At 71.2% G+C, this 56,436-nt stretch carries 50 protein-coding genes and 1 pseudogene (2 of these 51 cut by a window edge); 21 read left to right on the top strand and 30 right to left on the bottom strand.

From position 1 onward, the window contains the following. Positions 1-13, bottom strand: the start of a protein-coding gene (locus IH26_RS0119780) for a carbohydrate ABC transporter permease (protein ID WP_030437699.1). 956 nt of this gene lie to the left of the window's left edge; only the first 13 of its 969 coding nucleotides appear in the window; it begins with the start codon at positions 11-13; the stop codon falls past the left edge of the window. Positions 14-47: 34 nt separating this feature from the next. Then, positions 48-1,379: a sugar ABC transporter substrate-binding protein gene (locus IH26_RS0119775; RefSeq protein WP_030437698.1), complete on the bottom strand. Its 1,332-nt coding sequence runs from the start codon at positions 1,377-1,379 to the stop codon at positions 48-50. Between the two features lie 126 nt (positions 1,380-1,505). On the opposite strand from IH26_RS0119775, the gene IH26_RS0119770 reads away from it, so the two are divergent. After that, positions 1,506-2,333 (top strand): IclR family transcriptional regulator, encoded by an 828-nt coding sequence (locus IH26_RS0119770; RefSeq protein WP_211268696.1) that lies wholly within the window; start codon positions 1,506-1,508, stop codon positions 2,331-2,333. Positions 2,334-2,342: 9 nt separating this feature from the next. Here IH26_RS0119770 and IH26_RS0119765 read toward each other — a convergent pair whose 3' ends face one another. Continuing rightward, a complete protein-coding gene (locus tag IH26_RS0119765) occupies positions 2,343-3,164 on the bottom strand; it encodes an NAD-dependent epimerase/dehydratase family protein (protein WP_030437696.1) in 822 nt (273 codons plus the stop codon). 127 nt (positions 3,165-3,291) lie between these two features. Here IH26_RS0119765 and IH26_RS0119760 point away from each other — a divergent pair, with 127 nt between their 5' ends. Both IH26_RS0119760 and IH26_RS0119755 read left to right on the top strand, forming a co-directional pair. Further along, entirely contained in the window at positions 3,292-4,296 is a 1,005-nt protein-coding gene (locus IH26_RS0119760; RefSeq protein ID WP_063763711.1) for a 2-hydroxy-3-oxopropionate reductase, read from the top strand. Continuing rightward, positions 4,293-5,066 carry an HpcH/HpaI aldolase family protein gene (locus IH26_RS0119755; protein ID WP_030437694.1) on the top strand — a complete coding sequence of 258 codons (774 nt, stop codon included), beginning with the start codon at positions 4,293-4,295 and terminating at the stop codon, positions 5,064-5,066. The genes IH26_RS0119760 and IH26_RS0119755 overlap by 4 nt, the downstream gene beginning before the upstream one ends. Before the next feature lie 70 nt (positions 5,067-5,136). Here the strand turns inward: IH26_RS0119755 and IH26_RS0119750 are convergent, their stop codons facing one another. From IH26_RS0119750 to IH26_RS0119740, 3 genes are read right to left on the bottom strand one after another with little or no spacing between them, the layout of a single operon-like run. Next, positions 5,137-7,575 (bottom strand): glycosyl hydrolase family 95 catalytic domain-containing protein, encoded by a 2,439-nt coding sequence (locus tag IH26_RS0119750; protein ID WP_030437693.1) that lies wholly within the window; start codon positions 7,573-7,575, stop codon positions 5,137-5,139. Next, the gene (locus tag IH26_RS0119745) at positions 7,572-10,100 is read right to left on the bottom strand and encodes a beta-glucosidase family protein (RefSeq protein WP_030437692.1); all 2,529 of its coding nucleotides are present in this window, start codon (positions 10,098-10,100) and stop codon (positions 7,572-7,574) included. The genes IH26_RS0119750 and IH26_RS0119745 overlap by 4 nt, the downstream gene beginning before the upstream one ends. A 27-nt stretch (positions 10,101-10,127) precedes the next feature. Next, the gene (locus IH26_RS0119740; RefSeq protein WP_030437691.1) at positions 10,128-11,648 is read right to left on the bottom strand and encodes a glycosyl hydrolase family 79 C-terminal domain-containing protein; all 1,521 of its coding nucleotides are present in this window, start codon (positions 11,646-11,648) and stop codon (positions 10,128-10,130) included. A gap of 202 nt (positions 11,649-11,850) precedes the next feature. On the opposite strand from IH26_RS0119740, the gene IH26_RS0119735 reads away from it, so the two are divergent. Genes IH26_RS0119735 through IH26_RS0119725 form a run of 3 tightly spaced genes read left to right on the top strand, consistent with a single transcriptional unit; the run spans position 11,851 to position 17,351 of the window. Beyond that, positions 11,851-14,436, top strand: a complete 2,586-nt coding sequence (locus tag IH26_RS0119735; RefSeq protein ID WP_030437690.1) for a fibronectin type III domain-containing protein — start codon at positions 11,851-11,853, stop codon at positions 14,434-14,436. A 16-nt stretch (positions 14,437-14,452) separates the two neighbouring features. After that, on the top strand, positions 14,453-15,766 hold the full coding sequence (locus IH26_RS0119730) for a glycoside hydrolase family 27 protein (RefSeq protein WP_030437689.1): 1,314 nt from the start codon (positions 14,453-14,455) through the stop codon (positions 15,764-15,766). 19 nt (positions 15,767-15,785) lie between these two features. Then, a complete protein-coding gene (locus IH26_RS0119725) occupies positions 15,786-17,351 on the top strand; it encodes a rhamnogalacturonidase (RefSeq protein ID WP_030437688.1) in 1,566 nt (521 codons plus the stop codon). A gap of 63 nt (positions 17,352-17,414) precedes the next feature. Here the strand turns inward: IH26_RS0119725 and IH26_RS0119720 are convergent, their stop codons facing one another. From IH26_RS0119720 to IH26_RS0119700, 6 genes are all read right to left on the bottom strand, one after another. Next, a complete protein-coding gene (locus IH26_RS0119720; RefSeq protein WP_030437687.1) occupies positions 17,415-18,764 on the bottom strand; it encodes an LLM class flavin-dependent oxidoreductase in 1,350 nt (449 codons plus the stop codon). Beyond that, on the bottom strand, positions 18,761-19,609 hold the full coding sequence (locus tag IH26_RS0119715) for an ABC transporter permease (protein WP_030437686.1): 849 nt from the start codon (positions 19,607-19,609) through the stop codon (positions 18,761-18,763). Before IH26_RS0119715 ends, IH26_RS0119720 begins: the two co-directional genes overlap by 4 nt. Continuing rightward, positions 19,602-20,405, bottom strand: a complete 804-nt coding sequence (locus tag IH26_RS0119710) for an ABC transporter ATP-binding protein (protein ID WP_030437685.1) — start codon at positions 20,403-20,405, stop codon at positions 19,602-19,604. The genes IH26_RS0119715 and IH26_RS0119710 overlap by 8 nt, the downstream gene beginning before the upstream one ends. Continuing rightward, complete coding sequence (locus IH26_RS0119705; RefSeq protein ID WP_030437684.1) at positions 20,402-21,418, bottom strand: ABC transporter substrate-binding protein; 1,017 nt, start codon at positions 21,416-21,418, stop codon at positions 20,402-20,404. The genes IH26_RS0119710 and IH26_RS0119705 overlap by 4 nt, the downstream gene beginning before the upstream one ends. Positions 21,419-21,516: 98 nt before the next feature. Further along, positions 21,517-21,588: a putative leader peptide gene (locus tag IH26_RS64530; protein ID WP_425394390.1), complete on the bottom strand. Its 72-nt coding sequence runs from the start codon at positions 21,586-21,588 to the stop codon at positions 21,517-21,519. Between the two features lie 83 nt (positions 21,589-21,671). Continuing rightward, positions 21,672-23,168, bottom strand: a complete 1,497-nt coding sequence (locus tag IH26_RS0119700; protein WP_030437683.1) for an alpha/beta hydrolase — start codon at positions 23,166-23,168, stop codon at positions 21,672-21,674. A gap of 106 nt (positions 23,169-23,274) precedes the next feature. On the opposite strand from IH26_RS0119700, the gene IH26_RS0119695 reads away from it, so the two are divergent. From IH26_RS0119695 to IH26_RS0119675, 5 genes are all read left to right on the top strand, one after another. Continuing rightward, a complete protein-coding gene (locus tag IH26_RS0119695) occupies positions 23,275-24,189 on the top strand; it encodes a TauD/TfdA dioxygenase family protein (RefSeq protein WP_030437682.1) in 915 nt (304 codons plus the stop codon). 140 nt (positions 24,190-24,329) lie between these two features. After that, complete coding sequence (locus IH26_RS0119690) at positions 24,330-25,085, top strand: ABC transporter permease (protein WP_030437681.1); 756 nt, start codon at positions 24,330-24,332, stop codon at positions 25,083-25,085. 126 nt (positions 25,086-25,211) lie between these two features. Further along, positions 25,212-25,733: a PadR family transcriptional regulator gene (locus IH26_RS0119685; protein WP_030437680.1), complete on the top strand. Its 522-nt coding sequence runs from the start codon at positions 25,212-25,214 to the stop codon at positions 25,731-25,733. Continuing rightward, positions 25,730-26,428, top strand: coding sequence for an ABC transporter ATP-binding protein (locus IH26_RS0119680; RefSeq protein WP_030437679.1), 699 nt, complete (start codon positions 25,730-25,732; stop codon positions 26,426-26,428). The genes IH26_RS0119685 and IH26_RS0119680 overlap by 4 nt, the downstream gene beginning before the upstream one ends. After that, complete coding sequence (locus IH26_RS0119675; protein WP_030437678.1) at positions 26,428-28,230, top strand: FtsX-like permease family protein; 1,803 nt, start codon at positions 26,428-26,430, stop codon at positions 28,228-28,230. Before IH26_RS0119680 ends, IH26_RS0119675 begins: the two co-directional genes overlap by 1 nt. Here IH26_RS0119675 and IH26_RS0119670 read toward each other — a convergent pair. Then, on the bottom strand, positions 28,227-28,847 hold the full coding sequence (locus IH26_RS0119670; RefSeq protein WP_034215670.1) for a DedA family protein: 621 nt from the start codon (positions 28,845-28,847) through the stop codon (positions 28,227-28,229). The two genes, IH26_RS0119675 and IH26_RS0119670, sit on opposite strands and share 4 nt — an antisense overlap. Before the next feature lie 199 nt (positions 28,848-29,046). Here IH26_RS0119670 and IH26_RS0119660 point away from each other — a divergent pair, with 199 nt between their 5' ends. Continuing rightward, positions 29,047-29,799, top strand: a complete 753-nt coding sequence (locus IH26_RS0119660) for a polysaccharide deacetylase family protein (protein WP_051808297.1) — start codon at positions 29,047-29,049, stop codon at positions 29,797-29,799. Between the two features lie 6 nt (positions 29,800-29,805). On the opposite strand, the gene IH26_RS0119655 is transcribed toward IH26_RS0119660, so the two are convergent. Together IH26_RS0119655 and IH26_RS0119650 are read right to left on the bottom strand one after the other, a co-directional pair. Beyond that, positions 29,806-30,963 carry a YncE family protein gene (locus IH26_RS0119655; RefSeq protein WP_030437675.1) on the bottom strand — a complete coding sequence of 386 codons (1,158 nt, stop codon included), beginning with the start codon at positions 30,961-30,963 and terminating at the stop codon, positions 29,806-29,808. Beyond that, positions 30,960-31,721, bottom strand: coding sequence for a polysaccharide deacetylase family protein (locus IH26_RS0119650; protein WP_030437674.1), 762 nt, complete (start codon positions 31,719-31,721; stop codon positions 30,960-30,962). Before IH26_RS0119650 ends, IH26_RS0119655 begins: the two co-directional genes overlap by 4 nt. 116 nt (positions 31,722-31,837) lie before the next feature. Between IH26_RS0119650 and IH26_RS0119645 the strand changes: the two genes are divergently transcribed. Further along, complete coding sequence (locus tag IH26_RS0119645) at positions 31,838-32,554, top strand: HAD-IB family hydrolase (protein WP_169789776.1); 717 nt, start codon at positions 31,838-31,840, stop codon at positions 32,552-32,554. 30 nt (positions 32,555-32,584) lie between these two features. Beyond that, a complete protein-coding gene (locus tag IH26_RS0119640; protein ID WP_030437672.1) occupies positions 32,585-33,262 on the top strand; it encodes a response regulator transcription factor in 678 nt (225 codons plus the stop codon). Here IH26_RS0119640 and IH26_RS0119635 read toward each other — a convergent pair. After that, a complete protein-coding gene (locus IH26_RS0119635) occupies positions 33,235-34,611 on the bottom strand; it encodes a sensor histidine kinase (protein WP_034215668.1) in 1,377 nt (458 codons plus the stop codon). The two genes, IH26_RS0119640 and IH26_RS0119635, sit on opposite strands and share 28 nt — an antisense overlap. 79 nt (positions 34,612-34,690) lie before the next feature. After that, entirely contained in the window at positions 34,691-35,926 is a 1,236-nt protein-coding gene (locus IH26_RS0119630) for a COG4705 family protein (RefSeq protein WP_157437273.1), read from the bottom strand. A gap of 632 nt (positions 35,927-36,558) precedes the next feature. Between IH26_RS0119630 and IH26_RS0119625 the strand changes: the two genes are divergently transcribed. Beyond that, positions 36,559-37,440, top strand: coding sequence for a COG4705 family protein (locus IH26_RS0119625; RefSeq protein ID WP_034215666.1), 882 nt, complete (start codon positions 36,559-36,561; stop codon positions 37,438-37,440). A gap of 106 nt (positions 37,441-37,546) precedes the next feature. Here the strand turns inward: IH26_RS0119625 and IH26_RS64525 are convergent, their stop codons facing one another. Together IH26_RS64525 and IH26_RS0119615 are read right to left on the bottom strand one after the other, a co-directional pair. Further along, positions 37,547-38,074, bottom strand: coding sequence for a response regulator (locus tag IH26_RS64525; protein WP_425394389.1), 528 nt, complete (start codon positions 38,072-38,074; stop codon positions 37,547-37,549). A 275-nt stretch (positions 38,075-38,349) separates the two neighbouring features. Beyond that, positions 38,350-39,897 (bottom strand): annotated as a pseudogene (locus tag IH26_RS0119615) (ATP-binding protein); the annotation flags it as partial. Positions 39,898-40,130: 233 nt separating this feature from the next. Between IH26_RS0119615 and IH26_RS53705 the strand changes: the two are divergent. The 3 genes from IH26_RS53705 to IH26_RS0119600 are packed head-to-tail and all read left to right on the top strand — an operon-like array spanning position 40,131 to position 42,833. After that, positions 40,131-40,919: an ABC transporter ATP-binding protein gene (locus IH26_RS53705; protein WP_157437272.1), complete on the top strand. Its 789-nt coding sequence runs from the start codon at positions 40,131-40,133 to the stop codon at positions 40,917-40,919. After that, a complete protein-coding gene (locus tag IH26_RS0119605; protein WP_030437667.1) occupies positions 40,916-41,767 on the top strand; it encodes an ABC transporter permease in 852 nt (283 codons plus the stop codon). Before IH26_RS53705 ends, IH26_RS0119605 begins: the two co-directional genes overlap by 4 nt. 28 nt (positions 41,768-41,795) lie before the next feature. Next, entirely contained in the window at positions 41,796-42,833 is a 1,038-nt protein-coding gene (locus IH26_RS0119600; protein WP_211268695.1) for an ABC transporter substrate-binding protein, read from the top strand. Here IH26_RS0119600 and IH26_RS0119595 read toward each other — a convergent pair. Then, on the bottom strand, positions 42,800-43,555 hold the full coding sequence (locus tag IH26_RS0119595) for an alpha/beta fold hydrolase (protein ID WP_030437665.1): 756 nt from the start codon (positions 43,553-43,555) through the stop codon (positions 42,800-42,802). The two genes, IH26_RS0119600 and IH26_RS0119595, sit on opposite strands and share 34 nt — an antisense overlap. A gap of 148 nt (positions 43,556-43,703) precedes the next feature. Next, positions 43,704-44,027 carry a hypothetical protein gene (locus IH26_RS0119590; protein ID WP_157437271.1) on the bottom strand — a complete coding sequence of 108 codons (324 nt, stop codon included), beginning with the start codon at positions 44,025-44,027 and terminating at the stop codon, positions 43,704-43,706. Positions 44,028-44,237: 210 nt separating this feature from the next. Here IH26_RS0119590 and IH26_RS0119585 point away from each other — a divergent pair, with 210 nt between their 5' ends. Continuing rightward, the gene (locus tag IH26_RS0119585) at positions 44,238-45,833 is read left to right on the top strand and encodes a GGDEF domain-containing protein (protein WP_211268694.1); all 1,596 of its coding nucleotides are present in this window, start codon (positions 44,238-44,240) and stop codon (positions 45,831-45,833) included. Positions 45,834-45,888: 55 nt separating this feature from the next. Here the strand turns inward: IH26_RS0119585 and IH26_RS64225 are convergent, their stop codons facing one another. The 4 genes from IH26_RS64225 to IH26_RS0119570 form a co-directional block, all read right to left on the bottom strand. Beyond that, positions 45,889-46,983 (bottom strand): cellulose binding domain-containing protein, encoded by a 1,095-nt coding sequence (locus tag IH26_RS64225; protein WP_030437662.1) that lies wholly within the window; start codon positions 46,981-46,983, stop codon positions 45,889-45,891. Between the two features lie 127 nt (positions 46,984-47,110). Then, complete coding sequence (locus tag IH26_RS58015; RefSeq protein ID WP_157437270.1) at positions 47,111-47,692, bottom strand: helix-turn-helix transcriptional regulator; 582 nt, start codon at positions 47,690-47,692, stop codon at positions 47,111-47,113. Then, complete coding sequence (locus IH26_RS55960) at positions 47,626-49,392, bottom strand: ATP-binding protein (RefSeq protein ID WP_084598929.1); 1,767 nt, start codon at positions 49,390-49,392, stop codon at positions 47,626-47,628. Before IH26_RS55960 ends, IH26_RS58015 begins: the two co-directional genes overlap by 67 nt. 15 nt (positions 49,393-49,407) lie before the next feature. Next, the gene (locus IH26_RS0119570) at positions 49,408-50,721 is read right to left on the bottom strand and encodes an MFS transporter (protein WP_051808294.1); all 1,314 of its coding nucleotides are present in this window, start codon (positions 50,719-50,721) and stop codon (positions 49,408-49,410) included. Positions 50,722-50,884: 163 nt separating this feature from the next. Here IH26_RS0119570 and IH26_RS55955 point away from each other — a divergent pair, with 163 nt between their 5' ends. Then, positions 50,885-52,594, top strand: a complete 1,710-nt coding sequence (locus IH26_RS55955) for an MMPL family transporter (protein ID WP_051808293.1) — start codon at positions 50,885-50,887, stop codon at positions 52,592-52,594. A 10-nt stretch (positions 52,595-52,604) separates the two neighbouring features. Here the strand turns inward: IH26_RS55955 and IH26_RS0119560 are convergent, their stop codons facing one another. The 4 genes from IH26_RS0119560 to IH26_RS0119545 all read right to left on the bottom strand — a co-directional run bounded on the left by IH26_RS0119560 (position 52,605) and on the right by IH26_RS0119545 (position 55,535). Continuing rightward, positions 52,605-53,399: an MBL fold metallo-hydrolase gene (locus IH26_RS0119560; protein ID WP_030437659.1), complete on the bottom strand. Its 795-nt coding sequence runs from the start codon at positions 53,397-53,399 to the stop codon at positions 52,605-52,607. Between the two features lie 16 nt (positions 53,400-53,415). Next, complete coding sequence (locus IH26_RS0119555; protein WP_030437658.1) at positions 53,416-54,018, bottom strand: DsbA family protein; 603 nt, start codon at positions 54,016-54,018, stop codon at positions 53,416-53,418. 80 nt (positions 54,019-54,098) lie between these two features. Continuing rightward, positions 54,099-54,581, bottom strand: coding sequence for a MarR family winged helix-turn-helix transcriptional regulator (locus IH26_RS0119550; protein WP_211268693.1), 483 nt, complete (start codon positions 54,579-54,581; stop codon positions 54,099-54,101). A gap of 87 nt (positions 54,582-54,668) precedes the next feature. Beyond that, positions 54,669-55,535, bottom strand: coding sequence for a helix-turn-helix transcriptional regulator (locus IH26_RS0119545; protein ID WP_030437656.1), 867 nt, complete (start codon positions 55,533-55,535; stop codon positions 54,669-54,671). 132 nt (positions 55,536-55,667) lie between these two features. Between IH26_RS0119545 and IH26_RS0119540 the strand changes: the two genes are divergently transcribed. Further along, complete coding sequence (locus IH26_RS0119540; protein WP_030437655.1) at positions 55,668-56,075, top strand: (R)-mandelonitrile lyase; 408 nt, start codon at positions 55,668-55,670, stop codon at positions 56,073-56,075. A 60-nt stretch (positions 56,076-56,135) separates the two neighbouring features. Here IH26_RS0119540 and IH26_RS0119535 read toward each other — a convergent pair whose 3' ends face one another. After that, positions 56,136-56,436, bottom strand: the 3' portion of a protein-coding gene (locus IH26_RS0119535) for a LacI family DNA-binding transcriptional regulator (protein ID WP_030437654.1). The gene runs 710 nt beyond the window's last position; 301 of the gene's 1,011 nt are visible here — the last part of the coding sequence; its start codon lies beyond the right edge, outside the window; the stop codon is at positions 56,136-56,138.

The following is a 56,436-nucleotide window of genomic DNA, read 5'->3' as shown; positions in this document are numbered from 1 at the left end:
GCGCAGCCGTCACGACCTGACTCCTTGCCTGCCCGGCCGGTCGCCGTTCACGCCTTCGCCCCCTGCTTGGTCAACTCCTGGTCGAACGTCTGGGCGAGCTTGTCCAGGGCGGCCTTCGGGTTGGACGAGCAGTCGGCGACCATCGCGTTGAGCGTGTCGGCCGACGACTGGCGGAACGGTGTCCAGTCGGGGACCACGGGCACGTAGCGGGCGCCGTTCTTGTATATGTCGGCGAACAGCTGCCAGCGGGTGTCCTTGCGGACCGAGGCCATGTCCACCTTCGCGTTCACTGGCAGCCGGACGACGTTGCCGTCGGTGTCGCCGGCCATGCCGATGGTCTGGCCCTCGACCGACATCGCGTACTCGGCGAACTTGGTCTGCCCGTCGGGGTTGGCCGAGCCGGCCATCAGGTAGACGTTCTCCCCTTCGGCGAGCGACACGCTCTTGCCGCCGGGCCCGGGCGGCAGCGCGATGACCTCATACTTGTCCTTGCCCAGGTTCTTGTCGAAGCGCGCCATGTTGTACGGGCCGGTGAAGTAGATGCCGCCCTTTCCGGTCTCGAACAGCGGGTGCGCCTGTGTCGTCTCGGCGGTCACCGAACCGGGTACCACGGTCTTGTCCGTACAGAACTGCTTCTTGAACTCCTCGGCCGCGGCCAGCGACTGCGGGCTGTTGATCGCCGGGCTGAACGCGCCGGTCCTGCCGGTGAGGAAGTCGCCGCCGGCCGACCAGAGGAAACTCGAGAAGTACCACGACGTGTAGCCGCGCTTGGTGGAGGCGGGGATGACATACCCGTACGTGTCGGCCTTGCCGTCGCCGTCGGGATCGCGGGTGGTGAAGGCCTTGGCGAGCGCGTCCAGGTCGGCCCAGGTCTTGGGCAAGGGCAGGTTGAGTTTCTCCCGCCAGTCCTTGCGGATGAAGAGGGCGAACGACTGTGCCGAGAACGGGACCCCGTACACCTTGCCGTCCGCGCCGGTCGCCGCCTGCCACGAGGCGGGTGTAAGCTCCCCCTGCCCCGGGAGCGTGTTTCGGTCGATCTCGCGTACCAAGCCCTGCTTGACCAGCCCGCCCAGACGGTCGGTGTCGTTGATGACGATGTCCGGCAGCTTCTTCTGCGCGGCGGCCTGCTGCAGCTTGGTCTCGAAGTCGTCGAACAGGGCCGTGACCTTCGTAGGCACGCCTGTCTTGGCGGTGAACGCGGCCGCCAGTTGCTGGTCGGTCTTCTCGCTCGAGGAGCCCGGCAGCTTCCTGACCCAGATTTGTAGCTGAGCCTTGGCGTCGGTCTTCGGACTGTCGTCGCCGCACGCAGCGAGGCCGCCGGCCGCGATGGTCGTGAGGGCGACGGTCATCGCCAACGCCGAGGCTCGCCTACCGATCACGTGCCTGCCTCCTGTCTACATATGTGGACGCGTGCCGCATGTGTGACACGCGAGTATGGACAAGCTAACCGTCGGTATGATGACCGTCAACACTCATAAAACAATCCTTCGTGATGGTGAGTATCAATGCCCCGAGCCCGCATGCACCGCGTTCCGCCGACCCGCGACGAATCCACCCCGGCCAATGAGGTCTCGCCGGTCAAGTCGGCCGAGCGCACCGTGAAGATCTTGGAGACCCTGGCCGCGTCGCCGACCCGGCTGACGCTGACCGAGATGCAGGAACGGATGGGCTACCCCCGGTCCAGCCTGCACGCCCTGGTAAGGACGCTGCGCGAGCTCAAGTGGGTGGAGGCCGACGAGACCGGCTCGGCGTTCGGGGTGGGACCGCACGCGCTGCTCTCCGGCACGGCGTATCTCGACCGCGACCCGGCGCTGCAGTTCGCGTACGAGACGCTGGAGGACCTGCGCAGCGAGATCGGCTACACGATCCACTACGCCCGGCGCGACGAGGGGCACGTGCTCTACCTGGCCAGCCGCGAGTCCCGCGACTCGCGCGGCCGGGTCTCGCGGGTCGGGCGCCGGCTGCCCGCCCACGTCACCGCGCTCGGCCAGGCGCTTCTCGCCGAGTTGACCGAGGACGAGGTCGACCAGCTCATGCCGATCAAGCTCGAAGAACTGATGGAGGCGACCATTCCCAACCGCGCTGCATTGCACGGGGTGCTCGACGACGTACGCAAGCGGGGCTGGGCGTTCGAACGGGAGCAGAACACCCCGGGCGTGGCGTGCGTAGCGGTGGCGGTCGGCTACCGGATTCCGGCGACCGATGCGATCTCCTGCTCGATGCCCGTCGAGCGGATCATCGCTGATCACTATCACGTGGAATTCGTGGCGGAAGCCGTCACCCGGCACGCCGAGGAGCTCGCCCGCAAGCTGCGCCGGGAAGGAATCCGCTAGGCCGCGTCGTCAGCCCATCCGCCGGCCGAGGGGCCAGTCACACCACCAGCCGCCGACCCGGTTCAGCTCGGGATCGTTCGCGAAGTCCGGTTCGCCGAACTCGGCGATGCGCTCGGCCGCGTACACCTCGGCGTCGTCCTTCGGGAAGTAGCCGATCGCCTCGCCCTCGGCGAGCGACCACCACCGGCGGGTGTTGCGGCTGATCCCCCAGATGATCCGGAAGCCCGGGCTGGGCGCGGACAGGCACGCCTCGACCAGGCGGGCGCCGTCGTCCGGGGAGAGCCAGGTGGCCAGGCCCCGATTCTGCGGCGGGGTGGGAAACCACAGACCGATGCGTACGCAGATCACGTCGAGCCCGAAGCGGTCGGCGTAGAGGCTCGCCAGCGATTCGACGGCCACCTTGCTCCAGCCGTACAGGGTGTCGGGACGCGGCGGCAGGCCGGCCGGGAGCCCGTCCGGGTAGGTGGCGTCGTCGCGTACGTGGAAGCCGGCCGCGTGTGAGGACGAGGCCAGCATCAGCCGCGTTATGCCACGCCGCCGGGCGGTCTCCAGCAGGTGGTACGTGCCCAGCCCGTTGAGTCGCAGCACCTCGCCGGCGTCGGCCTCCTTGCTCTGGCCGCCGAGGTGGACGATCGCGTCGACGTCCTCGCAGGCGGCGGCCACCGCCTCGGGATCGGCGAGCGACCCGAGCGCGACCTCCTCGGCGCCCGCGCCCTCGATCTCCGGCGGGCGGACCACGTCGAACAGGCGCAGCACACGCCCCTCGGCGGCCAGCCGCGGCCGCAGTGAGGTGGCAACCTTGCCCGCTCCGCCGGTGACGAGAATGCGCATCGAAACCTCCGTCTGTATCGATGGCTGCCGAGCCTAACAGACATCCTCATACGTAACAGGCGCTTGACCCGCTCGCTGAGCTTTCCTAGTTTGGACGTCATCCACGAACAGGATTGCATCCACATACATGGACGAGGTGGGCATGCGGACGATCGGCTTCATCGGTCTCGGCGTCATGGGCGCGCCGATGGCGGACAACCTGGTGAAGGCCGGCTTCGACGTGGTCGGCCACACCCGGCGACCGGACGGAGCCGACCGGCTGGTCGCCGCCGGTGGCCGGCGCGCAGGGTCGGTGGCCGAGGCCGCCCGCGGCGCCGACGCGGTGATCACCATGCTGCCCGACTCGCCCGATGTGGAGGCCGTCGTGCTCGGCGCCGACGGCGTGCTGACCCACTGCGACCCCGGCACGCTGATCATCGACATGAGCACCGTGCGCCCGCAGACCGCACGCGCCCTCGCGGCCGCCGCGCTCGACCGGGGCCTGGAGTCACTCGACGCCCCGGTGTCCGGTGGTGAGCAGGGTGCCATCGACGCGGTTCTGTCCATCATGGTGGGTGGTACCGCCGAGGCGTTCGCCCGGGCACGGCCGATCTTCGAGGCGCTCGGCACCACGATCGTCCATGTCGGCCCGGCCGGCGCCGGCCAGCTCGTGAAGGCGGCCAACCAGCTGGTGGTGGCCGGCACCATCGAGCTGGTCGCCGAGGCGATCGTGCTGATGGAGGCGAGCGGCGTCGACCCGGCCCTCGGGCTGGAGGTGCTCGGCGGCGGGCTGGCCGGGAGCACGGTGCTGGCCCGGAAGGGCACCGCGATGCGGGAACGCCGGTTCAAACCGGGCTTCCGCGTCGACCTGCACCACAAGGATCTGGGCATCGTCCTCGACGCGGCGCGCACGGCGGCGGTCACCCTGCCAGCGGGCGAACTGGTGGCCCAGCTGATGGACGCGGTCCGTAGGTCCGGCAACGGTCACCTGGACCACGGCGTCCTCATACGCGGCGTCGAGCACCTATCGGGCCGGGATAAGACAGCGGGCGGTAGCGCAGCAGCGGGCGGTAGCGCCACAGCCGGCGGGGGCGCCGCAGCGGGGCGGGAAGACGCCAGCGGGCGGGTCTCGGCCTCGGGTTGGGAACGATGAGCGGCCTGCGGGCGCGGCTCGCGGCCGGCGATAAGCTGTATGGCACGTTCCTGGGGTTGGGCTGCGAGCTCGCAACGGAGGCCTGCGCGGTGGCCGGCTTCGACTGGCTGCTCGTCGATCTGGAGCACGGCGGCGGCGACGAACGGGCGTTGCTGGGCCAACAGTTGGCGGGCGAGGCGCGGGGAGTTCCCATGCTGGCCCGGGTCGAGTCGGCTGAACGGATCCGCACGGGCCGGCTGCTCGACGTCGGCGTGGCCGGCGTGATGTTTCCGCGCCTCGAATCGGTGGAGGATGTCCGCGCGGCGGTGCGTCACCTGCGTTATCCGCCCGAGGGCGACCGCGGCGTCGCGACGTACAACCGGGTCTACGACTTCGGTCTCGCCCCCGAGGGCCTGGAGACCGCGAACGACGGGGTGGTCGGGATCGTTCAGATCGAGAGCCGCGGTGCGCTGCGTGCCGCGCCGGAGATCGCCGCCGTGCCCGGGGTGGACGTGTTGTTCGTCGGCCCGCGCGATCTCTCCACCGATCTCGGCTGTCCCGGCCGGTTCGACGCCCCCGAGTTCGCCGCGGCGCTCGACCAGGTGCTCGCCGCCGCGAAGGATGCCGGGATCGCCGCCGGCATCCTGGCCGGTGATGCCCGCCAGGCCGCCGCCTACACCGCGTTGGGCTACCGCTTCGTCGGCGTCGGCTCGGACGCGTCGCTGCTGGCCCGCGCCGCGAGCGACGCCGTCCGGCATCTTCGCCCGGACGCCACCTCAGGGCGGTCCTGAGCCGGGACGCGTTGCGGGACGGGAAAGGAAACCCGGGCCGGCGATCGGAAAGCCGGCCCGGGTCCATTGCTCAGGCGGCCGGCGGCAGACCGATCGTGGCGGCTCCGAGCTGCTTGTAGGAGGTGGCCGGAGTGCCGGTCACCGGGGCGTACGGAAGAGCCGTGGACGGAGCCGCGACCGGCTCGATCAGGTAGCCGTGGCCGGCGCAGGCCGGAACCGTGAGCCGGTCCGCGCTCGTCGGCGGCACGACCAGCCTCGGCCGGCCCGGATCGCCCGTCACCACCTGAACACGCTGCCCGGGCCAGGGATTGCGTACCGCGACAGGGCCGTCGGCACCTGCCTGGAGCGCGACCGTCACCGGGACGCCGTCCCGGACCTGGACGTCGACCCGCCCGTTGTGCTGGATGTACACGGTGGCGTCGGCATCCCAACCGGCCGGCCACGACGGTGCCACCCGCAGCACCCCGTCGTAGTCCTGCACGAGAGCGTCCTGTAGCGCGGTGGTCACCACGCCGCCCTGTTCCGCGTACGGCTCCGGGTATTTGTCGCCGAACGCGGCGAGTCCGGACGGACGACGCTGATACTGCTGCGTCAGGTCGACCAGGGTCTTGCGGAGGTCGTCCGGCAGGCCGAGCCGGGCCGCGTCGATCGGGTCGAGGCTCCAGTCGTTGCGTTCCACGAACGGCCGGGTGGTGAAGGTGCGTTTCGCGAGATCGCTCAGCGCACCCGAGTCGCCGATCAGGCCGTACGGCCAGACCGGTTCGAGGCCGAGGTTCTCCACGTTGTGCAGCGGCGCGGCCTGTTGATAGGAGAAGCCGAGCACGTCCGCCCCGGTGCTGTCGGCCGACGGCGGGAGCTGCTGGGTGCGGGTGGCGGCATCCGTACGGGGATAGGGAAGGATCTCCGGCAGCGCGGCCGTGAGCTGCCCGACCAGGCCGGCGTCCCGGTGCAGCAGCCGGGCCGCCCGGATCACCGCGGGGAAGACCGCGGTCATCGCGGTGATGTCCGTGGCCGGGTCACTGACGTCCCATTGCGTTTCGTGCGCATTGGACGGTGCGGTGTGCAGCTTCCCGTCGGTGCCCAGCTTGGCGTACGCAAGCATGAATTGTGCCCATTCGGCCATCACCGGATAGTTACGCCGGAGGAAGCCGATGTCGTCGGTGGCCAGGTAGGTCTCCCAGATGAACAGCGACACTTCACCCCCGGTGGACAGCGTGCGCGCGTTGTAGTTGGCCGGGCCCTGCGCGCTGCAGTCCAGATAGGGGTTGGCGCCCCACTGGCCGTTGCTCAGGTGTACCTGCTGTCCGACGCCATTGAACCGCATGGTTTCCGGTACGCAGGCGCCGTCCAGCCCGCTGAACTGGCTCGCCGTCCAGCCCTTGATCGTCGGCAGGTCGCCCGAGAACATATGGAAGTACGCGTCGTTGTTGCCGAACGCCCCGGCGCCGAGGTTCGCGGTGACGAGCATCCGCAGGTTCCAGTTCCAGTACGACGCGGGATCCCAGTTGTGCGCGTCCTGCGTGCTGTCGAAGAGGTCGGCCACGCCGGCCTGGGAACCGGGCCGGACCGTGCCCCGCTCGGCCGCGTTCGCGTAGAGGTTGATGGTGCGCAGGTTCTCCAGGTATTCGGCCGTGCCGTCGGGGGAGGAGAGCCGGATCAGCCCGATGTGCGCCCAGTAGTCGTGCCACCAGCGCCGCTGCGCCGCGGGGGCGACCCGGCCGGGACCGCGGGTGTCCGGGGCGAGCAGCCGGGCCGCGGCGCCGATCGGGTCGCCGCCGGTCCACTGTGGAGAGGCGACCACCACGCGGTACGAGCCGTCGGGGCGCGGCCGGAAGGCGACCTGGACGGTCAGCGGGTCGACCACGGTCGCGCGGACGTCGCGAGCGCTCGCGGTCACCGCCGCCATCGCGCCGAAGGTCTCGCCGCCGGAGCCCGGCCGCCCGGTGTCCGTCCACGTCTGTGACAGGCTGCCGATGCCGCCGACGGCTTGCGCCGAGGGCGTACGGGGTTGCCACAGCCCCAGCCGTGCGGTCTGGGCCACCGCCGGGTCGGCGCCGGTGACGTCGACGACGAGCTCGTCGCGGGCGGCCGAGACATAGGCCGTGGCGGTCATCCCGCCGCCCGACTCGACGAACGCCCCGTTGTACAGGTCGAGCCTTCCGTGGTAGTCGGCGGCGTCGGTCAGCGCCGCCAGCCCCGGGATCGCCAGCTGCCCGGGGGACAGCCGGTCGGGCAGCGTGTCGGCCCGGTTGAGCTGGGCGGTGAGGCCGTTCGCCGACCACACCGCCGCGCCGAGGCCGCCGTTGCCGAGCGGCATCGCCTGGAGCGGGTCGCGGTTGGGCTGCCCGAGCACCACGTCGGAGCGGCCGACCACGCCGGGCACGTCGACGTGGAAACGGCCCTGGCGCCAGGCCGTCGAGGGGCTGGGGGCGGCGGCCGCGGGACCGGTGGCGCCGGCCAGCACGAGGGCGGTCGCCGCCAGGGCGGCCCCCGAGCGGCGCGCGGTCACGGCCGTACTCCCGTCAGGTGGAGCGTCGCGGAGAGCGGAAGGTCCGCCGAGGACGCTCCGGCATAGAGCCGGTACGTGCCGTCGGGCACCACCCACGTGCCGGTTGCCGTGTCCCAATGTGCGAACGCGCGGGTCGCCACGTGGATCACCACCTGCCGGGTCTGTCCGGGACGGAGGTTCACCTTGGCGAAGCCGGCCAGTTGACGTGGCGGCTCGGGCGTCGACGGGGTGCCCGGGTCGCCGGCGTACACCTGGACGATCTGGCTGCCGGGACGCCGGCCAGTGTTCTGGACGTCGACCCGTATGGTGACGCCGTCCCGGTCGTGGGAGTAGCGCAGCCGGCTGAGACGGAAGTCGGTGTATGACAGTCCGTACCCGAACGGGAAGAGCGGCCGGATGCCGGACGCGTCGTAGTGGCGGTAGCCGACGAAGACGCCCTCCGAGTACGTGGCGACCCCGTTCACGCCCGGGTACTGCGCCGGAGTGTTGGCCGGCGTATCGGCCAGGCTCTTCGGGAACGTGATCGGCAGCCGGCCGGCCGGCTCGGCGTCGCCGAACAGCGTGGCGGCGATCGCGTTGCCGTCCTCCTCGCCGGGGTACCAGGCCTCGAGCACCCCGGCGACCTGGTTCAGCCACGGCATGAGCACCGGGCCGCCGGTCTTGAGCACCACGATCGTGTGCGGGTTGGCGGCGGCGACAGCCGAGATCAGCTGATCCTGGTATCCCGGTAGCTGCAGGCTGCTCCGGTCCATTCCCTCGGCCGCCAGCTCGCCGGCGAAGACCACCGCGACGGCCGCCGACTTCGCGGCTCTCACGGCCGCGGCGATGTCCGGGTCGTCCGCGCCGGGCGGCGCTGTCCAGCCGAGCTCGATGGTGCTCGCGCCGGCGTAGTCGACCTGCACCTGGTGTGCCTCGCCGGCGACCAGGTGCACGGTGACCGAGGTGGTCTTGGACGGGAACCCGCCGCTGCCCCGGGCCAGCGGGGCGCCGTCCAGATAGAAGGTGGCGGCGCCGCGACTGGTGAGGTTGACCGTGTAGTCGCCGGTGACCGGCGCGGTCAGCGACCCGGTCCAGCGCACCGACCAGCCGGTCGACGGCAGTCCAGCGGCCGGTGAGACGAAGTGATAGTTGGTGTCGATCCACGGTTCGGCGCGGGTCAGGGTGGGGGTTCCCGACCAGGTGCTGTTCGGGTAGTACGAGGCGGTCAGGTCGCGGAAGGCGGAACTCGGGATCGCCGGTTGCGGCCCGAGGTTCGCCGGCGGCATGCCTTCGGCGTACGTGACCCTGGTGTGCCAGGCCCGCCTCGTGATGGCCGCGAGCGGGCTGACCGTGTAGAGCGGCGCCACGTCGGGGCTGCCACCGCCGCCGGTCGACGCGGTGGCGGCGCCCGGTCCGATCAGCGCGAGCGAGCGGAGCCGGTGGTCGTCGAGCGGCAGCTGGCCGCCGCTGTTCTTGAGCAGCACGGTGGCCTGCTCGGCGAGCTGCCGGGCGACCGCGCCGTCGGCCCCGGCGTCGATCGGTGTGGCGGCCGCCGGCCGCTCGAACAGGCCGAAGCGGATCATCGTGGCCAGGACGCGGTGCACATGTTCGTCCACCGTGGCCTCGCTCGCCTGGCCGGACTGGACGGCCTTCACGAGCGCGTCGCCGTAGTAGGTGGCGGACGGCAGCTCGATGTCGAGACCATTGTCAGCGCACTGGACGGTGTCATGGCAGGAGTTGAAGTCCGAGATGACGAAGCCCGAGTAGTCCCATGCGCCCTTGAGCGTCGCTGTCAGCAGATCAGCGCTCTGGCAGGCGTGCACCCCGTTGACGAGGTTCTTGGCGCACATCACCGATCCGGAGCGCCCCTCCTGGACGGCCGCCTGGAAGGCCGGCTCGTAGATCTCGTGCAGGGTGCGCTGGTCGATGACCTCGTTGATCGAGTCCCGGGCGGTCTCCTGGTTGTTGGCGGCGTAGTGCTTGACATCGGCGATGACGCCCTGGGACTGGATGCCCTGGATGTTGCCGACCGCGATCCGCCCGGCAAGGTACGGATCCTCGCCGAACGCCTCGAAGGTGCGGCCGTTGAGCGGCACCCGGGCGATGTTGAGGTTCGGGCCCTCCATCAGGTTGCGGCCCTGGTCCCGGGTCTCGACGCCCTCGATCATGCCGTAGCGGCGGGCGGCGGACGGGTCGAAGGTCGCGGCCTGGCCGATCGGAGCCGGCAGCGCGGTCGCCCGCAGCATCACCGGGCCGCCCGAGCTGACGCCGGCCGGCCCGTTGTTCATCAGCAGCGCCGGGATGCACAGCCGCGGGTTGGCCGGCACCTCCCGGGCGTGCTGGCTGTCCGAGATGGTGTGCATCTCCTGCACCTTCTCGTCGAGCGTCATCTGTGCGACGAGAAGGGTCGCCCGCTCGTCCGGCGAGCGGTGGGTGTCCATCCAGGGCTCGCCCGCACAGCCGGCGGCGGCCTCGGCCGCCGGAACCGCCAGGCCGAGTGCGGCCACGGTGGCGCAGGCAGCCGCGACCGCGATGAGTTTACGCATGTCTCCGACCTCCCGGGGGAATGAGGTTCAGGCGCAGTCGTCGAGGGTGAGGATCAGGGCGCTGCCGGCCGGAACGGTGAGCCGGACCGTGCCGTGTCGTACGGGAACCCGCTCGGCCGGACCGGGGCGCAGGTGCCCGGCCCGGTCCACGGTGCTGCCCTGCACGGCGACCCCGTCGGCGCTGTCCAAGGATGTGCCGGTGAGCCGCAGGATGGAGGCGTCCCGGGTGGTGACGCCGGTCTGGAGGCTGATCGACGCCGCGGCCGCTGTCGTCGGCTCCTTGTCGATGACGGCGACTCGCAGGCGGCCGTCGTCGCCCCGCACGGCGTACGCGGTGATGTTGTGCTGGCTCGACACGGTGATCGGCAGGAAGTGGCCGGAACCCATCCGGCTCGCCATGTAGAGCCCGTAGTACTCGGGCATCGCCCGGTACACCTTGGCCCGCAGGTCCTGGTCGTTCGCGGCGCAGAGCGGGGTGTAGAGCTGGAATTTGCCGTTGTAGAGCGGTGCGCCGCAGATGCCGAAGCCGCCGTGCAGGTTGACCCCGGCGAATCCGGCCTGCGCCAGCGTGAGGCTGTAGTCCATGGCCCACAGCGAGGAGGCGTACACGTCGCTGACCCCGGCGATGCCGCCGCCGACCGCCGAGTTGGTCTCGTCGAGGCGGATCGGCACGCCCACCGACTTGGCGGCGGCGAGCTGGGCCGAGACGTCGGACAACTCGCTGGCCCGGATCTGCGGGGAGAGCAGTTGCTCGATCGTGGTGGCGCCGGTGTAGTTGTGCGCCGTCAGCATGTCGATGCGGTCCTTCTCGGCCGCCGCGAACTGGCCGAACCAGTCGCCGGTGCTCTTCGGGGAGCTGAGGTCGGGCGCGGCGATCCGGGCGGGGCCGAGCTGCGCCAGGCACGCCTCCCAGTCCGTGCGGTGCTCGGCGAAGCCGTACGGCGCGGGCCGGTAGCCGTTGCCGGCGTAGTGGTTGGGCTCGTTGCCGCACTCCACGCCGGCCAGCCGGGCGCCCAGGACCGACGTGAGCACGTGCCCCTCGTCGGCGGCGAGCGCCGCGTCGTAGTGGGCGAGGTTGACGCCGACCTCGGCCTTCCAGCCGGTGGCCCGCAGCAGGCCGTCGAGGCGCGTGATGTCGGCCGGCGTGACGACATCCTGCACCCAGGCGGGCAGCGAGTCGGGTGGTGTCTGGCCGGGCGGCACCCAGAGCGTGTCCCGGTCGAGCTGGTTGCCGGCGATCCGCACGTTGCTGCGGCCGAAGTTGCGCAGCAGGGTGACCAGGTTTCCGCGGGTCGCGTCGAAGCCACCCACGCAGACGCCGGTCTTGCACCGGGTCGCCAGCTCGCGCATCTCGTAGGAGAGCCCCACGAAGTCGCCGGGCAGCGCGCCGGCCGGATGGGCCCGGTCGACGACGATCGTGTCGGGCGCATCCGCCGGGGCGGATGCGGCGCCGGCCGGTCCGGCGGAGACGGCTGGGACGGTGGCCGCGGCGAGGACGGTGGCCGCGGCGAGCCGGAACCACCGGTACCGGGACTCGAACATGGTCATGTCTCGATCCTTCATGGCTGTCGGGCTGGCACATATGTGAATGGCATCTACCCATGTGACATCGATGAGGTTAACCTTCTCGTCGACGTGGGGCAACGGGTCGGCAACACGATACATCCGACCTATCGCGCTGATTTAGCCGTTGACACCCCGTTCGTCCCGTGCAAGTCTCAGCAAAAATCCGATGTCTGGGGGATGCGCGATGAATCGCTGGTACCTCTCCGCCGGAGTAGCCGTCGCCGCGACAGTGCTGGCCTCGGCGGGTGCCGCCGTTGCCGGCGCCGCCACCACCCAGGCGATCTACGCGGCGCCGCACGGCTCGGGAACCGCCTGCACGTCCGGGTGGCCCTGCTCGCTGGAGCAGGCGCAACAGCGCGTGCGGTCGCTCGACCACAACCTCCGCTCCGACCTCGTCGTCCGGCTGGCGCCGGGCGACTACCGCCTGTCCCGGCCGCTGTCGCTGGACGCCCGGGACTCGGGCAGCAATGGCCACCGGGTGATCTGGCAGGGCGGCGGCCGCGCCGTCCTCAATGGTGGCGACCGGGTCACCGGCTGGCGGCCGGTCGCCGGCCGGCCGGGTCTCTGGTCGGCGCCCGCGCCCAGCGGGCTGGACAACACCCGGCAGTTCTACGTGGACGGCGCCCGCGAGCAGCGGGCCCGCGGGCCCATGCCGGTGACGCTCACCAAGACCGACACCGGATACACCGCCTCCGCCGACACGCTGGCGCACTGGCGAAATCCGGGCGACATGGAGTTCGTCTACACCGCAGGCGAGGCGCTGTGGAACATCCAGCGGGCCGGCCTCGGCCAGTGGACCGAACCGCGCTGCCCGATCGCGTCGATCGGCGGCACGGCGGTCACGATGGCCCAGCCGTGCTGGGACAACTCCACCAAGCGCGTCGAGTTCCCGAACATCCCCGGCCGCACCGTGAGCATGGTCGGACCGGGCAGCCTCACCAGCGGCGCGCAGCCGACCTACCTGGAGAACGCGTTCGAGCTGCTGGACCAGCCCGGCGAGTGGTATCTCGACCGCGCCGCCCATCGGCTGTACTACCAGCCCCGGCACGGCGAGAACCTGCGTACCGCCGACGTCGAGGTGCCGGTGCTGCAGACGCTCGTCGAGGAGAAGGGCACGACCGGCGTCACGTTCAGCGGCATCCGGTTCTCGTACGCCACCTGGCTCGGCCCCTCGTCGAGCGAGGGATTCTCGGAGATCCAGGCCGGCTACACCATCAGCGGAGCGAACGGGTACGCGGTCGAGGGCCTCTGCCGGTACGTCGCCGGCGGCACCTGCCCGTTCGGCGCGTGGACCAAGGAACCGGGCAACGTCTCGGTCTCGGACAGCCGCGACGTGGCGTTCACCGACGACGTCTTCGCCCACCTGGGCGCCGCCGGCCTGGACCTCGGCGACGGCACCCAGGGCGCCACGGTCAAGGGCAGCGTCTTCACCGACATCTCGGGCAACGGCCTGGAGATCGGCGGCGTCGACAAGGCGCAGACCACCGACGACGCCGACATCACCCGCGACGTCACGGTCGCCGACAACCACCTGTACGGGTTGCCGCGCGAGTTCCACGGCGGCGTGGCGATCCTGAACGGCTACTCGCAGCGCGACCTGATCACCCACAACCAGATCGACCACGTCGGCTACAGCGCGATCTCGATGGGCTGGGGCGGCTGGCCGGACAAGATCGGCGATCCGCCGACGCCGAACTTCTCGCACGACAACACGGTCAGCAACAACCTGATCTTCGACTACATGCAGCTGCTGGACGACGGCGGCGGCGTCTACACCCAGGGCATCACCGGGTCGTCGCTGGCCGACGGGGAGAAGGTCACCGGCAACGTCATCTACGACCAGGCCGGGCTCGGCAAGAACGTCTACACCGACAACGGCTGCACGTACGAGACGATCGAGGGCAACGTGCTGTACCACGCCGCGTACGCGAACGTGGCCAGCCGGCACACCGACTACCGCGACGCGCTGGGCAACAACGACCCGACCCTGGTCACCGGCAACTACTGGGAGACCGGTGATCCCGACTCGGACAACAAGGGCCTGGTGACCGTCGGCAACCACCTGCTGGCCGACCCGGCGGCGGCGCCGGCCGCCATCGTGGCCGCCGCGGGCCTGGAGCCGGGCTACCGGCACCTGCTGCGCGAGCGCGTCGGCGTCGTGTCGGTGCCGGATGCCCCGTTCCGGGTCGGCACCTTCGCCGCGGACGGCTCGGTCTACGTCACCTGGAATTCCTCATATGCGGACAACGGCTCGCCGGTCGACTCGTACACCGCCCGGGTGTCCGACGGCTCGCATTCCACCACCGCGACCATCAGTGCGGCCGACTTCAAGCGGTTGGGCTACGTCCTGGTGGGTGGCCTCGTCGACGGCACGGCGTACACCGCGACCGTCACGGCCCACAACGCGGCCGGCACCAGCCAGGTGTCGCTGCCCGCCCGTACGGCCGTGACCCCGCAGGCCCTGCCCGGCGTCCGAGCCGGCGCGCCCACGAGCCTGAAGGCGCGCGCCGGCGCCGGCGCGGTCGGTCTGCAGTGGACGCCGCCCACGGCGACCGGTGACACGCCGGTCGTCGGCTACCGGATCACCGTCTCGGACGGCCGCACGATCGACGCCACCGGCCGCGACGCGCTGGTCACCCAGCCCACGGCCAAGACGATGATCCGGGTCGTCGACGGGCTCACGTCCGGCACCTCGTACACGTTCACCATCGCCGCGCTCACCGCGGACGGACCCGGCGCGGCGGCCTCGGTGGCCGCCACCGCCGGCTGACCAGGAGGGATCGGGCATGAAAGGGCTAATGGCCGCCGCCCTGACGGTGGCGCTCGCGGGCACCGCGCTGACCGCCGCACCCGCGCAGGCCGGCGGACGGCACGTCATCGCCGCCCGGCCACCCATGGGCTGGAGCAGCTGGAGCTCGCTGCGCGGCTCGATCAGCGAGACCGCCATCGAGGCGCAGGCCGACGTCATGCACAGCAAACTCCAGCGGTACGGCTACCAGTACGTGAACGTCGACGCCGGCTGGTCCGACCACCTCGACGCGTACGGCCGGGACGCCTGGAACACCACCAAGTTCCCGAACGGCATCGCGCCCGTCGCCCGCTACGTCCATCAGCGCGGCCTGAAGTTCGGCATCTATCTGGTGCCCGGCATCCCGAAGACGGCCGTCGACGCGAACCTGCCCATCTACGGGACGCCGTACCACGCCGCGGACATCGCCGACACCACGACGCTGGGTAACACGCTGGGCGACTCGTGGCGCATCGACTACACCAAGCCCGGCGCCCGCGAATACGTCCAGTCGTACGCGGATCTGTTCGCGTCCTGGGGTGTGGACTACATCAAGATGGACTTCGTCGGCCCGGGTGGTGGACACAATCCAGCCGACAACACGGAGGACATCCGGCAGTGGCGGGCGGCCCTCGACCGTACGCACCGGCCGATCCACCTCGAGCTGTCCAACTCGCTGTCGATCGCCGCCGCGCCGGTCTGGGCGCGACACACCAACGGCTGGCGCATCGAGGGCGACATCGAGTGCTACAAGAACTGCCCCGGATTCCTCACCAACTGGACCCAGCGGGCGGTCAAGCGCTGGACGGACGCGCCGCAGTGGGTGCCGTACGCCGGCCCCGGCCACTGGAACGACATGGATTCCGTCGAGATCGGCAACGGCGATCTCGACGGCCTGACCCCGGACGAACGGGTCAGCGTCATGACGCTCTGGTCGTTGCAGGCGTCACCGTTGCTGCTCGGGACCGACCTGACCAAGCTCGACCCGTACGACCTCGGCCTGCTCACCAACCGCGAGGTCATCGCGGTCGACCAGGCGGGCCGGCCGGGACACCCGGTCAGCCAGGCGACGCCGCAACAGGTCTGGTTCGCCGCGGACGGCTGGGGCGGCTACACCGTCGCACTGTTCAACCTGGCCGACGCCCCGGCGACCGTCACCGCCGCCTGGAGCGACCTGGGCATCGCGCCCGCCCGGCAGGCCGCCGTCCGTGACCTGTGGACCCACACCGATCTCGGCTCCTTCGCGGCCGGCTTCGGCGCGACCGTTCCCGCGCACGGCGCGCGCCTCCTCCATGTCCAAGCCTGTCACTGATCACCACGAGGGGAACGCTGTGAACACACCGTTGAGCCGCCGCCGTCTCGTCGCCATGGGCGCCGCCGGCGCCGCACTGCCGCTGGCCCTGGGCCGGCCGGCCGCCGCCGCCGAACCCGAGGGCTTCGGCGCGGGTGCGCCGGGCGGCATCTTCGACGTACGCCATTTCGGCGCCCGCGGCGATGGCGTCACGATCGACAGCGACGCCATCAACCGGGCGATCCAGGCGGCCGCCCGGCACGGCGGCACCGTCTACTTCCCGGCCGGCACCTACGCCAGCTACTCGATCCGGCTGGCCAGCAACATCGGCCTCTACCTGGCCGAGAACGCGACGATCCGGGCGGCCGTGCCGGCGAACGGCCGCGGATACGACCCGGCCGAGCCGGGCCCGGGCAACTCCTATCAGGACTACGGGCACAGCCATTGGCACAACAGCCTGATCTGGGGCGAGAACCTGCAGAACATCACGATCCACGGCCCGGGCACGATCGACGGCGCCGGCCTGGTCTCCGGCGGCAGCAAGGAGTCGCAGCCGCTGCAGGGCAACAAGGCGATCGCCCTGAAGTGGTGCCGCAACGTCGCCATCCGCGACATCACCATGCTCAACGGCGGCCACTTCTGCATCCTGCCCACGGCCGTGGACAACTTCCGGATCGACGGCCTGGTCATCGACACGAATCGCGACGGCATCGACATCGACTGCTGCCGCAACGTGTCCATCGCCAACACGACGGTCAACTCCCCGAACGACGACGCGATCGTGTTGAAGAGCTCGTACGCGCTCGGCGAGGCGCGGGCGACCGAGAATGTGACCATCGACAACTGCATGGTCAGCGGCTACGACCTTGGCACCCTGGTGGACGGCACCTTCCGGACCGGGGCGTACGGCCGCACCGGCCGGATCAAGTTCGGCACCGAGGCCAACGGCGGGTTCAAGAACATCGCCATCTCGAACGTGATCTTCGAGTACTGCCGCGGGCTGGCCCTGGAAACGGTCGACGGCGGGGCGCTGGAGGACGTGACGATCAGCAACCTGACCATGCGCAACGTCCAGATGCCGTTCTTCCTCCGGCTCGGCGCCCGGATGCGCGGCCCGGCCGGGGTGCCGGTCGGCACGCTGCGCCGGGTCAACATCAGCGATGTGGTGGCCTACAACGCCGACCCGCGCTACCCGTCCACGATCGCCGGCATTCCGGGACACAACATTCAAGACGTACGGATCAGCAACGTGCGCCACCATCTCGCCGGCGGCCTGACCCCGGGCGACGCCGTGCCGGACCCGCCCGAGCTGGAGAACGCCTACCCGGAGCCGACCATGTTCGGCACGCTGCCGGCGTACGGCTTCTTCATCCGGCACGCCGACGGCATCACGCTGGACAACGTCGAGGTCCGGTACGGCGCCGTCGACACCCGGCCGGCGTTCGTGGTCAAGGACGTCAACGACGCGGATTTCCACCACACCCGCGCCGACAAGGCGCCGGACGTGCCCACCTTCGTGCTCGACGCCGTCGACACCTTCGCCGTCACCACCAGCCGCCCGGTCCCGGACACCCACCTCGACCACGTCGACCACCGGGAATTGTGATCTGGGCCGCTCACCGTGGCACGCCGGCCGGCGTAGCCCCGCCGGCCGGCGTGGTCCCGGGAGTCAGGCGGCCGTCGCCTGGCGGGCTGCGGTGTTGCTGTTCTCCGGGCGGGGCAGGCCCAGGTGGTCCCGCAGCGTGGTGCCGGTGTATTCGGTGCGGAAGAGTCCCCGTTCGCGGAGGATGGGCAGGACCTCGTCGACGAACGCCTCCAGGCCGGTGGGCAGGACCGGGGGCATGATGTTGAAGCCGTCGGCGGCGCCCGCGTCGTACCACTGCTGGATGGCGTCGGCGACCTGGACCGGCGTGCCGGCGAAGGTGAGGTGGCCGCGGCCGCCGCCCAGCCGGGCGATCACCTCGCGCACGGTGAGCCGCTCGCGGCGGGCCAGGTTGACCACCAGCGTGCGGCGGCTCTTGGCGCCCTCGATCTGCTCCTCCTCGGGCAGGCCGGCCGGCAGTTCGGCGTCCAGCCGCAGGTCGGCCGCGTCGACGCCGAGGAGTTCGGCGAGCTGGGGCAGGGCGTACTCGGGGCGGATCAGCCGGTTAAGCTCTTCCGAGCGCTCGCGGGCCTCGGCCTCGGTGGCCCCGATGACGGGGACGATGCCGGGCAGGATCTTGACGTGGCCGGGGTCGCGGCCGAACTCCAGGGCCCGCCGCTTCAGGTCGTCGTAGAACGTCTGCGCGTCGCCGAGTGTCTGGTGCGCGGTGAAGACCGCCTCGGCGTACCGGGCAGCGAAGTTCCGCCCGTTCTCCGAGGAGCCGGCCTGGACCAGGACGGGCCGGCCCTGGGCGGACCGCGGGACGTTCAGCGCGCCGGCCACCCGGTAGAAGTGGCCGGCGTGGCCGGCCGGGTAGATCTTGGCGTTGTCGCCCCAGACGCCGGACTCCTTGTCGGCGAGGATCGCGTCGTCGTCCCACGAGTCCCACAGTTTCAGGGACACGTCGACGAACTCGGCCGCCCTCTCGTACCGTTCCCGGTGGGCCGGCAGGTGGTCAAGGTTGAAGTTGCGGGCCGCGTCGATGCCCGCCGTCGTGACGATGTTCCAGCCGGCCCGGCCGCCGCTGATCCGGTCGAGCGACGCGAAGCGGCGGGCCAGGTTGTACGGCTCGTTGTAGGTGGTGGACGCCGTCGCGATCAGTCCGATGTGGGTGGTGGCCACGGCCAGCGCGGTGAGCAGCACGGTCGGCTCGAGCACGCCGGCCGGGCGGCGGGCCACGTCGCTCCAGAGGACCGGGCCGTCGGCGAGGAAGAGCGAGTCGAGCTTGCCCCGTTCGGCGATCCGGGCGAGGTTCGTGTAGTGGGCGACGTCCACATGTGCGTACGGGTTGCTCTCCGGCAGCCGCCAGGCAGCCTCGTGGTGCCCGACATCCATGAGGAAGGCGTTCAGGTGCAGGTGTCCGGGACGGCGGGTCATGAGGTGGTCCTCCAGGTGGAAAAGCGGCGTTCCAGGGCGATGAGCAGCTGGTTGACGATCAGCCCGATGGCCGAGATGGTGATGATCCCGGCGTACATGTCGGGCACCGCGAAGTTGTACTGGGCGTAGTTGATGAGATAGCCGAGGCCGGCCTTGGCGCCGACCATCTCGGCCGCGATCAAGATCAGGATGGAGTACGCGCCGGCCAGCCGGATGCCCGTGAAGATCGTCGGGACGGCCGCGGGCAGGACAACCTTCTGGAACAGGCGCAGCGGGCCGAGACCCAGCGAGCGCGCCGACTTGATCAACAGCGGGTCGACGGTGCGCACCCCGCTGATCGTGTTCAGCAGGATGGGCCAGGCACACGCGTACGTGATGATGGCGATTTTGGAAGTTTCGCCAAGTCCCAGGATCAGGACGAAGACCGGGAGCAGGGCCAGCGCGGCCGTGTTGCGGAACAGCTCGAGCAGCGGGTTCAGCACGTTCGCAACCGGTTTGTACCAGCCGATCACCAGGCCGAGCGGGATGGTGAGCACGATGGCCAGGCCGAAGCCGCTCAGCGACCGGATCAGGCTGGCCTCGGTGTGCTCCCACAGCTGGCCCGACAGCAGCAGCTGCCACCAGTCGGCCAGCACCGTGGACAGCGGCGGCAGGAAGACGGCGTCGACCAGCCCGAGCCGTGGGAAGATCTCCCAGACCAGGGCCAGTGCCACCACCGCCGCCAGCCGTGTCGACAGGTTTCCGGCCACCTGCAAAAGACGCTTTCCCTTGCCGTACGGCGTGGGCCGCGCGACAACCGCAGCGCGCGGCTCGATCACGACCCGGGTGTCCGTGGCGCTAGACACGGGCGACCTCCTTCAGTTCCGCGGCGCGGGCCTTGTCGACCTCGTCGCGCAGCAGGCTCCAGATCTCGTGCCGGTAGTGGGCGAACTCGGGGTCGCTGCGCAGGTCCTCGGTGGCCGACCGGGCGGTGAGCGGCACGTCCACCACCTGCTTGATCCGGCCCGGCCGGGAGGTCATCACGGCGACCCGCTGGCCGAGATAGACGGCCTCCTCGATGCCGTGGGTGATGAACACGACGGTCTTGCCGGTCCGCTCCCAGATGCGCAGCAACTCGTCCTGCAGGCCGTCGCGGGTCTGCGCGTCGAGCGCCGCGAACGGCTCGTCCATCAGCAGCACCTCCGGGTCGAAGGCGAGACTGCGGGCGATCGCGACGCGCTGCTTCATGCCGCCGGAGAGCTCGTGCGGGTAGCGGTCGTGGAACGCCGACAGCCCGACCAGGTCGAGGTATTCGCCGGCCCGGGCGGCCCGGTCGCGGCGGGGCACGTTCTTGGCCTCGAGCCCGAACTCGACGTTGCCCTGGGCGGTGCGCCACGGCAATAGCGCGTACTGCTGGAAGACCACGCCCCGGTCCAGCCCGGGCCCGGTGACCTCCTGGCCGGCTACCAGGATCCGGCCGGCGCTGGGCGTGGCCAGCCCGCCGATCAGGTCCAGAAGTGTGGACTTGCCACAGCCACTGGGACCGACGATGACCAGGAATTCGCCGGCGCGTACCTGGAGGTCGATTCCATCCAGGGCGGTCACCGTGGCGCCGCGGGCCTCGAAGACCTTGCTGACGTTCTCGATGTGGATCGCGGTCATGCCGCCCCACCGCCCGAGGCGTACGGGTTGAACTCGTTGGTGTAGATGTCGGTGGCCTTGACGTCCTTGCCGTTCAGCTCGCCGGCGTTCTTCAGCCAGTCGACCCAGGTGCTGAACTCCTTCTCCTCGATGACGCCGCCCTTGCCGTTGACGCCGTAGCTCTTCCAGAACTGCAGCTGGGTGTTGTCCTCGTTGCGGGCCCGTTTGGTGAGGATCTGCTGGAACCGGGCGATGACCTGGTCGCGCGGGGTGGTGCGGGCCCACTCGATGGCCTTCGCCACGCCGGCCACGAACGTCCGCACGGTGTCCGGATTCTTCTTGAGGAAGTCGTCGCGGAAGACGTAACTGCCGGCGGTGAAGTTGCCCAGGAGCTGGAAGTCGGTGAACAGCGGCCGGATGCCGCCGTGCGCCAGCGCCTTGTCGCGCAGCGTGCCGCCCAGGGCGCCGACGTCGATCTGATGCTGCCGCACCGACTGCTCGGTGTTGACCGGCGGCACCACGACCAGCTCCACCTGCTTGATCTCGTCCGGGGTCAGCCCGGCCCGGGTGAGGTACGTCTTGACGACGGCCTCGGAGTGCGCGCCCAGCGTGTTGACGCCGATCTTCTTGCCGATCAGGTCCCGCGCCGTCTTGATCGGGCTGTCATTGAGGACGTAGAAGCCGGTGTACGCGTCCTTGTCCACGCCGTAGTAGCCGATCACCGCCTTGATCGGTGCCTTGGAGGCGGCGAGCTTCACGATCGCGCCGTTGAACGCGCCGCCGAAGTCGACATCGCCGGTGGTGGCGGCCTGGATGTCCTGCGGGCCGCTGATCGTGTTGCCGATCCACTTGAGCTTGACGTTGCCCAGGTAGCCGAGGTCCGCGGCGAGCTCGGGCAGGGTGACGGCGCCGACCGAGCCCTGGTAGCGCAGCTCGGTGACCTCCTTGCCACCGGAGGCGCCGGCGCCCGACCCGCAGCCGGACAGGAGGGTGGCCGCCAGGACGGCACCGACCAGGGCGGATCTGCGTTTCATGAATGTCTCCTCAGGGCAGGGTTCAGTGACCGGGCTGCATGCCGGCGTCGGGTGAAAGAGGGGAGGGGGACGGCGGCGTCGTCGCGCGCCGTCGGACCTCAACAGGTGCTGCTGGACACCCGGAGCAAGTCGACGAAGCGACGCTTGGTGAGGCGCGTGCTCCGGTACATGTCAGCCAAGGTAGGGGTCAGCAGTGGTCCACGTCAGCCACTTTGTGACCGGTGTCACATATAATTCCCATAGGAGCAGTGGGTTATTGCCCGACCAGCGGTAACGCGGCCGAGATCGGCCAGGTCACGAGCAGGGCGCCCATCGCGGCGATCAGCCAGCGCGGCGCGGCGAAGGCGTGCAGAACCCCGGCCCACGCCGCCTGGATGAGCAGCAGCACCGCCAGCGGGGGCACGACGAGTACCACGAAACCGGAGACGAGGCCGGCGACCGCCGCGCCGGTCAGGGCCGCCACCGCGATCGCCGACACGACCAGCAGGCCCGGCGGGTTGCCGGCGGAGAGGCGGTCGCCGGCGTACGCGAGCAGCGCGAAGCCCGCCCAGACGATCGGCAGCAGCCAGCGCCGATCGCCGGTCGGGAGGGCGTAGGTGAGGCCCAGGTTCAGCGGGAGCGCGATCGTCACGGCGGCGTATCCGAGCAGGATCGGCGCGGCCAGCGCCCGGCGGCGGGTTGCCGGGCGGGATGCCGGCTCGGCCGGTGGTGGGGCCGGGCGGAAGCGGTCGTACGCGAGCATCGCGGCCCCGCCGACCACGGTCAGGCCCACGAGGTAGCCGGCGATGGCCTGTGGCAGCCGGTCGGTCGGCAGCCAGCGCGCTGTCACCGAGGCAACGGCGAGCGCCGCGGCGGCGACCGGGACCGTCCGGACCAGGCGCCGGGGCTCGAACCGTGGCCTGTTCCGCCGCACGCCGCCGAGCAGCAGCCAGCCGATCGGGAACAGTCCAACGAGTAGGGCGACGAGCAACGCGCCGGCCCCGGCTACGCGGCGCATCGGCGACGGCAGCGGGCTGTCCGTGGCCGGCCGGCCGAAGCTGTCCGCCAGGAAGGACACCATCTCCCGATGGGTACGCGGCGCGTACAGGATGGAGATGTGCTCCACCCCGGGCACGACGACAGCCGACCGGCCTGTGTCCACTCCCTTGGCAGCCTGCTCCGCCACGGTGCGGAATCCGGGGAACTCGAGCTGTCCCACGAGGGTGAGCAGCCGCTCGGGCAACCGCGGCGGCAGGCCCGGCAACGAGATCGCGACGGTCGCCTTGATAACCGGATGGGTGCCCGCATAGCGAGTGACCGCCGAGGCGCCCATCGAGTGGCCGACCAGCGCGATCCGGTCCGGGTCGACGTCCGGCAGCCCGCGCAGGTGGGTGATCGCCACGTCGAGGTCGTGCTGCAGCTCCTCGGTGGAGGCGTCGGTGCCCGCCGCGTCGTCCGGCAGGGGCCGCCGGTCGGCGCCGTGCCCGGCGAAATCGAGCAGCACCACCACGTAACCGCTGGCCGCGAGCGTGTCGCCGAAGGGCGCCATCAGCCGCGCCGAGCCGGCGAACCCGTGCGCCACCACCACCCCGGGCCGGCGCGGGCCACCGGTCGCGTCGTGCGGGTGCACCTCGTCGAGCGGCACCCCGCCGACCGTCACGTGCCGGTGTGTCGCCGAACCGCCCGCCCCGGCGAGCAGCAACCCGCCGAGCAGCGCGGCCACCAGGGCAATCACGGTCGTCGTGACCAGCCAGAGTCGATCATTGCGCACGCACGGACCGTATCGTACGGCGGCCAAATCCCTACTTGACATATAGGAGTTAGGGATATTTGATGAAGGCCTCCTCCTTTCCGCGACACCTCCATCGGGAGAAACCATGTCCGTAGACACCCGCCCCGCGGTCTCGATCGACGTACGGCAGATCGGTGGCCGCATCGGCGCCGAGATCGGCGGCGTCGACCTGAGCGCCGACCTCGACGACGCCGTGTTCGCCGAGATCCGGGCCGCCCTGCTGGCGCACAAGGCGCTCGTCTTCCGCGGCCAGCACCTCGACGACGACCAGCAACTGCGCTTCGCCGCCCGGTTCGGCCCGCTCACCACCGCCCACCCGACCGTCCCGTCGGTCGCCGGGCAGCCGAACATCCTGCGGGTCCAGGGCGACGAGGGCGTCCGCGCCAACAACTGGCACACCGACGTCACCTTCGTGCAGAGCCCGCCGGCCGTCTCCACGCTGCGTGCCGTCGTCGTCCCGGCGTACGGCGGCAACACCCTGATCGCCAACGCCGCGGCCGCCTACCGGGACCTGCCCGAACCGCTGCGGGCGCTGGCCGACTCGCTGCAGGCCGTGCACACCAACGACTACGACTACGTACGGCCGCAGTTCGCGACCGAGGAGGCCGCCGAATACCACAAGGTGTTCGTCTCCCGGCGTTACCAGACCGCCCACCCGGTCGTCCGGGTGCACCCGGAGAGCGGCGAGCGCGGCCTGTTCATCGGCGGGTTCGCCCAGCGGCTGGTCGGGCTGTCCGGCACCGAGTCCCGGGACATCCTGCGACTGCTGCAGGCGTACGTCATCCGCCCGGAGAACGTGCTGCGCGTGCAGTGGAACGTCGGCGACCTGGTGGTCTTCGACAACCGCATCACCCAGCACTACGCCCCGGACGACTACGGCACCCAGCCCCGGCGGCTGTTCCGCGTCACCGTCGCCGGAGACGTCCCGGCCGGCATCGACGGCCGGCGCAGCCAGATCCTCGAGGGCGACACCGCCGGCCACTACACCCCGGGAAGGTAGGGCCACGTCCACCGCACCGGGTCACGCTGATCGGACGAGTTCGGCCTCGGCCCGTGGCCACGAATGGACGGGCGAGTTGGTTCGCGATCGGGAACCTCCGTACGGTCACCTGAGGATTCGGTGAATGCGGAGGGCCGGGGTTGAGCCAGGCAGCGGTTTCGATCGGTCCCGTCTTCGCCGTCGTGTTGGCGGCGCTGGTGTTGCTGGCCGTGGCCGCCGCGCTGGCCGGCCGGTTGGGCGCCGGCCGCGCCATCGTCTCGGCCTCGTTGCGGGCGATCGTCCAGCTGGCGGCCGTGTCGGTCCTGATCGCCGCGGTGCTGCGGTCGTGGTGGGCCACCGCCGCCTTCGTCACCTTGATGGTGCTGGTGGCCGCCGCCACCTCGGCTCGCCGGATCGGTTCCTGGGATCTGGCCCGGTTCACCATCCTGCCGATTGTGGCCGGTGCGTTGCCGGCCGGCGTGCTGATCGTCGCCGCGGGCGCGGTGCCCCTGTCCGAGGTCGCGGTGCTGCCGATCGCGGGCATCCTGATCGGCGGCGCGATGACCGCGACCTCCTTGTCGGGCCGGCGGGCCCTCGACGAGCTTCATAACCGCTTCGGCGAGTACGAGGCGGCGCTGGCCCTCGGATTCCTGCCACGCGACGCCGCGCTCGAGGTCTGCCGCCCGACCGCGGGTCAGGCGCTGGTCCCGGCGCTCGACCAGACCCGCACCGTGGGCCTGGTCACGTTGCCCGGTGCCTTCGTGGGCGTACTCCTCGGCGGTGGTTCGGCGGTGCAGGCCGGCGCTACCCAGCTCATGGTCCTGGTGGCGTTGCTCGCGGTCGAGGCGATCGCGGTCGCCGTGACGATCGAGCTGGTCGCGCGGGGCTCGGTGCGCCGCCGCGATGCTTCCGCTTGACTTGCAAGCTACAAGCTGCCGGCCCCGGCCGACGAGGGTGCGTACCTCGGGTCAGGGAGAACCCTGATTGACGGACCCGTACCGCTAACGGTTATCTGACAGGTAACGGTTATCGGTGGAGGGACGATGCAGGACGTGGTGCTGGCCTTGCTGGCCAAGGAGCCCTCGCACGGCTATCAGCTGCGAGCCCGGCTGCGGGACGCGCTCGGGCCGCTCGGCGAGGCGCTCAACGACGGGCAGATCTACGTGACCCTGACCCGGCTGGAGAAGGCCGGCCTGGTCACCTGGGAACCGGCCGGCGAGGGCGAGGGCCGCGACCGCAAGGTGTACGCGCTGACCCCGGCCGGCCAGCACCGGGTCGCCGAGTGGCTGACCGAGGTGGCGTGGCCCCGGCCGGCGCCCACCGACTTCCACCTGAAGCTGACCGCCGCCGCGGCCGCTCGGCTGGCCGACCCGATCGCGCTGGTCGACGCCCAGCGGCGCGAGTTGCTGCGCCTGCTGCGCGACGCCCAGCGGGCCGCCCTGGCCGAGCCGCCCGGGTCGGTTGCGGGGCTGCTGCTCGAGGGTCAGGTGCTACGGCTGGAGGCGGACCTGAAGTGGCTGGACGCGTGCGAACAAGCCTGGACGACACGAGGGGACAGGAAATGACGGAAGCCGTGTTGCGTACCCGCAAATTGCGCAAGGAATTCGGTAAGGGTGACGGGCGGGTCCGCGCGGTCGACGACGTCGACCTCGCGGTCGACGCGGGCGAGACGGTCGCGGTGATGGGTCCGAGCGGGTGTGGCAAGTCCACATTGCTGCATCTGCTCGGCGGCCTGCAGCGGCCCACCGGCGGCGAGGTCGAGCTGGGCGGCCGCCGGGTCGAGACGATGAGCGAGCGGGCGCTGGCCCGGCTGCGGCGCGACCGGATCGGCTTCGTGTTCCAGGCGTTCCACCTGATGCCCGAGCTCACCGCCGTGGAGAACGTCGAGGTGCCGGCGTTGCTGGCCGGCCGCTCGCCGCGCGCGGCCCGCACGACGGCGCTCGACCTGCTCGACCAGGTGGGCCTGGCCGATCGGACCGGTCATCTGCCGTCGGCGCTGTCCGGCGGGCAGCGGCAGCGGGTGGCGATCGCCCGCGCGCTGAGCACCGAGCCGCTGGTCGTGCTGGCCGACGAGCCGACCGGCAACCTCGACAGCGCCGCGACCGCCGAGGTGCTGCGGTTGTTCGACCGGCTGCACCGGGCCGGGCAGACCCTGGTCGTCGTCACGCACGACGCGCGGATCGCGGCCACCGCCGACCGGATCCTGTCGATGCGCGACGGCGCCCTGGTCGACCAGACCGTGCTCGCCGGGGCGGCGTGATGGGCCGGCTGCTGCTCGTGCTCCGGCTGGCATGGCGGGACGTGCGCCGCCGGCCGGTCGAGGCGATCCTCGCGCTGCTGGTGATGATGGTGGCGACCACGACGCTGACCATCGGGCTCGCCCTGAACGACGTGACCGATCACCCGTACGAGCAGACGAAAGCCGCGACCGCGGGACCGGACGCGGTGGCCGGCTTCCTGAGCGAGAACGGCGCGCCACCGGCGAGCGCGGCGGTCGACGCGATCACCCGGCTGCCGGGCGTGACCGCGCACGGTCCGCTGATGCCGATGGCGCACACCACCTTGACCCTCGGCAGGCGCACGGCGACCGTCCAGGCATGGGGACGGGAGCCAGCGGGCGGTGACCCGGTCGACCGGCCGAAGCTGACCTCGGGCGGGTGGGTCGGCGCCGGCTCGGTCGTCCTCGAGCGCGGCTTCGCCGACGCCCTCGGCGCCCGGGTCGGCGATCACGTCACGCTGGGTGGCCGGTCCTTCCGCATCGGCGGTACGGCGGTGAGCGCGGCCCTTCCGTCGTACCCGAGCAGCCTGTGTCACCTGCTGTGCTTCGCCGGGATCGCACCCGGCCCGCACGCCTTCGACCTGGGGCTGGTCTGGCTGACCCCGGCCGACCTGGCGACCGTGCACGAGCGCACCACCCCAGCCGTCGTCTACCTGCTCGACCTGCGCCTGGCCGACCCGGCCGCGGCACCCGCCTTCGCCGCCGCGCACGGCCGGGAGACCGCTCCGTTCCTGCTCGCCTGGCAGCAGATCCGCGACGCCGACGCCGGGGTGACCCGATCGGCGCAGACCGCCCTGCAGGTCGGCGCGGTCCTGCTCGCCCTGCTCGCGGTGGCCGGACTGACCGTGCTCGCGGGGCGCCGCACCCTGGAGCAGACCCGCCGGGTCGGTCTGCTCAAGGCGGTCGGTGGCACGCCCGGCTTGATCGCCCTGGTGCTGTTCGTCGAGCATCTCGCGCTCGCGGTGCTCGCCGCGGCCGCCGCCCTGGGCGTGGGCCGCCTGCTGGCGGGCCGGTTCACCGCTCCCGGCGCCGGACTGCTCGGCTCGTCCGGCCCGGCGACGCTGACCGCCTCCACCGTCGCCGTGGTGATCGTGGTCGCGTTGCTCGTGGCGCTCACCGCCACGCTGCTCCCGGCGCTGCGGGCGGCCCGATCCGCCACGATCACCGCACTCGAGGCGCCTGCTCGCACACCCCGCCGGCACGGCCGGGTGATCGCGCTTTCCGCCGCGCTGCCCGTGCCGCTGCTTCTCGGGCTGCGCCTGATCGGCCGCCGCCCGGCCCGGGCCGCCCTCGCGACGCTGAGCACCGCGGTCACGGTCACCGGTCTGGTCACGATCCTGACCAGCGCGGCCGTCAACGCCCGCGACACCGGTGGGCTGCACAACCTGCGCACCGAACGGCTGGCCCAGGTCACCACCACGATCACGGTGATGCTGCTGGTGCTGGCCGCGGCCAACACGGTCTTCCTGACCTGGGCTACAGTCGCCGACGCTCGACACGCTTCGGCGCTGGCCCGCGCGTTCGGCGCCACCCCGGACCAGGTGACCGGCGGTCTGTCCGCGGCACAGGTCGTCCCGGCCGCCCCAGGTGCGCTGCTCGGGGTGCCCGCGGGCCTGATCGTCTACCGCGCCGTGACCCAGACGTCGTTCTCGGCTCCCTCGGTGGCCGGTCTGGCGGCGGTCCTGCTGGGCTCGGTGCTGGCGGTGGTGGTCTGCACCGCGATACCGGCGGGCCTCGGCGCGCGCCGGCCGGTCGCCGACGTGCTGAGCGCCGAGTCGGCCTAAACGCGAGAACCGCTGCGCGCCCGGCCGCGGGCGCGCAGCAACTCGACCGCGATCGGCACGACCGACACGGCCACGATGCCGATCAGGATCAGTTCGATGTGATCGCGGACGAAGGCGACCTGCCCGAGGAAGTAGCCGAGCGTGGTCACCCCGGCGGCCCACAGGGCTCCGCCGATCACGTTGTAGAGCACGAAGGTGCGGTAGCGCATACGGACCGCGCCGGCGACGATCGGGGTGAAGGTCCGCACGATCGGTACGAAGCGGGCCAGGATGAGGGAGCGGGCGCCGTACTTGTCGAAGAAGGCGTGCGCCCGGGTGAGGTTCTCCTGCTTGAACAGCCGGGAGTCGGGCCGGTGGAAGAGCCCGGGGCCGAAGCGCCGGCCGAAGGCGTAACCGGCCTGGTCGCCGGCGACCGCGGCGACCGCCGCGAGCAGGCAGAGCAGCCACAACGGCAGGTGCAGGTAGGTGCCGCCGGCCACCAGCAGGCCGGCGGTGAACAGCAGCGAGTCGCCCGGCAGGAAGAACCCGATCAGCAGCCCGGACTCGGCGAAGACGATCGCCAGGATACCCAGCAGACCGAACGCCGAGATCAGGTGCTGCGGATCAAGAAGACTCATACGCGGAAAGGTATGTCTCCGCGGCTGAAGGTTCGTTGAACGCGGCGGGTTCAGGGATTCCTCAGCGCGCGGTCATCAACCTCTCCGGCATGACCAGCCCTTCCCCCGTCGTCGTCCCGGCGAGCATCGGCGCAGGCCATGACGGCTGCGCCGCGGAGATCGCCCGGGCCACCGAGCTCATCCTGCGATCGGTGGCGCCATGAACCTCGCCCGAACCGCCGTGGCATCGGCCGGTCATCCGTTCCCGGCGATCGCCGCGATCGGTCCGCTGCGCCGCACGCTGTTTCCCGGGCTGGCCGGCGTCGGCAACCCCGGACACGTCGCGCTCACCTTCGACGACGGACCGCACGCCGACGCCACCCCGGAACTGCTCGACCTGCTCGACCGGGCCGGTGTGCGAGCCACGTTCTTCCTGCTCGGCCGGATGGCCGAGGAACTGCCCGAGGTGGCCCGGGCCGTCGTCGACGCCGGACACGAGGTCGGCGTGCACGGGTACGAGCACCGGTTGCTGGTCAAACACGGGCCGGCCGCCACCTGCCACGACATCAGCCGGGCCACCGCGGCCATCATCGCGGTGACCGGCGTACGGCCACGGTGGTGGCGCCCGCCGTACGGGGTGGCGAACGCCGCCGCCCTCCTGGAGGCCAGGAGACTCGGGTTGCGGCCGGTGCTGTGGACCACCTGGGGCCGCGACTGGACCAGGACGTGCACGCCGGACTCGGTCTATCGCAGCATCATGCGCAAGCTTGACGGAGGCGGCACGATCCTGCTGCACGACAGCGACCACTCGGCCGCCCCGAAGTGCTGGCTGGCCATGCTGGGCGCGCTGCCCGCGATCCTGACCACCTGCCGGGCCCGGGGTCTGGCCGTCGGCCCGCTGGCCGAGCACGGCGTCACCGAGGACACCACGATCGCCGGCCGGGCGGGACGAACAGCTGCACCGCACTGGTAGGGCCGGTCAGCGGAGGATGCCGGTGTGGCCCAGCGAGTAGCGGCCCGGCTGGGGCCAGACGCAGAGTCCGTGCGGCTCGGTGCCGACCGGGATGCGGGCGATCAGGCGGCCGGTGGCGGTGTCGATCGCGTAGACCTCGTGGTCGTAGCGGCCGGAGAGCCACAGGACTCGGCCGTCGGCGGAGACGCCGCCCATGTCGGGGCTGGCGTGGCCGGGCAGCTGCCAGGTGGACACCACCTTGCCCGTGCGGAAGTCGAGGACGGACACGCTGCCCGCGCCGCGGTTGGCGACGTAGAGATAGCGGGAGTCGCGGCTGGGGTAGAGGCCGTGGGCGCCGTCGCCGGTGGGGAGGAACGTGCGGACGGTCAGCCGGTCGCCGTCGATGATCCAGAGGCCGCTGGTCTGCATGTCGGCCACGTACCAGGTCTGCCCGTCCGGGGAGATCTTGATGTCCTGCGGCATGGCGTGTCCGGGCAGGTGCAGGCGAGCGACGACGCGTTGCGCGGCGGTGTCGATCTTGACGAGGTCGCCGGAGAACTCGCAGGTGGCGATGAAGTACCGGCCGTCGGCCGAGAAGTCGGCGTGGTTGATCCCGTCGCAGCCGACGGGGAGCAGGTGCCGGGGCGCCATGGTGTGCGGGTCGCTGAAGACGATGGCTCGGAGCGATTCGGCCATCACCATCGCGAACTTGCCGTCCGGCGTGAAATAGAGGTTGTACGGATCGGTGACCGGCACGCGCCTGCCCAGCCGGCCGGTGGCCGGGTCGATCGGGATCAGCGTGTTGCCCGCGTTGTCATTTATCCACAGCGTGCGCAGGTCCCACGAGGGCACTAAATGCTGCGGGCCGTGTCCGGCGGGAACGGTCCGGATGACCTTGTACGTTCGCAGATCGATCACCGAAAGGGTGTCGCTGCCGAAATTCGGGACGTAGACCAAGGGCTTGGCGCGTGCCGCGGCGGCCGCGAGGTTCCCTGGGCGGTCGGCGGCGTAGACGTCGGCCGGGTCGATCGGCGGCGGCATCCCTGGCAGCAGCGTCGTCGCGGTTTTCGCCGAAGGCTCGGCCGAGGGTACCGGCGTGCGGGGTTCGGCGGGCGCGGGGGCCGAGGCGCAGCCGGCGAGCAGGATCGATGCGGTGGTGACCGTGGCCGTCAACAGCCGGGTCATGTGAGCAGTTCCGAGGCCGTGACCGGGCGCAGCCCCCGTTCGTGCAGGCCGGCCAGGATGGGGGCGATCGCCGCCACGGTTCCCTCGTGGCCGCAGTGCAGGCTCACGATCGACCCGGGGCGGGCGGCGGCGAGGGTGGCGGAGACGATCGCGGCGGCGCCCGGGTCGGTGAAGTCGCGCGGGTCCACGTCGTACGACAGGCACGTCGGATAGCCGGCCCGGCGGGCGGCTGCCTTGATCGTCGCGGTCGCGTACTGGGTCTGCGACGGGCGGAACCAGCGGCCGGGCGAGCCGGCGACGGCGTGGATCGCTTGCGCGCAGTCGGCGATCTCGGCGTACGCAAGCTCGGGTTTCATGTTCTTGATGTCCGCGTGGTGCTGGGTGTGGTTGCCGAGATCGTGGCCGTCGGCGAGAACACGCCGGCCAAGGTCGTGGTTCGCGGCCAGCCACGTGCCGACGGCCAGCACCGTGACGTGGGCGCCGCCGCGTGTCAGCGCGTCGAGCAGGGCGGTCACGATCCGCGGATCGCCCTGGCCGTGGAAGGTCAGGGCGACCTGAGGCCGGTCGCGCGGACCGTGCCGCACCTCGTCGGGCAGGGCGGCCGCTGCCGGGCTGGACGAGTTTTCGGTTGTGGACGCGGTCCTGCCTGCAACGGTGGACGCGGTCGTGGGTGCGGCGGACGGCTGAGCGGCGTCGCAGCCGGCGACCGCGCCGAGGGAGAGGCCGGCAACCGTGCGGAGGGCGTCACGACGATGCATGCGGCGGATGCTAGGCGGGCGGTCATTAAAGGAGCCTGAAGCCGCCTCCGAGTGAATTCTGCCCGTATGGGGTACGTTCAGCCCTGATTAAGGTGGCCGGTCCCATCGTGGGCGTCGTGAACAGCCAGGTGCCACCCCTGACCGTCATCGAGCCACCGCAGGTCCTGCCGGCGACCGGAACGGGCGGCGACGTGCCGGGTCCCCGGCGTGGCCGCCCGGCCGCCGTCTGGGATCTGGACGGAACGCTGACCCGCACCGGCACGTTGCTGCCGTTCCTGCGCCGGGTCGCCGGCCCGGCGGCGGTCGTCCGGGCGATGGCGGTCGCCGCGAGCCGCGACCTGCCGAGGCATGGGCGGCGGAGCGCGGCCAAGGCGCTGGTGCTGCAGCAACTTCTCGGGGGACGGGAGTTGGGTGCGGTGGATCCGCTGGCACGTGACTACGCCGGCCGGGTCCGGAAGACGCTACGCGCCGACGCCATGCGGCTGTGGTCCTGGCATCGCGACAGTGGCCACCGGCTCGTGATCGCCTCGGCCTCCCCCGGAATCTACGTCCATCACCTCGGCCGGCTGCTCGGCGCCGACGAGGTGATCTGCACCGAGATGGCGGTGGTCAACGGCCGGCTCACCGGCGCGCTCAAGGGCGGCAACTGCCGCGGGCACGAGAAGGCCCGCCGGGTCCTCGAACATCTCCACGAGCAGCCGGCGAGTCGGGTCTGGGCGTACGCGAACAGCGCGGTGGACCGCCCGCTGCTGGAGATCGCCGACATCGCGGTGCGGGTGACCACGTACCGTCACCTCACTCTCCGGCGCGACACTCTCCGGGACGACCGGTGAGCACCGGTCTCCCTTCGGATGGGAAATGACGTGCGTGTCCTACTGGTGGAGGACGAGTCGGCGCTGGCCGCGATGGTGCGCGACGCGCTGATGGGGGAGGGCTTCGCGGTCGACGTCGCCGCCACCGGCCCGGACGGGCTGTGGGCCGCGACCGAGCATCCGTACGACGTGATCGTGCTCGACATCATGCTGCCGGGGCTCAACGGCTACGAGGTGTGCCGGCAGTTGCGCGGCCGGGACGTATGGACGCCGATCATCATGCTGACCGCCAAGGACGGCGAGTACGACCTCGCGGACGCGCTCGACCTGGGCGCCGACGACTACCTCACCAAACCGTTCTCCCTGGTGGTGCTGTTGGCCCGGCTGCGGGCGGTGGTCCGCCGGGGCCGGCCCGAGCGGCCGGCCGTGCTCACCGCCGGTGACCTGAGCGTCGACCCGGCGACCCGGCGGGTCAGCCGCGCCGGGCAGGAGATCTCGGTGACCAGCCGGGAGTTCGCGCTGCTGGAGTTCCTGATCCGGCACCGCGGCGAGGTGGTTTCCAAGAACGCGATCATCGGCGGGGTATGGGACTGGACCTTCGACGGCGACTCCAACATCGTCGAGGTCTACATCCGGTACCTGCGTAAGAAGATCGACCAGCCGTTCGGCCGCTCGGCGATCGAGACCGTCCGTGGCGCCGGCTACCGGCTGGCCGCCAACGGTGGGTGATCGGCCTCCGCCAGCGGCAGCCGGACATGGAAGACGGCGCCCGGGCCGTCGTCGATGCTCACGGCGCCGCCGTGCCCGTCGACGATCTCCCGGGTGATCGGCAGGCCGAGACCCGATCCGCCGTCGTGCCGAGCGCGGCTGTCGTCCAGGCGCACGAACCGGTCGAAGATCCGCTCCCGGTCGCCCGGGGCGATGCCGGGGCCGTCGTCCGTGACGATCAGGTGTGCGGAGTCGTCCTGCCGGACCGTGACCGTCACCGTGGATCTCGCGTGCCGGGCGGCGTTGTCGAGCAGGTTGCGGAGGGCCCGGCGGAGCCGGGCGGCGTCGCCGATCAGGCGCACCGGCTGCAGGCGGAGCCGGAGATCCACGGTCGGGAATCGGGCGGCGAACCGTTCCCGTTCCGCGAGTACCAGGTCGTCCAGGTCGAGCTCGTCGCGCCGGAACGCGAGCCCGTGCTCGTCGGAGTGGGCGAGCAGCAGCAGGTCCGCGACCAGCGTCCCGAGCCGTTCGGCCTCGCCCTGCAGGAGGGTGATCTGGGCCAGGCCGGTCTCGGTGGTGGCCCGGGCCGCCAGATAGTCGAGGCCCAGCTGGACCGTCGCGAGGGGGCTGCGTAACTCATGCCCGGCGTCGGCGACGAACCGGCGTTGCGCCACGGCCCCGGCCTCGAGCCGGTCGAGCATGGCGTTCATCGTGCGCGCCAGCGCCGCCACCTCGTCCTGGCCGTGCGGCAGGGGCACCCGGGCGTGCAGGTCCTGTGCGGTGATCGAGGCGACCTGCCGGCGGATCGCCTCGACCGGCCGCAGCGACCGCCCGACGAAGACGAAGGTGGCCACGCCGACGACGGCCACCAGGACCGGCATGCCGGTCGCCAGGGTGCGGGTGAGCGCGGCGGTGTTCTCCCGGACCGGCTGCAGCGACTGCGCGACGACCACCGTCTGCGGCCCCTTCGACGTGTTCACCCCGACCACCCAGATCCGGTACGGAGCGTCGCCGCTCGCCGGCCAGGGGCGCGTCGCCTTCGTGGTGCTACCGACGGGGACGCGGTGGCTCGCCAGCGGCGGTCTCGAACCCACCGGAAAGGAGGTCGCGACCACCTTTCCCGCACCGTCGAGTACCTGAACCAGGGTTGTGTTGCCGGTCAGCGTCTCCAGTACGTCCGACGCCTCGTCGTCCCGCAGCCCGGCCTTGACCTCGGCGACCCGCTGGCGAACGGCGCTCTCGACATTGTGCGTCAGGATCGACTCCGTCGCGCGGACGAAACCGAAGGCGGCGACGGCTCCGGCCACCCCGACGACGACCGCCGCCGCGATCGCCGTGCGCAATCGGACGCCACCCAGCCACCTGCTCATCCGCGGACCATAGGTCACCCGACCTGACGGTGAGCTGAAGCGCCGCCGGGTGACGGCGCGCCACCCGGCGACGTCACGATCAGATGCCGTCGAACCTGTTCAGCGTGGTGAGCAGGGTGGCGAGGGTCGACGCGCAGGTGGACTGGCTCGGGTTCGCGGCGCGCAACGCGGTGAGGGCGTCGTCGATCTGGCCGTCGAGCTGGTGCCACTTGCCGGCGTCCCGGGGCTTGAGCCCGGCCTCGGCGTCGTCCCAGGCCACCTCCAGGTCTTTGATCCGGGTCCGGCCGCCGGACAGGTCGTTGTGGGCGACCCTGTCCTTGACGTCGGTCACGATGGTGGCGAACGTCCTCAGGTCGCCGAGCCGCGTGGTCGGGTGAGCCTTCCGCGTGGCTGTCACCCCGCCGGCGGACTGGCCCGGGGCCGGCACCCCGGGGTCGACCACAACCGTGGAGCTGCCGCTGCTCTCCGGTGTGTCGGAGTGCGTCGCGCTGAGCCCCAGCCCCACCGCGGCGACCACCACCAGGCCGCCGCCCGCCCAGACGTAGTCCGCCCGCAGCCCGCCGGCCGGTCCGCTGCCCTTCTCGGCGACCCCGTGCCGGTTGACCAGCATCTGCTCGCGGGCCACCAGCACGATGATCACCGCGAAGAACAGCACGCTGGTCGCACTGGCGCCCAGCGCCAGCCCGCCGAACTGCTTGTCCTGGGTGAGCAGGTCACCCACCGACGCCCCGAGCGGCCGGGTAAGCACATAGGCGATCCAGAAGGTCAAAACCTGACCAAACCCGATTTTGTACGCGATCCAGGTCGCCGCGATGAGGCCGCCGAAGATCAGCACCCCGTTCCGGAAGCCCAGGCTCAACGCCTCGGTGGCCAGGTCGCCCGCGGCCGTGCCGAGCGCGAACGTGGTGAGAATGGCTCCCCAGTAAAAGGCCTCGCGGCGCGGCGTGTCGATCGACGTGATCGCGAGCGTGTGTTCCTGCCGGTGCCATACCAGGAACACGACGGCAAGGATGACGGCGAAGACCGTGGTGCTCAAGTAGAGGCTGACGCCGAGCGTGTCGGTGAAGAAATCGGTGATCTGCGTGCCCACTATGCTCACCAGCACCACGCACAGCCAATAGATCCAGGGCGTGTATTTCCGCGTACGGAACTGGACGACCAGCGCGGTGACGAGCACGGCCGCCATGAGCGCATCGGTCACCAGCGGCCCGAGGCCGACATTCACGGTCAGGTAGTCGGCGAAGGTCTCGCCGATGGTCGTGGACAATACTTTGATGACCCAGAACGTCGCGGTAATGGCCGGAACTTTGGTCAACCAGACACGCGAGCGTCCTGCGGTGGCATAAGTCACCGACATCATTTTCTCCTTCACAAGACTTCGGAAGCGCGCGGGGATCGCACGGTGAGAGCGCGACTGTCAACCTTCGGGCCGCCGGCCTTAAATTTCGCTGAAACCGGCGGCAGAACGTCATCCAGGAGTGGAGAAAATGCGCCCGGCAGAACGGGGTTCAGGGTTTTCTTAGCCGCCGCGCGCTACGGTCCGCGGCCGGAAACCAGGTCGGACGGGAGACGGTGGCCGATGAGGGTCCTGGTGGTCGACGACGACGCGGCGGTTCGGGACTCGCTCGCCCGGACGTTGCGTTTCGAGGGGCATGAGGTGGAGGTGGCCGCCGATCAATCCGGAAACGACGATCCGCCCGTCATCCATGCCATGAGTCCTCGAGTCGGCGAAAGAGGGACGACCGAACAATCGGCGGCATGGTTAAGAGCACAGAGGTCCTGAACTTAAGAAAATCGTGAGAACCAGCTGTGCGTACGCGACCGGAAGAGTGCACATCCTACAACTTGTAGGTGATCGGTACGGAGGTTCCGGCGAGCCTCGCCACGGGCCGCGACCCGGCCCTCATGCTCGTGGGGAATCGGGCGCCGCGAGCACGGGGGAGAGGTATGACCAAGCAGCCGGAAGTATTCACGGAAATGGACGTGGCCGGCGCGGGCCGGTACGTGATGAAGAAACTTCCCGAGGTCACCCTGGCCTTCTGGGTCATGAAGATCGCCGCCACCACGCTCGGCGAGACGGCCGGCGACCTCTTCGCTCAGACACTGAAACTCGGCTACTTCCTGACCACCGTCGCCCTGTTCGCGATCTTCGTGGTGACCCTGGTGATCCAGTTGCGTGCCCAGCGGTACAACCCGTTCTTCTACTGGACGGTGATCCTGTCGACCAGCATGGCCGGCACCACCATGTCGGACTTCATGAATCGGGACGCCAGCTATCTACCGGCCGGGGAACAGTCACTTGGCTGGGGTCCACAGGGACTCGGCCTGGGTTACCCGGCCGGCGCGGCGATCCTGATCTCGCTGCTGATCGGCATCTTCGTGCTCTGGAAGACCACCGGCCTCACCTTCCAGATCCGTGACATCGACACCTTCCGGGGCGAGTCGCTGTTCTGGGCCGCCATTCTGGTGTCGAACACGCTCGGCACGTCGATGGGCGACTTCCTGTCCGACAGCTCCGGGCTCGGCTACGCCGGCGGCGCCCTGCTGATCGCCGGCCTGCTCGCGGGTCTGCTCGCCGTCAAGTACGTGCCGGCCGTCCCCAATGTGGTGTTGTTCTGGCTGGCGTTCGTGCTCACCCGGCCGCTCGGCGCGACCGCCGGCGACTTCCTGACCAAGCCGGTGGCCAAGGGCGGCCTCGCGCTGGGCACGCTCGGCTCGTCGCTGGTCCTGCTCACGGTGCTGTTCGGCCTGATGGCCTACGCGCACGTCCAGGAAAGCCGCCGCGGCCTGCACCCGGGCGACCTGATCGAGGTCGTGCCCGCTCGATGAGCCGGCGTGTTCCGGCGGGCACGGCGGTCCGCGTGGACGGTGTGGTCCGCGTGGACGGTGCGGTCCGCGTGGACGGTGCGTCCGCCGGTGGCAACACGCTCGGTGCTCAGGAGTTCTCGGCGACTCGATACCGGTGATGGGGGCGGCCGGTCGCGCCGTACTCCAGGTGGAGTTCGATCATTCCCTGGCGTTCGAGCTTGGCCAGGTAGCGCTGCACCGTGGGCCGGCTCGCGCCCAGCTCCTCGGCGATCTGGGAGGCGCCCACCGGCTGCGGGGCCGATCGCACCACGTCCAGGATCTTCTGCGCGGTGGGGGAGAGGTAGCGCCGGGCCGCGACCGCGGAGGACGAGCCGCGCAGCAGGCCGTACAGGCTGTCGACGGTCGCCTGGTCGGCCACGCCCTCGGTACTGGCCCGGTTGCGCCACCGGCGGTACGCCTCCAGCTGGTCGCGCAACTGGTGGAAACCGAACGGCTTGACCAGGTAGTAGACGGCGCCCATCTGCATGGCCGAGCGGACCATCTGCAGGTCGCGGGCGGCGCTGATGACGATGCAGTCCGGCGCGCCGGGGGCGGTGTGCAGCGAGCGCAGCAGGGACAGGCCGTCCTCGTCGGGCAGGTAGATGTCGAGCAGCAACAGGTCGGGCGGATCGGCCGCGATGGCGGCGCGGGCCTCGGGGCGACCGGCTGTGCGGCCGGAGGGGCGACCGGCTGTGCGGCCGGAGGGGCGACCGGCTGTGCGGCCGGAGGGGCGACCGGCTGTGCGGCCGGAGCGGCGACCGGCTGTGCGGCCGGAGCGGCGACCGGCTGTGCGGCCGGAGGGGCGACCGGCTGTGCGTCCGGCGAGGAGGCCGGAGCGGCGACCGGCGATGGGGCCGGAGGGGCGGCCGGCGGGGCGGCCGGCACGGGGAGCCGCACCTCGAAGCGGGTGCCGCCCGCGCAGCTGACCTCGATGGTCCCGCCCGCCCGGTGGACGATCCGGTGCACCAGCGCCAGGCCGAGCCCGCGCCGGCCGCCGCTCCCGGTGGCCTTGGTCGAGTACCCGTCCTGGAAGATGTCGTCCACGTGGGTGGACGCGATCCCGGGGCCGTTGTCGGTGACCACCACCCGTACGCCATCCTCGTCCTTGATCTCGAGCGTGATCTCGCGGGTGCCGGGCAAACGGCCGAGCGCCTCGATCGCGTTGTCGACCAGGTTGCCGACGACGGTGAGCAGCGCCCGCACGTCGACACCCGGCTGGTCGAGGTGCGAGTCGTCGGTGATGGTCAGCCGCACGTTCTGCTCGGCCGCCACGGTCGTCTTCGCCAGCAGCAGCGCGGCCACCGCCGGCGGCGCGATCCGGGCCCGGATGTCGTCGGCGCGCGCCAGCGAACCGGCCGAGATCTCCGCCAGATAATCCGCGGCCTCCTCCTGTTCGCCCATTTCCAGCAGGCCCGACATCACGTGCAGCCGGTTCGCGAATTCGTGTTCCTGGGCCCGCAGCGCGGTGGTCAGCCCATTGACCGAGCGCAATTCCCGGACCAGGGCCTCCATTTCCGTACGATCACGCAAGGTGACAACGGAACCCACGTCACGCCCGTCCAGGACCACCGGCATCCGGTTCACCACGAGCAGGTATTCGTCGGTCAGGACCATCTGGTCGTCGCCGGTGACCGTGCCCGCCAGCAGGTCGCGCAGCCGGCCGGCGGGGAGAAGGTCGTCGAGGTGCCGGCCCCGCTGGCCCGGCGGCAGGTGCAGCAGCCGCTGGGCCTCGGAGTTGATCAGATCGACCCGGCCCTTCGCGTCGAAGCCGATCACGCCCTCCCGGATGCCATGCAGCATCGCCTCCCGCTCCTGCAGCAGCGAGCCGATCTCGGCCGGCTCCAGCCCGAAGGTGACCCGTTTGATCTGCCACACCAGCAGCCACGACGCGAGGATGCCCACGGCCAGCGCCAGCGCCGAGTAGGTCAGGATCGCCAGCACCTGGTGATGCACCTGGCTCGCGACGTGCGTCTCGAGGATCCCGACCGACACCTCCCCGACCACGCGACCGTCGTCGAAGATCGGCGCCTTGCCGTTGGCCGATCGGCCCAGGCTGCCGGGATCCGTGCCGGTGTGTGTCCGGCCGTCCAGCACGATCACCGGTTCCTCGAGGCGCCGGCCGATGAGGCTGGTGGTCGGGTGCGAGAACCGTATGCCATTCCGGTCGGCCACCACGACGTACGCGGCGGCGGTGGCGCCCCGGACCTCCTCGGCCCGGCGTTGGATCAGGCCCCGGGGGTCGCCGGCCAGCAGGGCGGCCCGGACGTCGGGCATCTGCGCGACCGTCTCGGCGATGCCCAGCGCCTGCCCCTCGGTCTGCTTGTCGAGGCTCTGATCGCTCAGGGTCACGTACAGGAAACCGCCGAAGGCCGTCGTGACGAGCAGGATGCTCAGCACTCCGAGCAGCACCTGGAAGGCGAGTGTCCGAGGCGGCCGCATGCACGTCACCTGCTTCCGGTCAGCGGGATATCCGCAGCATGCGGCAGGGGGCCGGGTAAGTCCAGGCGAGCAAAAAGCACTTAACCGCGAGTAACGCGGCCATCGCGCGAAACGCATGCGAAACCTTCTACGAAATCTCGCCGAAATTTAGGCTCCCGGCACCGCATGAAGGGAGCCCGATGTGACGACGACCGAGCCGGCCGAGGCGCTGCCCGCGATCGAACTGCGGGGGGGTGCGAAAAGACTTCCGCAGTCCAGCCGGCGAGATCTACACCGCCCTGCGGGACGTGGACCTGACGGTGGGGGCCGGCGAGTTCTGCGCGGTGGTCGGGCCGACCGGCTGCGGTAAGTCCACCACCCTGACCCTTGTCTCCGGGATGGAACGGGCTACAGCGGGCTGGGTCCGCGTTGCCGGGCAGGACGTGTCCGGAATCACGAAGGGCGTCGGGTTCATGTTCCAGACCGACGCGATCCTGCCGTGGAAGAACGTGCTGGAGAACGTGGCCGCGGGACCGCGCTACCGGGGCGTCGACAAACGCACGGCGTACGCGGATGCCCGGGACTGGATCCGCCGGGTCGGGCTGGCCGGATTCGAGGACCGGTATCCGCACCAACTCTCCGGCGGCATGCGCAAGCGCGTCGCGCTGGCCCAGAACCTGATCAACGAGCCGCGGATCCTGCTGATGGACGAGCCGTTCAGCGCGCTCGACGTGCAGACCCGGGCCCTGATGTCGAACGAGCTGCTCGGGCTGTGGGACCTGACCCACCCGGCGGTCGTCTTCGTCACCCACGACCTGGAGGAGGCGATCGCCCTCGCCGACAAGGTCGTGGTGATGACCGCCGGCCCGGGCGGCACCGTGAAGGCCGAGTTCCCGATCGACCTGCCGCGTCCCCGCGTGGTCCAGGAGATCCGGTTCGAGCCCGAGTTCGTCGATCTCTACCACCGCGTCTGGGAGACGTTGCGCGCCGAGGTCGACATCGCCTACAGCCGCACCCAGTCACCGGCGGGGGTGACCCGATGACCTCCGTGACGGTGGCCGCCGCCGGCCGCAAGACACGCCGGTCCGGTGCCCACGCCGTACGCCGCAAACTGCTTGTCCATGGCGTCCAGGTGGCCGTCCTCGTCGTGGTGCTGGGCTTCTGGCAGCTCTACGTCGGCTCCGACTCCCGCAAGATCATCCTGTACGGCGTGCCGAGCGGCATCGTCGGCCGGCTCAAGGAGTGGATCACTGTCGGCACGGCGGTCGGCTCGCTCGGCGACCAGATCAGGGTGACCCTCGAGGAGGCCCTCCTCGGCTTCCTGATCGGCACCGTCCTCGGCATCGTCTTCGGCCTGGCCATGGGCCGGGTCCGCTTCCTCGCCGACGTGTTCGGGCCGTTCATCAAGGTCCTCAACTCGATCCCGCGGATCGTGCTCGGCTCGGTCTTCGTGCTGGCCTTCGGCCTCGGCCTGGAGTCGAAGGTCATGCTGGTCATCGTCCTGGTCTTCTTCGGCGTCTTCTTCAACGCCTTCCAGGGTGCCCGCGAGGTCGACCGCAACCTGATCGCGAACGCCCGGATCCTCGGCGCCTCCCGCTGGCAAGCGACCCGCCAGGTGGTGCTGCCGTCCGCGTTCACCTGGATCGTCGCCAGCCTGCACGTCGCCTTCGGCTTCGCCCTGATCGGCGCGATCGTCGGCGAGTTCATCGGCGGCCTGCAGGGCCTCGGCGTCCTGATCAAGACCGCGCAGGGCACCTTCGACGCGAACGGCGTCTGGGCCGCGATGGTGATCATGGGCGCGGTCGCGCTCGCCGCCGAGTGGCTCATCACCCGGCTGGAGAAGCGCCTGCTGCGCTGGCGCCCGCCTCAGCTTTCCGGACCCGATCTCTGACAAACAAAGGAAGTGGACTATGCGGACAATGAGATGGCTCGCGATCGGCGCCGCCGCGGCGGTCGCGCTGAGCGGCTGTGCCAACAAGGCGGCCTCGAACGCGGGAGCGGCACCGGCCGCGACCGTCTCCGGCGCCCCGACCGTCAGCATCATGGTCGGCGGCCTGAGCAAACAGATCTACCTTCCGTTCATGCTGACCCAGCGGCTCGGCTACTTCCAGGCCGAGGGCGTCAACGTGAGCCTGCAGGACGAGGGCGCCGGCGTCGACGCCACCACCCAGATGATGGCCGGCAAGGTGGACGGCGTCGGCGGCTTCTACGACCACACCATCGATCTGCAGGGCCTCGGGCAGAGCGCCGAGTCCGTGGTGTCGATGCTGGTCACGCCGGGCGAGGTCGAGCTGTGCCGGAACGATCTCAAGAGCCAGATCAAGTCGCCCGCCGACTGGAAGGGCCGCACGCTCGGCGTCACCGACATCGGCTCGTCCACCGACTTCCTCACCCAGTACCTGGCGCAGAAGAACGGCGTCGACCCGTCCTCGATCCACCGCCTCGGTGTCCAGGCCGGCAACACGCTGATCGGCGCCATGGAGCACAAGAACGTCGACTGCGCGATGACCACCGAGCCGACCGTGACGCAGCTGTTGGCGACGAAACAGGCGTACATCCTGCTTGATATGCGTTCCGCCGACGGCGCGTCCGCGGCGCTCGGCGGCGAGTACCCGGCCACCAGCCTCTACATGCAGACCAGCTACGTGCAGGCGCACCCGGACGTGGTGCAGAAGCTGGTGGACGCGTTCGTCAAGACGCTCAAGTACATCCAGGCGCACACCGCCGCCGAGATCACCGACCAGATGCCGGCCGATTACTACGCTGGCGCGGGCAAGCAGGCCTACATCGACGCGCTGAACAACGAGAAGGGCATCTACAACCCGACCGGGATCATGCCCCCGAACGGCCCGCCGACCAACCTCAAGGTGCTGAGCACGTTCAACAAGGACGTCAAGGGCAAGACCATCGACCTGAGCAAGACCTACACGGACCAGTTCGTGAAGGCCGCGGGCTGACGAAGGTGGCGCTGGAAGAACCGGTTCGCATCGTCCCCCGCGAAGTGCGGGACGCCGGTGTGCCCGCCCATGTTGGCGTGCAGCGTCTTCTCCTTCGAGCCGAAGGCGTCGAACAGGTCCAGCGCCACCTGCCGGTCGTTCCCCTCGTCGTCCCACTGCAGCAGGACGTGCAGCGGGATGGTGACCTGCCGGGCCTCCTCGAGGATGGCCCGGGGCACGTAACTCCCGGCGAACAGCCCGGCGGCCACGATGCGTGGCTCGACCACCGCCAGCCGTACGCCGATGGAGATCACGCCGCCCGCGTAGCCGACCGGTCCGCCGATCTCGGGCAGCGCGAGCAGGGCGTCCAGGAGGGCCCGCCATTCCGGGACGGACTGGTCGACCAGCGGGAGGATGAGCCGGTCGACGACGTCGTCGGTGACCGGCTCGCCGGCCGCCAGCGCCCGGCGCAGGTCGGCGCGGGCCTGTTCGGCGACGGCGGAACCGGGCCGCTCACCGCTGCCGGGCAGCTCGATGGTGGCCGTGGCGAAGCCTTCCGCCGCGGCATGCCGGGCGCGGGTCACCAGCCGGGAGTACATCTTGTGCAGGCCGCCGGGGTGGCCGAGCAGGATCAGCGGGGCCGGCGCGGACGTCGGCGTCCACAGGATGCCGGGGACCTCGCCGAGGGTGAATTCGCGTTCGAGGACGCCGTCGTCGAGGCGTCGTTCGGTGGTGAAGCGCATGGTCGTGCCTTTCGGGAGTGCTCGTGATCGGCGCTCCCGGACGACCTATCGCCCGGCCGTGACCCCGCGGGGGAGCACCCATGTCGATACGTTCACGGGTACCACCTCCTCGGTCTCTCGCACGGCCCCGGCCAGACTAGCAGCTTTGCTAGAGACCGCTCAGCACGACCCAGGCCGTGATGAACAAGGCCGTCCCGGACAGCCAGGGGATCGGGGCCAGGCCGGAATCCCTGGTGATCCAGGCGGCGACGGTCGAGGCCACGGCCACGACCGGAATGACGGGCAGGAGCCAGGCCAGGTGGACCCGGCGGGGCAGCGGGTGCGGCACCTGGTCGGTGAGCAGCGCGACCACGCCCAGCGCGAGCGCGGCGAAGAGCACCACGACGGTGGCCGCGGTGCTGAGCGCCAGCCACCCGTCGGCGCCGGCCCAGTGCAGCACCAGCCAGGTCAGGCCGAGCGGTACGACCATCACTCCGAGTACGGCAAGGCCGCACCCGCTTCCCTGCCGAATTCCCACGACAACCGATTCTCCCGGCGGCGACTCACCAAGTCAGTCGCGTATCGGTCGCGGAGCCCATCGCCCGAACGGATCTACGTTGGACGAGAGACAGGGTGATGTGCGAAGTGACCCGACCCCATAGGGTGAGCGTGTTCGCCCACAAGCCCCGGCTCTGGAGCGCCTTTGTCGACAGAGAACGCAGCGGTCGGCACGGACGGCCCAGCCCGTCCGCCGGACGCGCGTGCTCGGCTCGAGGGCGAGCTGATGGCCGAGGCGATGGCGCTGATCACGACGGCGTACGACAACCTCGACGGGCTGCTGGAGCGGGCCGACGCGCTGGCGGAGCGGGCCGCCGAGTGCGGGTTCGAGCGAATCCGGGCCCTCGGCCGGCTGGGCCGGGCGGAGATGCTCAGCCGTACCGGGCACGTGAACGACGGGCTGAGCATCGTCCAGGACATGCTGCGCTGGGCCGACTCGACGGGCGACCTGCTGGTCACGGCCCGCGGGCACGCTTTGCTGTCGACCGGGCTGCACCGGCTCGGCGCGTGGGCGGAGTCGCTGCCGCACGCGCAGGCCTCGGTGCGGCTGCTCGACGACTCCGCGCCGCTGGCGATGCAGGCCGACCATGCGCTGATCCTGGCCATGTTGACCAACTGCCAGCGCTTCGAGGGCACCGTCACGCCGGCGTTGTTCGACCGGGCCGACGAGCTGGCGCGGGCGTTGGGCGACCCGGTGATGGTCATCGCCAACCTCAACAACCTCGCCTATACGTTGTACGAGACGGGGGACATTCCGGCAGCGTTCGCGGCGGTCGAACGTCTCCGGGCGGTGGCGGTCGCGAACGGACTGCAGCTGAACGCCGCCGTGGTCGACACGGTCGCCGCGGTGCTCCTGGAGCGCGGGCAGGCGGCCGAGGCGGAACGCCTGATCAGGGAGGCGGTGGCCCGGCGTGTCAACTACACCGACGCCGGCTCGGACGTCGCGGCCCTGCTCACCTACGCGGAGCTCAAGCTACGCGCCGGCGACCACGTGGCGGCCCTGCGCGCGGCGGAACGCAGCCGGAAGCTGGCCACGGACGCCGGCCTGGGCAGGCACGCGGCCATGGCGCTGCGGAAGCTCGCCGCGATCCACGCGGCGACCGGCGACCACCGCACCGCGTACGAAGACATGGTCGACTTCCACACCGAGTGGGAGCGGGTCCGTTCCGCCGACGGCGACGCGGTCGCGTCGGTGATGCGCGCCCTGTTCGATTTCGAGCAGGTCCGCCGGGAGGGCCAGCGCTATCGCGAGCTGGCCGAGCGCGACCCGCTGACCGGGCTGTGGAACCGGCGGTACCTGGAAGGCCGCCTCGCCGTCCTGCTCGACGACGGCCCGGCCGGCCCGCGGTTCGTCCTGTGCCTGCTCGATCTCGACCACTTCAAGCAGGTGAACGACCGGTATACGCACGACGCGGGCGACGCCGTGCTCCGGGTCGTGGCCGGGATTCTGGAACAGGCCTGCGGACCGGAGTCGTTCGCCGCGCGGCTCGGCGGCGAGGAGTTCGTCGTCGTGCTCGTGAACTCGTCGAAGGCGGCCGCGATCGCCAAATGCGAGCAGATGCGCCGTACGATCGCCGGCCAGCCGTGGCCGGAGCACGGCGTACGGATGCCCGTCACCGCCAGCATCGGGGTCACCGTCGCGCTCCCCGGCGACACCCTGTCCACCCTGCTACGACGCGCCGACAAGCACCTCTACCAGGCAAAACGGGCCGGACGTAACCAGGTCGGCGCCTCCTCGTGACGGCCGCCGGACACGCTCGGCCGGCGGGAGCGCTCCCACCGGCCGCACGCGTTTGTCAGGACAGGAAGCCGCCGTACGGCCCGCTCAGGATGGAGTTCTTCTGGGCCTGGCTGAAGTGGGTGTTCGGATAGTCGTACAGGCTCGCCGACATCGGCGTGCCGTCGGTCGACGTGGAGTCCGGCAGGCCGAAGGCGTGGCCCAGCTCGTGCACCATGCCGCCGTACCACCGGTTCATCGGCCCGTTGATGCCGGCCGCGCCGTCCGCGTCGTGGCCGCTGAGCGTGACCCAGCCGACGCTCGCGCCGCCGCCCGACTGGTTCGTCTCCTCGGCGCTGATCTCGCCGACGCACAGCCACCGGCTGTCCGGGTTGCTGATGCCGAACCGGCGCAACAACTCCTGGTGCATGTTGCCGACCACGCACCAGTAGTGGTCGCTGCCAGTGCAGTTCGTGGTGATGTACCAGTTCCGGTCGTGCTCGCCGTCGACCACCTCGACGACGGTGTTGTTCAGCGTGAAGGTCCTACCCAGCTCCTGCTTGTAGTACTTCTGGGCCTCGCGCATCACGGCGGCGATGCCGTCCGGATACCTTTGGTCGTACGCCACGTCGGTGGGCTTGAGCCAGAACACCCGGACCGTCCTGGACGGCGGGGGACCGCTGGTCGGCGACGTGGTCGGCGCGGTGGTGGGTGGCGTCGTCGGTGACGTGGTGGGCGGCGTGGTCGGGCCACTCGTCGCGACGCCGCCGGTGCAGGCCACCCCGTTCAGCGTGAAGCTGGTGGGCGCCGGGTTCGAGCCGGTCCACGCGCCGTTGAAACCGAAGCTGGCGGTGCCGTTGGTCGCGATCGTGCCGTTGTAGCCGACATTGACCGCGGTGACCGCGGAGCCCGATTGGGTCACGGTGGCGTTCCACGCCTGGGTCACCGTCTGGCCCGCGCCGTACGACCAGCGCAGCGTCCACGAGGTGAGCTGATCGCCGAGGTTGGTGATCGCCACGTTCGCGCCGAAGCCGCCCTGCCACTGCGAACTGATCGTGTAGGACACCTGGCAGCCGGCCGTGGCGGCGTTCGCCGTCAGCGTCGTCGCCGCCAGCGCGGTGGCGAGGCCGGCCGCCAGCCCGAAGGCCGAGGCGCGTACCACGGTTCGTCGCATTGTCATCCCTCCCTGTCTCGCCGAAACATTTCGGAGTAGCTGTCGTCTCTGTCCGCGGGACCATACCAGCAAGGGAGCGAGATCGCATCGACATCTTTGCATGAATACCGAAAAGGCTTTCGAAACCTCAGGTACGGCGTGCTGTGATCCACGCGGCGAGCTGGGCGCGGTTGGTGAACCCCAGCTTGGTCATGCCGTTCTGCACGTGCGACTCGGCGGTACGGGTCGAGACGACCAGGCGGGCGGCGATCTCCGCGTTGGTGAGCCCGTCGCCGACCAGCTCGGCGACCTCCCGCTCGCGGCGGGTCAGCGGGTCGCGGGAGTCCGGCGGGCGGCGCTCGGCGACCGCGTACGCGACGAGCCCGTCGAGATCCATGGCGAGCCCCTGGCCGACGGCCGCGTCGTACCCGGCCGCGCCGAGCAACTCCCGCACTCGCCGCTCCACCTGCTGATACTCACCGGAGTGGAACGCCGAACCGAACGCCTGCAGCCCGTACGAATGCCGCAGGTTCTCCGCGGCACCGAGCAGCCGGGCGGCCCGCTCGCCGTCGCCCAGGTCGGCGTGCGCGCCGGCCAGCGGCTCCAGGCACATGATCAGGCCGACGATGTCGTGGAACTGGTGCTTGGTCGCGATCGCGGTGGTCAGGTTCCGCACCGCGCCGGCCGGATCGTGCTTGCCGCGCAGGGCCAGGCCCACGAAGTGGTGCACGTACGATCGTTGCCACTGCTCGCCGAGGCTCTCGCACAGCCGCCGGCACTTCGGCGCGAGCCGAGCGCGGCGTCGAGGTCGCCGCGCATCACCAGCGTCACGCCGAGCATCGGCAGGGTGCGCAGCCGGCCCACGTCGATCCGATCGAGGCCGCCGTAGTAGTCCTCGCACTCCCGCAACAGGTCAATGGCCGGGTCGAGGTCGCCCCGAATCGCGTGGATCATCCCCCGGACCTCGGTGGCGCAGATCGTCAGCCGCCGGTCGCCGGCCTCCACCGCCTCGGCGTGGCACTGCCTCGCCAGCGTCTCGGCGATGCCCAGGTCGTTCATGCTGCCCGCGACGAACGCGCAGGCCCACAGCGCCCACCGGCGAGCCCGGCCCACGCCGCCGAGCGCGACCGCCCGGTCGAGGTAGTAACGGCCCTCGCGCAGGAAGCCGCAGGCGATCCAGAAGAACCACAGGCGCGCCGCCAGGTCCTGCGCCGCGCCCGCCTGGTCCGGTTCGCGCAGGCAGTACTCCATCGCCAGCTGCAGGTTCGCGTGCTCGCGGGTCAGCGTGCGGGCCCAGCTCAGCTGCTCGGGCCCGGTCCAGGCGGCCTCCGCGCGGGCGGCCATCGCCGCGTAGTGGTCGCGGTGGCGCCGGGCGATCAGCCCATGGTCGGGTTCCTCGGCCAGCCGGCGGCCGCCGTACTCCCGCAGCGTCTCCAGCATCCGATAGCGGCCGGCGGACTCGTCGCCGAGCAGGACGGACTTGTGCCGCAGCGATTCGAGCACGTCGCCGAGGTAGTCCGGGGCGGTCTCCCCGCCGTCGCAGACCCGCGCCACGGATTCGATGTCGAAGCCGCCGGCGAAAACCGACAACCGTGCCCACAGCCGCCGCTCGGCCCGGGTGCACAACTCGTAGCTCCAGTCGATGCAGCCGCGCAGGGTCTGCTGCCGGTCGGGCACCAGGCGGCTGCCGCGGGTGAGCAGGGCCAGCCGGTCGGTCAGGCGGTCGCGGATCTGCCCGGGGCTGAGCACCCGTAGCCAGGTGGCCGCCAGCTCCACGGCCAGCGGCAGGCCCTCCACCAGGTGACAGATCTCCACCACGGCGGCCTGGTTGACCTCGGTGACCTCGAAGCCCGGCAGCAGGGTCGCGGCCCGCTCGGTGAACAGCGCCACGGCGTCCGAGCGCAGCAGCTCGGCCCGGTCGACCGGGCGGGACGGGTCCGGGGTGGGCAGCGGCGGCAGCTCCACGACGGTCTCCGCGCCGATGCCCAGCGGCTCCCGGCTGGTGGCCAGCACGCGCAGGCCGGCGGCGGAGCTCAGCAGCCGGTCGGCGAGCTTGGCGACCGCGTCCACCAGGTGCTCGCAGTTGTCCAGCAGGAGCAGCACCCGCCGGCCGCGAAGGTACTCGGCCAGCACCTCGGCGGCCGCCCGGCCGGGCTGCTCCACCAGGCCGAGCGTGCCGGCGACGGTCAGGGCCAGCAGCGACTGGTCGCGGAGCCGATCCAGCTGGACCAGCCACACCCCGCCGGGGAAGCTCCGGTGCAGCTGCCGCGCGACGCGCAGCGCGAGCCGCGTCTTGCCGACCCCGCCCACCCCGGTCACCGTCACCAGCCGGGCAGCCGGCAGCAGCCGCTTGACCTCGGCCACGTCGTGGCGGCGGCCGACGAAGCTGGTCAGCTCCGTAGGCAGGTTGCCGATCTCGCTGGACGCCATCCGGTAACTGTGCGACTACCGGGTCACCATCCGCTCGGCGGGGCGCTCGGTGCGGCGCGCGGGCAGGCCGGCGGCGACCGCCACCAGGCCGATGACCGCGACCACGGCCAGGTAGACGCCGGGCGCGAGCGGGGAGGAGGTCGCCGCCACGAGCCAGGTCGACACGTACGGGGCGGTGCTGCCGAACAGCGTGATCCCGACGTTGAAGGCCACCGCCAGGGCGGTGAACCGGATCGGCACCGGGAACAGCGTGAGGGCCAGCACGCTGCCGACCGTGTAGGTGGCGCCGATGAAGATCGCCCAGATGCCCTGGCCGACCAGCGCCCCGGTCAGCGTGTGCGACCCGGTGATCAGCAGGAACCCCGGCACGACGGTGACCGCGATGCCGGCCATGATCGCGATGGCCACCCGGCGCAGCGGGAACCGGTCGACCAGGTACCCGCCGGCCAGGGTGGAGACCGCCTGCAGCAGGATGGCGACCAGGTTCGCGGTGAACGCGTCGGAGGCGGACAGCCCGGCGACCGCGATGAGGTAGCTGGGCAGGAAGCCGGCCAGCAGGAAGCCGCCCACCGCGGAGGCGGCGGTCCAGCCGGCCAGCACGAGCATCCCGCGCTTCGCGGTGGTGAGCGCGCGGGACAGCGGGGCGCGGCCCTGCCGGGCCATCTCGCCGAGCGCGGCGAACGCCGGGCTGTCCAGCAGCCGGGTCCGCAGGTAGAGCCCGACCAGGCCGATCGGCGCCGCGGCCAGGAACGCCACCCGCCACCCCCAGCCGGCCAGGTCCGCCGGCGCCAGCGAGCGGGCCAGCACCAGCCCGGCCACGGCCGCGGTGGCCCCGCCGAGATTGCCGGCCACGTTGTTGAGCGCGACGTTGCGCCCCTCCCGGCCGGCCGGCGCGTACTCCATCAGCAGCAGCTGGGCGCCGGGAATCTCGGCGCTGACCGACAACCCCTGCAGGATCCGGCAGGCCAGCAGCAGGGCCGGGGCGAGCACACCGGCCTTCCCGTACGTGGGCAGCAGCCCGAACGTCATCGTGGCCACCGTCATCATCAGCAGCGAGGCGGCCAGCGCGGACCGGCGCCCGACCCGGTCACCCAGATGCCCGAAGATCACCGCGCCGATCGGGTTGACCAGGAAGCCGATCGCGAAGATCGCGAAGGTGGCGAGCAGCGCGGCCGTCCGGTCCTTCGCGGGGAAGAACTGGCCGGCCAGCACGGTCGCGAAATACCCGTACAGCACGGCGTCATAGATCTCGATGAAGCTGCCGATGCTCGCGGCGGCCAGCACCTTGCGGTAACTACCCGTCCGTACCGGCAGAACAGCGTGATCCATTGATGCTCGCCTCCTCGTCATGTGGCCGTGGCAGCGCGGTCCACGCTAGGGCCGGACCGGCGAACCGGCCCTCGCTGTCACCCGATCAGCGGACCACGATCGGGGTCGATCTGGTTCTCCGGAGTGAGGCGCTCGAAGCCGGGCGGGGCCGATACTGACTCTCGTGGGCGAGCGGCGGGAACGCGTCTTCGACGTGGGCGTCGCGGTCGTGTGCTACCTCGCGACGGTGGCGCTGCCGGTGAAGGCGATGGCGACCGCCGACTGGTCACTGTTCGCGCTGGCGGCGCTGGCCTCCGGGCCGCTGGTCTGGCGCCGGCGCCACCCGTTGCCGGTGGCGGCGGCGGTCGGGGCGGGCACGCTGGGACTCGCGGCGACCGGGATACAAAACCACATTCCGCTTCCGTACGGGCAACTCGTCGCCACCTACACGGTGGCGATGGTCGCGCCCCCGGTCTGGCGGGTGATCGCCGCGGCCACCACCGGCGCCGGCCTGGCGGTGGCCGTGCTCGTGCTGCTCGGCCAGCGGCCCTCCGTGCTGGCCACCGCGGCGCTGCCGTTCGTCGTCGCCTACGCCACCGGCGCCGCCATGGGCGCCCGGCGCGACCGGATAACCCTGCTGGAGCAGCGCGCCGCCGAGGAGACGGAGGCGGTCGCCGTACGGGAACGGGAACGCATCGCGCGCGAGATCCACGACATCGTGGCGCACTCGGTCACGCTCATGGTCGTCCAGGCGGAGTCGGGCGCCGTGCTGGCCGGCGACCGCGACCGGGCCCAGGCGGCGTTCGAGACGATCTCGGCCACCGGGCGGGAGGCGGTCGCGCAGCTCGACCGGGCGCTCGGCGTGCTCCGTGCCGACGAACCGTCCCGCCGGCCGGCGCCGGGGCTGGGGGAGCTGCCGGCGCTGGTGGCGCGGACCCGCTCGGCCGGCCTCGACGCGAGCCTGGTCGTCCGCGGTCTCCCGGTCCCGGTGCCGGGCGATCTGGCCGCGGCGGTCTACCGGATCATTCAGGAGGCGCTGACGAACACCGTCAAGCACGCGCGAGCCGGCCGGGTCACGGTGGCGCTGGAGTGGCGGGACGAGGAGCTGGCGGTCGACGTCCGCGACGACGGCCGGCGGCCGGATCCGCGCGCGGCCGCTCCGGCACGGCTGCTCCTTCGACCGCGGGGGACGGCAGCCGGCGACCGGGGGCGCGGCCTGGCCGGGATGCGGGAGCGGATCCGCGCCTTCGGCGGCACGCTGCAAGCCGGGCCGGATGACCACGGGCCGGCCGCCATCGCGCTCGTCGCCGCCGGCACTCTCCTGCTGCTCGCGTTCTTCACCCGATCGGTGCTTCTGCCGGTCAAGGCCGTGCTGACCAACCTGCTCAGCATCGGCGCCGCCCTGGGCGCGGTCGTGTTCGTCTTCGCCGACGGTCATCTCGCCGGTTGGCTGGGTACCGAGGGTGTGGGCGCCGTCCACCTGAGCGTCCCGGTGCTCGTCGGCGCGATCGCGTTCGCGCTCTCCGTCGACTACGAGATGTTCCTGCTTTCCCGCATCCGGGAGCACTGGCTGGCCGGCGCCGGCACCTCCGAGGCGGTCGCGACCGGCCTGCAACACACCGGCCGCATCATCACCTCGGCGGCGCTGCTGCTCGCGGTCGTCTTCGCCGGCTTCCTCACCGCCGGCTTCGCCCCGGTCAAGGCGATCGGCCTCGGCCTGGTTCTCGCCGTCACGCTCGACGCCACCGTCGTACGGCTGCTGCTCGTGCCCGCCACCATGACCCTGCTCGGCCGCTGGAACTGGTGGATCCCGGGGAAGGAGGGCCGCCGCGGCCCGCTGAGCCGGCCGGAGGGCGGCCGGCCGGACGTCGAAGCGGGCCACGGCGGTGTCTGATAGGCGTCCCTCAGCCCCAGGTCATCTCGCCCTTGGCGACCTTGGCGCCGATCTGCGCGGCGATCCGCATGCCGTAGCCGGGATAGCGCCCGACCAGCGCCTCGGTCACCGCCGCGCCGTCGTCCGCCTTGGCCAGCTCCTGCTCGAAGGCGACCAGGTACTCGCGGGTGTTGGCGATGGCCGTGGCGTCGGCGGGGCCGTCCGGCAGGCGGTGCCCGGGCACGACCAGCTCCGGGTCGAGGGCCGCCATCTGGTCGAGCTGACCGATCCAGGCGGCCCGCTCCTCGGGGGTCGGGGTGTCGGCGACCCACACGTGCTCGTGCTGGAAGAGCAGCACGCCGCCGAGGACGGCCCGGTGCTCCGGCTGCCACAGGTACTGCCGGTCGGGCCCGCCGCGCAGCTCGAAGCCGTGGCCCTCCAGCGTGAGGTCGCCGGTCAGCGGCCGGAGGTCGACGAGCCGGGTGGGCAGGTTCGGGCCGAGCGCGGCCCAGGCCTTGAGCTTCCCCTCGTACGAATGCTGAATGTGCTCGATGGTGTGCGGCGTCGCCACGAAGACCGCGTCGGGGAAGGCGTCGGCCACCACCTCGGCGCCGAAGTAGAAGTCGGGGTCGCCGTGGCTGATCACCACGGTGGTCAGCCGCTTGCCGGCGTCGAGGACGGCGGCGACCAGGCGGTGGCCGTCGGCCCGGGTGAAGCCGGCGTCGACCAGCAGCGCGTCGTGCTCGCCGGTGACCAGGGTGGCGGTCTTGTTCTTGCTGCCGGCGGGGAAGTCGAGGTCGAGGACGGTGAAGTCGAGCGTGCTCATCGGGGCTCCTCGCGGGTCAGGAAAGGCGGCGGATGACCTCGTCGGCCGTGGCGTTGCCGCTGGCGAGCACGGTGATCCGGTCGTCCGTCACGGCGAGCAGCGTCGGGAAGCCGGTCACGCCGAGGGTCGCGGAGCGGGCGAAGTCGGCCTGGGCGGTGGCCGCGGCCTCGGGCGCCAGGAAGGCGGCGACGACGGCGTCGCCGTCCAGCCCGGCCGCCTCGGCGACGGCCCGGTAGGTGTCCGCGTCGGAGAGGCTGCGGCCGTCGACGTAGAAGGCGTGCTGCAGCGCGGCGGCCAGCTCCGCGGCGCGCTCGGGGGCGGCCTGGCGCAGCGCCGCGAAGCCGCGGGCGGCGGCCTCGGAGTCCATCACGAACGAGCCGTCGGCGATCAGGCGCTGGTAGGCGTCGCCGAACTCGGCACCGGTCAGTTTGGTGATCTGGGCGTTGGCGCCCTGGACGTAGCCGAACCGCCGGATGGGCACCCGGCGGGGCCCGGTGAACAGGCCGCCGGAGACCACCTCGATCGGCAGGTCGGGCCGGCGGCCGGCGACCTCCAGCAGCGTACGGGCGAATCCGTGGGACCAGCCGCAGTAGGCGTCGAACACGTAGACGAGCTTCATCGGGACCTCGCTTTCACCTGACGGAACAATATCTGAGAAGTCAGGTATTTCCGCGTCCCGTGTGATCGAGGTCCCAGCGATCAGCGCAGGCGAGGCAGCGCGTCCCGCGCCGAGTGGCTGAGAATCCGCAGGTCCTCGGCGAAACGGTCGAGGTCCTCCGGCGGCAGCGGCTCGACGAAGTACCGCCGGATGTTCTCCACGTGCAGCCGCGCCGTCCGTACGACCATCTCTTCGCCTTGGGTCGTGAGCCGCACCAGCCGGGCCCGCCGGTCCGCCGGGTCGCCGGTCCGCTCGACCAGGCCCGCCGCCGCCATCCGGTCGATGAGCCGGGTCACCCCGCCGGTGGTGAGCACCTGTTCCTGCGCGATGGCGCCCATCGACAGGCCGGGCTCACCGGCCCGGCCCAGGATCAGCAGCACCTCGAACACGAGATGGGTGATCCCGCACTCGGCCTCGATCGCCCGCCCCAGGATGTGCTCCAACCGGTTGGCCGCACCCAGCAACCGGCCGAAGGCCAGCACCAGATCGTCGTTCGCCGCCTCCCGCGCCGTCGAAACGCCCACAGCCCGCCGCTCCCTCATCGCCCGACATCAACAGCACCGATCATGGCGCGCCGCGCGGAGAATGCTCGATCCGGGCGGCCCGTCGTCTCAGCGTGGCTGTTCCCGCTGATCCGCGCTCGCGGCCCAGCTGGCCAGCAGCCGCAGCGTGTCGTGCGCCGGAGTGCCGGCCTCGGCGCTGTAGGCGGTCAGGGTCAGGCCCGGGTCGGCGGGCAGGGGCATGGCCTCGAAGGCGAGGTCGAGCCGGCCCACCACGGGGTGCCGGAAGCTCTTGACGCCGTTCTGGTGCAGCCGCACGTTGTGCGCCGCCCAGCGGGTCCGGAAGTCGTCGCTGCGGGTGGCGAGCTCGCCGACCAGGTCGCTCAGGGCCTTGTTGTACGGGTCGCGGCCGGCCTCCGTGCGCAGCAGGTAGACGGTGGTGTCGGCGGAGTCGCTCCAGTGCGGGTAGAACTCTTCGGCGGCCGGGTCGAGGAAGCAGAATCGGGCCAGGTTGACCGGTTGTCCGGGGGCGGCGAAGGCGGGGGAGTAGAGGGCCCGCCCCAGCGGGTTGCTCGCGAGGATGTCGAGCCGGCCGTTGCGGACGAACGCGGGGGCGTCGGTCATCGCGTCCAGCAGGCTGCGCACGCCGGGCCGGATCTGCTGCCGGGCGGGGCGCCGCCGGGCTCGGGGGCTGGTGCTGGCGGCGCGGGCGAGGTCGTACAGGTGGGATCGTTCGGCCTCGTCGAGTCGCAGGGCGCGGGCGATGGCGTCCAGGACGCTGTCGGAGACGCCGGACAGGTTCCCGCGTTCGAGGCGGATGTAGTAGTCGGGGCTGACCCCGGCGAGCAGGGCGACCTCGGCGCGGCGCAGGCCGGCGACGCGGCGGGTGCCGCCGTAGGTGGGCAGGCCGGCCTGCTCGGGGGTGATCCGGGCGCGCCGGGAGGCCAGGAACTCGCGCACGTCGCCCTGGGTGTCCATGCTGGCCACGGTACGGCGGCGGCGGGCCGGCATGGGGGTCCTGTCATTACCTGCCATGGCAAACCCTCCCGCTGATGCGTACGGGAGGGTTCGATGGGTCTTGGTTTCGGTCCTACCGGCGAGGAGCAAAACATGGAGAAGCTGCCCGTACGCCCGACGGTGAAGACGCCGGCGCAGACGTTCATCGGCGATGTCTACCTGACGCCGATCTACACCGGCAGCGGGCCGTCGCGGATGATCGTGGCGCTCGTCCGGTTCACCCCGGGGTCCCGCACCAACTGGCACTCGCACGCGGTCGGGCAGACCCTGCACGTCACCGAGGGCGTCGGCCTGGTCGGTACCCGCGACGGATCCGTGCTGCGCATCCACGCCGGCGAGACGGTGGTCTGCCCACCGGACGAGGACCACTGGCACGGCGCGGCCGCCGACACCTTCATGAGCCACCTCGCCATGCTCGAAGCCAAGCCCGACGGCGGCGATCCGACCACGTGGCTCGAACCCGTCACCGCCGAGCAGTACGAGAGGGCGAACCTGCGCTGAGCTCCGTCCTGGGGAGCGCGGGGCGAGCCGGCGGCTCGCCCCCGGACGGGGCGGGACGGGTTACCGGGTGGGTGCCGGTCCCGTGCTGGAGCGCAGGGAGATCGGCGGGGTGAGCAGCAGGTGCCGGGGCGGGGAGTCCGGCGTGGCGATGCGTTCCAGGAGCAGGTCGACGGCGTGCGCGCCCATCTCGGTCGGCACGTCGGCGGCGGTCAGGGGTGGGCGGAAGTCCTCGGCCCAGTGCCGGGCGGCGACGCCGGCGATGGACAGGTCGGCCGGGATCGCGAGGCCGGCCCGTTCCGCCGCGCGCTGGATGCCGGGCAGGGCGGCCTCGTTGATGGTGGCGATCGCGGTGACCTCGGGG

The organism is Actinoplanes subtropicus (assembly GCF_000721705.1).
In the GTDB taxonomy this organism is placed as follows: Bacteria; Actinomycetota; Actinomycetes; order Mycobacteriales; family Micromonosporaceae; genus Actinoplanes; species Actinoplanes subtropicus.
This window is presented reverse-complemented; position numbering and strand designations above follow the sequence as displayed.

Bases quoted from the DNA above. Each gene is read 5' to 3' on its own strand.
- IH26_RS0119770 (WP_211268696.1), top strand. From the start codon at position 1,506: ATGCCCCGAGCCCGCATGCACCGCGTTCCGCCGACCCGCGACGAATCC.
- IH26_RS0119765 (WP_030437696.1), bottom strand. From the start codon at position 3,164: ATGCGCATTCTCGTCACCGGCGGAGCGGGCAAGGTTGCCACCTCACTG.
- IH26_RS0119760 (WP_063763711.1), top strand. From the start codon at position 3,292: ATGGACGAGGTGGGCATGCGGACGATCGGCTTCATCGGTCTCGGCGTC.
- IH26_RS0119755 (WP_030437694.1), top strand. From the start codon at position 4,293: ATGAGCGGCCTGCGGGCGCGGCTCGCGGCCGGCGATAAGCTGTATGGC.
- IH26_RS0119745 (WP_030437692.1), bottom strand. From the start codon at position 10,100: ATGCGTAAACTCATCGCGGTCGCGGCTGCCTGCGCCACCGTGGCCGCA.
- IH26_RS0119740 (WP_030437691.1), bottom strand. From the start codon at position 11,648: ATGACCATGTTCGAGTCCCGGTACCGGTGGTTCCGGCTCGCCGCGGCC.
- IH26_RS0119735 (WP_030437690.1), top strand. From the start codon at position 11,851: ATGAATCGCTGGTACCTCTCCGCCGGAGTAGCCGTCGCCGCGACAGTG.
- IH26_RS0119730 (WP_030437689.1), top strand. From the start codon at position 14,453: ATGAAAGGGCTAATGGCCGCCGCCCTGACGGTGGCGCTCGCGGGCACC.
- IH26_RS0119720 (WP_030437687.1), bottom strand. From the start codon at position 18,764: ATGACCCGCCGTCCCGGACACCTGCACCTGAACGCCTTCCTCATGGAT.
- IH26_RS0119710 (WP_030437685.1), bottom strand. From the start codon at position 20,405: ATGACCGCGATCCACATCGAGAACGTCAGCAAGGTCTTCGAGGCCCGC.
- IH26_RS0119705 (WP_030437684.1), bottom strand. From the start codon at position 21,418: ATGAAACGCAGATCCGCCCTGGTCGGTGCCGTCCTGGCGGCCACCCTC.
- IH26_RS0119695 (WP_030437682.1), top strand. From the start codon at position 23,275: ATGTCCGTAGACACCCGCCCCGCGGTCTCGATCGACGTACGGCAGATC.
- IH26_RS0119685 (WP_030437680.1), top strand. From the start codon at position 25,212: ATGCAGGACGTGGTGCTGGCCTTGCTGGCCAAGGAGCCCTCGCACGGC.
- IH26_RS0119680 (WP_030437679.1), top strand. From the start codon at position 25,730: ATGACGGAAGCCGTGTTGCGTACCCGCAAATTGCGCAAGGAATTCGGT.
- IH26_RS0119675 (WP_030437678.1), top strand. From the start codon at position 26,428: ATGGGCCGGCTGCTGCTCGTGCTCCGGCTGGCATGGCGGGACGTGCGC.
- IH26_RS0119670 (WP_034215670.1), bottom strand. From the start codon at position 28,847: ATGAGTCTTCTTGATCCGCAGCACCTGATCTCGGCGTTCGGTCTGCTG.
- IH26_RS0119660 (WP_051808297.1), top strand. From the start codon at position 29,047: ATGAACCTCGCCCGAACCGCCGTGGCATCGGCCGGTCATCCGTTCCCG.
- IH26_RS0119655 (WP_030437675.1), bottom strand. From the start codon at position 30,963: ATGACCCGGCTGTTGACGGCCACGGTCACCACCGCATCGATCCTGCTC.
- IH26_RS0119650 (WP_030437674.1), bottom strand. From the start codon at position 31,721: ATGCATCGTCGTGACGCCCTCCGCACGGTTGCCGGCCTCTCCCTCGGC.
- IH26_RS0119635 (WP_034215668.1), bottom strand. From the start codon at position 34,611: ATGAGCAGGTGGCTGGGTGGCGTCCGATTGCGCACGGCGATCGCGGCG.
- IH26_RS0119625 (WP_034215666.1), top strand. From the start codon at position 36,559: ATGACCAAGCAGCCGGAAGTATTCACGGAAATGGACGTGGCCGGCGCG.
- IH26_RS0119605 (WP_030437667.1), top strand. From the start codon at position 40,916: ATGACCTCCGTGACGGTGGCCGCCGCCGGCCGCAAGACACGCCGGTCC.
- IH26_RS0119600 (WP_211268695.1), top strand. From the start codon at position 41,796: ATGAGATGGCTCGCGATCGGCGCCGCCGCGGCGGTCGCGCTGAGCGGC.
- IH26_RS0119595 (WP_030437665.1), bottom strand. From the start codon at position 43,555: ATGCGCTTCACCACCGAACGACGCCTCGACGACGGCGTCCTCGAACGC.
- IH26_RS64225 (WP_030437662.1), bottom strand. From the start codon at position 46,983: ATGCGACGAACCGTGGTACGCGCCTCGGCCTTCGGGCTGGCGGCCGGC.
- IH26_RS55960 (WP_084598929.1), bottom strand. From the start codon at position 49,392: ATGGCGTCCAGCGAGATCGGCAACCTGCCTACGGAGCTGACCAGCTTC.
- IH26_RS0119570 (WP_051808294.1), bottom strand. From the start codon at position 50,721: ATGGATCACGCTGTTCTGCCGGTACGGACGGGTAGTTACCGCAAGGTG.
- IH26_RS0119560 (WP_030437659.1), bottom strand. From the start codon at position 53,399: ATGAGCACGCTCGACTTCACCGTCCTCGACCTCGACTTCCCCGCCGGC.
- IH26_RS0119555 (WP_030437658.1), bottom strand. From the start codon at position 54,018: ATGAAGCTCGTCTACGTGTTCGACGCCTACTGCGGCTGGTCCCACGGA.
- IH26_RS0119545 (WP_030437656.1), bottom strand. From the start codon at position 55,535: ATGGACACCCAGGGCGACGTGCGCGAGTTCCTGGCCTCCCGGCGCGCC.
- IH26_RS0119540 (WP_030437655.1), top strand. From the start codon at position 55,668: ATGGAGAAGCTGCCCGTACGCCCGACGGTGAAGACGCCGGCGCAGACG.